Below are 57671 nucleotides of genomic sequence, written 5' to 3' on the forward strand. Positions count from 1 at the left end.
TTTGGCCCGTGACGAATTGCTTGCCAGTATTGATGCGATAGAGGGTATAGAAACCGTCGATCTTGATCAGGCTTGCGGCAGAATCGCCGCTGAAACGATCACCAGCACAATTGATTTACCGCGAACGCATAATGCGGCGGTTGACGGCTATGGCGTCGATTCTGCCAGCCTGATTGACGCGCCTGATCGTGCATTTAAGATTGTTGGCGTCGCCCGCGCTGGTCATCCATTTGATGGTGTCATTGGCGCTGATGAGGCTATTGAAATCTACACTGGCGGCGTGATGCCACAAGGCCCTGATTGCGTTGCGATGCACGAAGATTGCACCCGTAGCGGTGACAATGTTGTGATCGCGGCAAAATTAACAAAAGGCAGCAATATGCGCCCGCCTGGTGAAAATCTTGCAAAGGGCGAGATCGTGATCGCCAAAGGGCAAATGATCAGCGCTGCTCTGGTGGGTCAGCTAGCCGCATCGGGAACAGCGCAAATCACAGTTCGGCGCCGCCTTCGGGTTGCGGTTATGTCCACTGGTGATGAGGTGGTGCCAGCTGGCAGTTCAGCCAGCCATGGACAGATTTTTGATGCAAATCGTCCAATGTTAAAGGCCATTCTCGCAAGCAGCCAAATGACCTTAATTGATTGCGGTATTGTTCCGGACAAGCTAGCGGCGCTTAGCGCGGCGTATGAAAATGCGCTAGAACAGGCTGATGTGGTGATTTCGTCAGGCGGGGCATCGGATGGGATTGAGGATCATACCCAGCAAGCCATGCAGCATATTGGCGCAAATTGCGCGTTTTGGCGGCTTGCGATGAAACCGGGGCGGCCAATGGCAGTTGGGCGACGTGAAAAGCAGCTTATTTTCTGCCTGCCGGGTAATCCGGTTGCCGCCTTTGTTTGCACGCGCCTTCTTATCAAGCCGGTTTTGAACAAGCTGCTGGATGGTGCCGTATCACCGATTTTGAAAATTCGTGTGCCTGCGGGTTTTACCCACAAGAAAAAGCCCGGCCGCGCCGAATTTCTGCGGGTTGTTCTGGTTGATAATGCTGATGGGCAGTATCTTCAATTGCATGGCCGCAAAGGGGCAGGGGTGATTTCATCGCTGACAGGTGCAGACGGGCTGGTTGAGATTCCCCTAGACAATGCTGGTGTCGATAAGGGGCTGATGCTCAATTTCCTGCCGTTTCACGAGCGCGGCCTTTAGGCCTTATGTTGGATGAGGAATAAAATGAGCGTACGCATTACCGAAGATGATTTTGATATTGCGCTTGAGCATGAAAAGCTGAAATCGCGCGACTCTGGGGCGATTGTTACCTTTACCGGAACGGTTCGTGACCTGCCCAATGGGGGCGGGTTGAACGCGATGACGCTTGAGCATTATCCCGGCATGACCGAAGCCGAAATCGAAACGATTATCGAACAGGCCAAGGCACGGTGGCCGCTAAACGAAGTTACGGTAATTCACCGCGTTGGGCGGCTTTTGCCAACTGAAAATATTGTCTTTGTCGGATGTTCATCGGCGCATCGTGGGGCTGCATTTGATGCCGCAAATTTCATCATGGACTTTCTCAAGACGAGGGCACCCTTTTGGAAGCTGGAAGACGGGCCAGACGGTGCAAAATGGGTTGATGCACGCGACTCTGACACGAGGGCGCTGGATCGCTGGGATCTGCCGAAATAATATTGGGGCTGGTAAGGCCGGCGCGCCCTTAACCGGACGCCCTAAACCGGACGCCATTAACCGGACGCTCTTAACCCGACGCCATTATCGCGGGATGTAGTCGTTCTTCCATTTCAGCACGACATTAAACGATACTGAAATCCGCGGCATATCTGACATATTAGGGTGCACCAGATGATGCAGAAATGCTGGCCATAGAAATAGATCGCCATTGTTTGGAAGCAGCCGATGTTCGGCGTCAACCTGGCCATCATTTCGGATCGAGTTCATATTTGCCTGTGGCCGCGGGTCAAAGAAACTGATCGCGCTGGGGTTCAAATCAGACCGAAATGTATCGGCATTGCTTTGGTCAGGCACCGATACATAATAGGTTCCGGACAGCCATGAATGCGGATGATTATGTAAATTGTGGTAATCGCCGCGCATATTCACATTGGCCCAGCCTTGCAAAACCCACTCAAGGTCATAATCAATACCCGCATGACGCGCATAATCCAGAACCGCCCGATCGCAACATTGCCGAAGCCAGATCAACGCCGGATGATCGGTCGCAAAAAGATTTCCCGAAATATAATCAACCGTCATATCATCGCGGGCAACGTTCTGCTCTAGCAAATGGTTGGATAGAACCGGATTAGCGGTGTCGTGTCCAGGCAGGCTCAGTGACATAAACTGCGTCGGCCAGAGTTGTTTGAATTCTGGTTTACCCGGTACATTCTCCGATTGTGACATTCTCTTACTTCTCCGGATCAATTCGGTTGATATGCTGGCGGCCAGATAGGCAGAAAAGGCATTTTCCCTAGCTTTTTTGAAGGCTAGCACCATTGAAACTTTAGGGCGCAATAGTGCCACCAGTCTATTGGCAGAGACAAGCGGTTAATGTGAAAAACGGTTTGCCAAATGACGCCAAAAGTCGGGAACGGGCTTATCCTGCATTAAAATTTGTTTTGGTAGTTGCCAAATTTATCATTTCACTGTCACTATATACCGGCGGTGCTTGCTGCGTCCGCCACCTGTCTGTTTTCACCCCCGTTTTCTTCACAATGTTATGAGTTTTTGCAATGAATGATCAGACTGGGCCTGCCTTTAAGGGGCGCGTTGAAGATATCCGTTTTGTTTCTGGCCATGGCCGATTTACTGCAGACATTGTTCCTGACAATGCGCTTCATGCCGTGTTTTTGCGCAGCAATGTTGCGGCGGGCGTGATTACCAGCCTTGATTGCAGCGCTGCCAAAACAGCGCCCGGCGTTGTGTCGGTATTAACCGCCTTGGACGCGGCGGCTGACGGCGTTGCCAATATGGTCTGGACGGGTGGGCCGGTCCGTGAAGATGGCGGTGTTACCGTCGATAGTCCGCGTCCGTTGCTGAGTGGAAAAGAAATACGCCACCTCGGTGAGCCAGTGGCGATGGTAATCGCTAACACACGGCAAGCGGCGGCTGATGCTGCCGAATTAATCGAGGTGCAGATTGATGCCGCTGATGCGGTCGCGCTGTCGGTTAAGCATATGCTGGGTGGGCCTCTGGTCTGGCCTGGCACTAACGATAATATCGCATCGTTGCACCGTCAGGGAAATCGTGATGAGGTTGATGCGATTCTGGCGAAATCGGCCCATGTAAGCCATTTCGCGTTTGATATCTCGAAAATCACCGCTTGCACGATGGAAATGCGCGCCTCGATCGGTTTCATCGACGAAAACGGGAAATCTTCTTTGACCACAAGTGCGCAAAGCCCCTATCAATTGCATGGCGAGTTGGCGCAATTATTTGGCATCAGCCCTGACGAGGTGCGGGTGACGTCACCTGATGTGGGTGGATCATTTGGCATGAAGGGTGCGCTATATCGCGAGGATGCGCTGGTGGTCTGGGCGGCGCGCCGCCTTGGTCGGCCGGTATTCTGGACAGCCGATCGCGGCGAGGCCTTTTTAAGTGATGAACATGCGCGTGCGGTTAGTGGCACTGCATCGCTTGGTCTTGATGCTGAGGGTAATTTTACCGCGCTTTGGGTGGATGCACGTATTGATGCTGGCGCCTATCTATCGCGCCGTACCAAGGGTTTGCTGAATAATATGGGCGGGGTCGCTGGACAATATAAAACCCCAGCCATCGCTACCCAGATGTCGTTCTTTTTCACCAACACAATGCAGACATCGCCCTATCGCGGGTTTGGCCGTCCCGAAGCCACTTATGTAATTGAACGGCTAATTGATCAGGCGGCGCGTGAGACTGGCCGTGATGCGTTAGCACTGCGCCAGCAAAATCTGGTTACGCCTGAGGCGATGCCGTACCAGACAGCGCTGACGTTTCTTTATGATTGTGGTGATTTCCCAAAAATTGTTGCCGCTGCTTCGAAAAATGCCGATTACGCTGGGTTTGCCGCACGGCGCAAGGCGTCTGAAGCGCGCGGGATGCTGCGCGGTATCGGCATTTCAAACCCGATCGAGGTGGCAGGCGGCCCCTTAAAGCAGGTACGAAAAGACATTGCCCGTATTACCGCCCGCCCCGATGGGCAGATTGTCGTAACGCCCGGGTTGATGTCGGTTGGGCAGGGGCATGAAACGGCACTTGCGCGGATGGCGTCGCAGCGCCTTGGTGTTGATATTGACGATATCATCTACCAGCAGGGCGATACAGATCTATTGCCCTCTGGACGGGGCAGTGGCGGCTCGGCGGCGACAGTTATTGGCGGTGCGGCGGTTCATGTCGCGCTAAACGAGTTTGTTGCGGCAGGTAAGGGCATTGCGGCGGGTGTATTGGGGTGTGATGCTGATCAAATCACCTTTGATGCTGGCCTGTTCAGCAACCCTGCAGAACCTGCGCGGCCGCCCATGAGCTGGGCCGATATTGCCAGCCACAGTAACGAAGCGGGCGGGATGAGCGTGCTTGGCGAGTTTTTACCGCCAGATGTGACCTATCCGAACGGCTGTCATATCTGTGAGGTCGAAATTGATCCGGCAACCGGCAAGGTTAGTTTTGCTGATTATGTTGTTGTCGAAGATGTCGGCACCGTGCTGAATGCGGATCTTGTTGAGGGCCAGATGCATGGCGGAATTGCCCAAGGCGTCGGGCAGGCGCTGGGTGAAATTCTGCATTTCGACGAGTCCGGCCAGCTGATCACCGGTTCATTTATGGATTACCAAATGCCAATCGCGGCAGATTTTCCGAATTTTCGGATTTCAACAATTGCCGTGCCGACCAAGATAAATCCGCTTGGTGCGAAGGGGGTTGGTGAGGCCGGAACCGTTGGGGCTTTAGCGGCCACAATGAATGCTATAGTTGATGCGATGGCTTGCGCCGGTGTTGCCGCATTTGAAATGCCGGCAACGCCGCATCGGGTCTGGCAGGCACTGCAAGACGCCAAAAAATCAGCTAGTTAGCCCTGCGCGGCGCGGTCACGGGCTGATCTGGATCGCGCCACCATGCCGTCAATTTCATGCCGCAGCTTGGCCTTTTCAATTGGGTGCAGAAACGCCCCAATTTCGGTTTCGACGCCGTGACTGGAAAGGATTACGCGCTGGCGGTAGCGCGCCGAAGGTGCGGGTGCTGTCGGCGGGCTTAACTGTACCCGAAGCCAGCCAACGGGAAATTCTGAAACGGCCGCGTTTCCATGTTCGTCCCGATGCTCAACCTTTAGGGTTTCGGTCGTTGTTTCAATGGTTTCGCGTACCTTTGCGGCGCGGTAATTCAGTTTGAATGCACCCCAGACAATCAATAATTCGAGGCCTAAAAATCCAATAACTGGCCATGCACCAGCCAGAAAAAAGCCCAGTCCGATGGTGAACAGCAATCCAGCCAATAGCCCAATCACAATTGCAAAGCCCTTTGGCGATAGCGAGCGGTGCGGCCAGATTGTCAACCGTTCCAGCGGTTGCGGTTTTGAAGAGTTTTCAACCATTGGCTAAGAAGATGGTGATCTAGCAGCATAGCGTCAAGATGGCACCGCTCATTACGGTGCAGATTGCTGTTCGCCTTATGATGGTTTCGAGCCTATAAGGGGGGAACGGAACCGATAGAGCGGAGAGGGATTTCGGGGTAATGAATTATATTTATAAGATTTGTGATAGATCCCTTTGGGCGGCGGCGGAGCAAGCTGGCCGGTTTACCGGCGCGGAAATTGATTTAAAAGACGGATTTATCCATTTTTCTACTGCAGATCAGCTTGCCGAGACATTACGTCTGCATTTCGCCGGCCGAACCGGCCTATGCCTGATCACGGTCGATGCCAGCGTTTTAAAGATTAAGTGGGAACCGGCAAGAAGCGGCGATTTATTCCCGCATCTTTATGATGATTTGCCATTATCGGCGGTGCGGTCAGTTGACGATCTGAACGTTGGTTCGGATGGGATTCATCACTTGCCTAGCCAGCTTTGAACGGTTGAAATCCGCGCCGTTTTAGTGGCGTCGCTAAGCGGTTCTGATGTGCCATGCCCCCATATCGGATTTGGCCATGCAGCGTCGTCAGTATGGCGTGCCACGATATGAAAATGCAGTTGCGGTACCATATTGCCAATAGCCGCACTATTGATTTTGCTGGCATCACAATGTTGCTTTAGCGCCTTGCCGAGCATTCGCGCCAGTTTCCACAAGGATTGAGCGGTTTTTTCATCAAGATCATGCAGCTCGGTTGCGCTGACTTCTGGCACGATCATCAGCCAGAAAAACCGCGAATCATTTACCAGCCGTATTTGCAATGACCCCACCCGCGCCACAAGAAACGTGTCTTTGGCAAGGGTGGGGTGCAGGGTAAATGACATTTTAGCTGGGTTATCCGGCAACAATTTTGGCGATGCCGGTGCCACAAGTAACAGTGTCGGCCTTGCCACCAAGGTCGCCCGTGCGCAGGTCTGGCGTTGAAAGTGCACTATCAATTGCATCAGTGATACACTTAGCAGCCTCGGCATAACCTAGATGTTCAAGCATCATTGCGCCCGCCCAGATTTGCCCAACCGGATTTGCAATGCCTTTGCCAGCAATGTCTGGTGCAGAGCCATGTACAGGTTCAAACAGCGATGGAAACAGCCGTTCAGGGTTGATATTGCCCGATGGTGCAACGCCGATCGTGCCGGTACAGGCAGGGCCAAGATCGGACAGGATATCGCCAAACAGGTTTGACGCCACAACAACGTCAAACCAGTCAGGGTGAAGAACGAAATTGGCTGTCAGGATGTCGATATGGTATTTATCCCAGCTGATATCGGGATAGGATTTTGCCACCGCTTGAACGCGCTCATCCCAATAGGGCATAGTGATCGAGATACCATTTGATTTTGTTGCCGATGTCAGATGCTTGCGCGGGCGGCTTTGCGCCAATTCAAAGGCGAATTTCAGCACCCGATCAACGCCAATCCGCGTCATCACGCTTTGCTGGGTAACAAACTCACGGTCGGTATCCGGGAACATGCGCCCGCCAACTGATGAATATTCGCCTTCGGTGTTTTCACGAACAATCATCATATCAACATCGCCCGGCCCACGATTTGCCAGCGGTGACGGCACGCCCGGCAGCAGTTTTACCGGCCGTAAATTGACATATTGATCGAATTCGCGCCGGAATAGGATCAGCGATCCCCATAGCGAAATATGGTCGGGAATGCCATCAGGCCAACCAACGGCACCAAAATAAATGGCATCATGCTTGCCGATTTGGGTTTTCCAGTCATCCGGCATCATCTGCCCATGCTTGGCATAATAGTCATAGCTCGCAAAGTCGAAATGGTCGAAATGCAGGTTGATATCAAACCGGTCCATTGCGGCCTGTATCACGCGCAGCCCCTCGGGAATAACTTCTTTTCCAATCCCGTCACCGGGAATGACCGCAATATTCAGTCTGTTTTTCGACATTTCTGTCTCCGTTTGTTTCAGTGGGGCCGATAACCGACGAGGGCATAGAATGGTCGTTTGCACACCGCTCTACAAGGTGTTTTTGGTGGGTTTTTACGTCTCTAATGGCTAGAACGGCATCGGAAAACGGCGATAGGTGGCGGCGATATCATCCAAGACTTCAGCCGTCAGCGTCAAATCTACAGCGCCTAAGGCCTCGCCGAGCTGGTCAAGGTCAGTGGCACCAAAAATGGCCGAAGTCATGAAGGGCCGTTGCATCGCCCATGCTAGCGCCATCTGGCTCGGTTTTAGCCGATGTTTTGCGGCAATCCCCATATAGGCATCAAGTGCCGGCCATAATCCATCGCAAATTCGCCCGCCAAGATTGGCAACATGGCTTCGCCTCGACCCCTCAGGCGTTACATCACCGTTATATTTGCCGGTCAATAATCCAGCGGCAAGTGGTGAGAATGCCAGCAATCCGACCTTTTCGTGATGTGCAACCTCTGCCATATCAAGGTCAAAATGGCGGCAAAGCAGGCTATATTCATTCTGCACGCTGACCATACGGGGAAGGCCGTGGGTGGCGGCAATCGCCAGCCAGCGCATTGTTCCCCATGCGCTTTCATTCGACAGGCCGACATGACGGATCTTGCCTGCACTCCGGCATTTTTCGAGATGATGCAGAACTTCGCTCATGTGATCTAATGTCTCATCGCTGGGTTGAGCGCTTGCATCAAAGTTCCAGTTTTGTCGAAACATATAGGATCCGCGATTCGGCCAATGTAGTTGATAAAGGTCGATATAATCAGTCTTTAAGGCACGAAGTGAGGCCTCAAGCGCCAGATCAATTGTTGCAGGCGAAATGGGGGCACCATCGCGAACATTCATATAGCCTTTGCCAGATACTTTTGTTGCCAGAATAATATCCTGGCGGCGGCCCGACTGGCCGATCCAGTCACCTAAAATACGTTCAGTATCGCCTTGGGTTTCCTTGGCAAGCGGATTGACCGGATACATCTCCGCTGTATCAATGAAGTTAACGCCATGATCAAGCGCCATATCAATTTGCGCATGGGCTTCAACGGAGGTGTTTTGGCTGCCCCATGTCATCGAGCCTAGGCAAAGCGCGCTAACCGATATATCAGTGCGGCCAAGTTTATTATACTGCATGAACCCCCCATGGCTCCATCTCGGAAATGACAAAATGGTCAAATTGATGATTTGATTTCAGGTTTCTCTATAACTATCCAAAAAGGCGGTGGAATGCCAAGCAAATCTAACTATACTAGGCCAATTTCGTCGGGGTCGATTTTATGCGTATTGCGGTTATTGGTTCGGGTATTTCCGGCTTGGCGTCAGCCTTTCTTTTGAACAGCATTGGTGATGTTTACCTTTTTGAAAAGGCCGCGCGTCTTGGCGGGCATAGCAACACTGTCGATGCCGTGTTTGACGATGTCGCGGTGCCAGTTGATACTGGCTTTATCGTTTACAACCCTCTGAATTATCCTAACCTGATTCAGCTTTTCGACCTTTTGTCAGTGCCTAATCAAGCGACAGATATGTCGTTTTCAGTGTCGCTTGGTGGCGGGCAGATGGAATATGAAGGGTCGGTCAAGGGTTTGCTTGCACAGCCTGAAAACCTGCTGAAAAAGCGTTATTGGTCGATGCTGTCCGATCTAGTTCGGTTTTATAAAACGGCACAGCGTCAGGCAGATCAGGGGCCGCGTTACGAAACTTTGGGCCAGTTTGTCGCGCGCCTCGGCTATGGATCAGCCTTTGTCGATGACCATCTGGTGCCGATGGGCGCCGCCATTTGGTCGGCGACGTCACATTCGATGATGGAGTTTCCGGTGCGCTCTTTCATGCGCTTTATGGAAAACCATAAATTGCTCAATTTTATCGACCGGCCACAATGGCGCACGGTCAAAGGCGGTTCACGCGAATATGTTCAGCGCATTGCAGACAAGCTGGATAAGCGGGTTCACTGCGAGGTCGATATTATTGGCTTACGCCGCACCAATGCTGGTGTTATGGTGAATATAAGAGGGCAGGGGGAGATATGGTTCGACAAGGTCATTATGGCAGCCCATGCCGATCAGTCGCTGGCGTTAATGGGTGACGCAACACCGCTTGAGCGTGAAATTCTTGGGGCGTTTGCGTTTCAGAATAATCATGCGGTGCTGCATTCTGATGCGTCACTTATGCCGAAACGTCGCGGCGCGTGGGCTGCGTGGAACTATGTCTCGGAGGGGCCGTTAAGTCCGGCAGGTGGGAATGAAGCTAGCCCAAAATCAGCCGCCAGTGATTTGTGTCTAACCTATTGGATGAACCGTTTGCAATCGATCGATCTAGCCTATCCGCTATATGAAACTTTAAATCCGGTGCGTATGCCTGACCCGGCATTGACGCATGGCAGTTTTGACTATCGCCACCCAATTTTTGATGCCGCAGCGATTGCGGCGCAACCACGCCTTGGTGAAATTCAGGGGCAAAACGGACTGTTCTTTGCAGGTGCATGGACTGGATATGGTTTCCATGAGGATGGGTTGAAATCGGCTGTTGCCATCGCGCAAACATTAGGTGCTGATATTCCGTGGAAAACCGGTGTTAAACCCTATTGCAAAAATGGTGACACGGCGCTGGATACTGCCTGATGACGGCTCTCAACGCGGCTTGCGATATTGTGGTCTCGGACATTGTTCATACGCGGCATGGCGGTGATCATCATCCTGCATCGCATGTTTTACGCCGATCTGGCTTGTCGATATTGATTGATCTTGATCATCTGGCTGAAGCCAATCGTCAAAGCCTGTTTTTTTCAGTCGACAGCTTTAATCTTCTTGGGTTTCAACAGCGCGATCATGGGCCAAATTTCAAATCCAAAGCGCCGCTTGTGCCGCTGGGTGATTATGTGCGCCAAATTGCGGCTGAGCTGATTCCTGAAAAAAGCGTCAAAACTGCACATTTACTAACATTTCCGCGAATTCTTGGCGCCGGTTTTAATCCGCTCTCGGTCTATGTTGCGCGCGATGCTGCAGGCTGTGATCTGCTGTATATCTATGAGGTGCGCAATACATTTGGGGATATGCACGCCTATATTGGAACGCCGTCATTGAGGTCTGCGACATTAGAGGCTGAAAAGATTTTCCATGTTTCGCCATTTTTTCCGGTTGAGGGGCGCTATCGGCTGCGAGTAAGGCTTGATAATGGTGTGGTCAGGCTGGCCATGCGTTATTTGATTGCTGATCGGCCAGCATTGACGGCAACTATGCGTGGCACGCGTATCAAGCTGGCGACCCGCAGCCTGTTCCATAGTTTGTTTGCGGCTAGGCAATTTCCCTTTCGGCCGATAATTTCAATCCATTTTGAAGCCTTGAAATTATGGCTAAAAAAGGTACCGTTTTACCCACGACCGGTTCCGCCGCCCCGTTGGTCGCGCGCAAAAGATTTTGATGAGGCAAATTAAGTAATGGTTTCTAGGTTTTTGCGGCAGCATCAAAATAGCCTGCTTTTCAGTATTTTGGATAATTTACAAAGTGGTGAGGTTTTGCTGACCATGCCCGATGGTGTGCAAAAGCGTTTTGCTGGCCCGACGGCGGGGCCTAAGGCGGATCTTACAATTCACAGCCAAGATGCGGTGTACCGTATTCTAAGCGACGGCAAAATGGGCTTTTGCGAGGCGTTTATGGATGGGCTGGTCAGTTCTGAGAGCCTGCCGCAATTGATTGAGTTGGCAGCGCGCCATGATGCTTATTTTGAAGAGCGGCTGAAAACCAACCTGTTACGAAAATGGGGGTTACGCCTGTTTCATCAATTGCGCCGAAATAGCAAGAGCGGGTCGGCCAAGAACATCGCGCACCATTATGACCTCGGCAACAGCTTTTATCAGGCATGGCTGGACCCAACCATGACCTATTCCTCGGCGGTTTTTGATTCGGATGATGATGACCTGACAAAGGCACAATTGAACAAATATAAGCGCCTTGCCGAACTTGCCGATATTCAGCCAGGTGATCGGGTTCTGGAAATTGGCTGTGGCTGGGGCGGTTTTGCCAAATATGTGACCAGCGAAATTGGTGCGAGCGTGACGGGTATCACCATTTCAAAAGAACAGTTTACCTATGCCAATAACGTTATTCACGAAGCTGGACTTGAGGATAAGGTGGATTTACGGTTGATGGATTACCGTGATTTGCAAGGCCACTTTGATAAAATCGTATCAATTGAAATGTTTGAGGCTGTTGGTAAAGATTATTGGCCGACCTATTTTGAGATCATGTCCAAGGTTTTGAGAAAAGGGGGGCGTGCGGTGATCCAGTCGATCACCATTGATCATGCTGCCTATCATTCTTACGAAAACCAGCCTGATTTTATCCAGCGCTATATTTTTCCCGGTGGTATGCTGCCGTCATTACCGATGCTGGAAAAGCCGCTAGCTGAAGCCGGATTGCATCTGGTAAGTGAGCACGGTTATGCCAGTCATTATGCGCGCACGCTTGATCAGTGGCGGCAAAGGTTTAACGCCGCGTGGCCGCAATTTGCTGAACCGCAGTTTGATCATCGTTTCAAGCGGATGTGGGACCTGTATCTAGCCTATTGTGAGGGCGGATTTCGCGCCGGCATGATCGATGTTAAACAAATGCTTTTGATGCATAAATAACCCAAAAAGCATACCGATATGGGCGCACAAGGGTGTGGGCGCATCTATTCATCGCGCCTTTTACGCTGATTTTAGCCGAAACAGCTTTAGAATCGGCCGGATGAGTGCGCCAATGAACGGCAAAAATCGCAGCAACTGGCTGGCGCTATCCCAATGGTCAATATGTTTGCAAATTTTCCCATCAAGATCGACATGAACCTCGGTCATGCCTTCAAATAAAAGGTTGGTATGGGGCCAGCTCTTTAATTTGCCAGTCATCCGCCACCGAAGATAGCTGGCGGTTTTAGAATGTGCGACATCGCTGACCGTAAAGCGCGGGTCAATGCAGGTTTCATACATATGATCAAAAACCCGGCGAAAGCCAGCTTTGCCATGAATTACATTGAACGGATCGGCGAAAAACACATCCTCGGCAACAAGTTCATATAGCGTTTCAACATTGTCCGGGGTGAGCGCAGTAAAGGCTGTTACGTAAGCGTCAACGTGAAGCGTCTTTTTAGCCATGAAAAATCCTCAATATCGTGATGGTGACAATCAAATGATTAAAACGCTCCAGTCTGTTTTCCGACAAGACGGAAAAATAGCCGGTCAGGCAAAAATCGTAAAAGTCCCATTTTGCGAGTGAATGATTTTGGAAAGTTTATGGAAAAATCATTAGTTTTCATGCCATTGATAATTTCAATGGCAGCGGTGTCGCAGCTAATTAGGTCGGGCATCTCGAAATCATTAACTGCGGTGGCCTCACTTTCTACGAACCCCGGGCAAATAATCTGCAATTTAATACCATAGGGAAATAGATCGAAATACAACGACTCTGCCAGTGATATCAGGGCGGCTTTGGTGGGGCCATATGCGGCCGATTTCGGTAAGCCTCGCCAACCGGCGACTGAAGATACAATTGCAATGTGGCCCTGGCCAGCACTGACCATGTCCGGCACCAGTGCCGCCAAAGCATTGACCACGCCAAGGTAATTGATCCGCATATGATGCTCATAGACCGCCGGATCAATCTTCGTGCCATCTTGTGGCTGATAGATGCCGGCATTCAAAATAGCCACGTCAATCGGGCCTGAATTGGACTTGGCGTTGGTGATTGCCGCCATGAGTGCTGCTGGATCACCAACATCAGCTATAAAGCCCTGAAATCTTTCATCCCGCTGCGACAGCTCTTTGAGGCGTTGCTGGCGTCGGGCTATACCACTGACTTGATGACCTTTAGCCGATATTTTTTTTGAGAGCGCAGCTCCGATACCAGATGAAGAGCCTGTGATTAAGTAATGTGCCATTGTTATTTAACTACTACTTCTTAATTTCACGGGAAAATTGGCAAAATCTAACTCTAAACCGACTGGTGCAGAGGGAAATCTGCCAGATGCTTCAATCGCCCGAACTAAATTTTCAACGGATGTGTCGGTCTCAGATGCTCCGATAATCTCAATGCTCAAAATTTCTCCAGTATTGCTTATTTTGAAGCTAATTTTTACGTCATGAGTCAATTTTATTTTCAGAGTTCGTTCCACAATATCATTTCGGACTGCCGTCGCCCAATTTTTGAGTAGCTTTTTTTTGCGAGCTGACTCCGCTTTAGGATTAGAAAAGTTAGATTGAGCAGTACCAAGTTGATTATTTGTGATTAAATTTGACTTCTTTTCATGCGCTCGTGTTTTTGGTGCGTCTTTTAGAAGTTCAGACATGCCAGTTTTTTTGTTACTTATTGAATGTAAATTGTCCGGGGCTTCAGTTCTGAAGATTTTAGATTGAATTTCTTTTCCATCCGGTTCCACGGCGAACTTTTTATCCAGTTTCAAGTCAATCTGGTCTGTTGGTGGTTGCCACTCACTTGCTTTAACCGAATGAAGGAGAGGGGGGGCTGGCGTTTTAAATCGAATTGATGACTTTGAGTTGGGAACAGCTCCATCGTTTATGGTGATTTTATCTCTACGCTCTGTTTTTTTAAAACTTAGATTGCTGGAGCTGTAATTTTTTATAGCTATCTTTTGACTAGAGTGTTCTCCAGGCGACTCCTGTTTTGCGACCACTAAAGGCTTTGGCTTTGGCTTGGGGATCGTTTTTAGCTTATTCACTGAAATAGTTTTTGATAAAGCTCCGGTCTCAGACATAAATCTGGACTGATAACTGATTGTTTCATTGGAAATAATGTCGGTTTTTGGGGCAGTTTTGGGAGTTGTTTTTGGAGCTGTCTCAGCATTGTCTTTGGGTAATTCTTTTTTTGGCAACTCAGGCGTTTCTGGCTGGTAAACAACGAATTCGATCGCTTTGAAGCCATTATTTTCATCCCTGATCTTGGCTTTATAAGCTTCGTTAAAGCCTATTAGTATGGATGCATGAATCAAAATTGATATTAGCCAGCTAGGTGATTTTATAGAAATAAGTTTCTGATTTGTTATGGAAATTTTTTTCAACATAAGAAAATTTCCTTGTAATACTCTCCGCTTAATAATTGCTTTGGCGAGCCATCCGCCACAACTTTGCCAGCTTTGACTCCTACAAAGCGGGAAAAGTAATTTTGCGCAAGGTCAATATCATGTAGTGAGGCAATTATAGTTAGGCCAGTTTCAGATAGTTCCTTCATAAGCGAAAGCACGGACACTTTTTGAATAGGATCAAGGCTGGCTAGCGGTTCATCCAAAAATATTGTCGATGTTTGTTGAATAAGCGCCCGAGCAATAAGCACGGAAGTTAATTCGCCACCTGATAGGGAGCTTATTTTTCTGGTCCCCAATTTCAGCGTATTTGTTGCTAATAGTGCATCCTTGATTGTAAAGCGCATTGCTCTTGGTGAGCCTGAACTTAGGTCATTACGGTCTCTAAAACTTTGTAAAGTAAAACTCAGCAACGTTTCAACGCTAACATCCCAAACAATTTCACGCGTTTGTGGCACCCAAGCGGCCAGCCGCGCTCGGCCTTCAAAGCCTTGTGATGAAATATTGGATATTCCATGGTGTGGGATAAGCCCTATAATTGCTTTCATTAGCGTTGATTTACCAGCCCCATTCAAGCCAACAATCCCTACGGCTTCGCCCACATTCACGACGAGGGAGGTGGGCTTAACGAGCTGTGCCCCATTTATCGTCACGCTAAGATTCGAGGTTTCGATAGCGTAAGTCATCTTAACCCCTCTGTTTGCTTACTAAATAGAGAAAAAACGGCGTTCCTAAAAGCGCAGTCAGCACGCCAAGTTTTATTTCACTGGCAGTCGGCAACAAACGAATGCTTATGTCGGATAAAAGCACCAGCAGGGCGGCGATCGGTGGCGTCCAGATTAGTGTCTTTCCAGGCTCATGCTCAACGAATGGCCGGACAATGTGCGGTGTCACTAGTCCCACAAAGCCAACAATTCCAACCACAGACGTAATAGAGCCCACAGTTAGCGCTGTACCGATCAGGGTGTCACGTCGCAATTTTGGAATGTTGACGCCAGTAGAAGCGGCAGTTTCTTCCCCTAATGTCATTAGATTAAGACTGTTAGCATTACGTAGCAAAAATAATGAGCCTAGTATCACTAATGGCGTCGACATAATAACATGAGAATAAGATACATCGGTAACCGACCCAAGCATCCAGAAAACAATTTCATTAATAGCAAAGGGGTTTTCTGAAAGGCTGAGTATCAGAGTGGTAAAAGCGCCAGATAGAGACGAAATTCCAATGCCTATAAGGATGACGCTATGTTTGTTCGAGGCATTGTTAGTCAGCCTTAGAAGAGCCCACGATGCAATGGCAGCAAAACTGAGAGAAAAGGCCGGTGTGTAATAAAAACCCAAAGCACTAAAGCCGAGTCCAATTGAGAAAACGGCACCAAGTGCGGCGGCAGAACTAATGCCAACAACACTTGGCTCAGCAAGCGGGTTGCGAAGAAAGCCTTGCAGACAAGCGCCGGCAATTCCAAGTCCAAAGCCAACAATCAGACACATCAAGGTCCGTGGCATGCGAAGGTCCCAAAGAATGATGGAATCAGGGCTGCTAATGCCATAAAGCGGTGATGAAATCGCAGAAAAAAAATCAATTTCTACATGCCCAATTTGGAGTGAGGCATATGATCCAATGGCTAAAAGGATTACGACAATGCTTCCCAATTTTGCCTGATCAAGTAGCATTGTTTTTACCCACAAGCTTAATGTATTCGCGGTTCAATCTAATTATCAGATCAACCACCTTGGTTGTGCCACACGACCAGTCCTTAGTTTCAATGAAAAGCGCTTTGGACTTGCCTTTACCTTTCATTAAAGCCGGATGATAAAGGGGGAAGCCACTTTTGTCGTTGAAGCTTTTATCACCATCCAAAATCAACACGTTAGGGGCTGATTTCACCAACGCTTCTGCGGATATGTAGCGCCCTTCTTCATGACCAAGAAATTTAGAATAGCTACTAAATCCAGATCGATTAATTATATCTGAAATCAGTGAATTATTTCCATGAACATATCTATTAGTTGAGTATTGTAGTGCAACTATCTGTTTTCGATAATTAAGATCGATTTTAGGGGATTTTAAAAGCTTTACCAGTTCTTGCGCTCTGCCGTCTGCATTTAATAACCTTCCTAATATTTGAATATTCTTTTCGATATCATTAATCGACCTTGCAAAGTCGATGAGTCGTACCTCAACTCCAAGTTTTTCAAGAGCAAATTTTGTTTTTACTGATGAAAAATTTGAAGCTAAGACCAATGATGGTCTCAGTGCGTAAATTGCCTCTGCATTGAAGGTAACTTTATGTAAATCACTAACTTGATGACTGATGTGCGAGTAACGAGTGTCATCCGCAAGAGCGGATACAGCAATTAAGTTTTTTGTGCCGATAAGCGCCACAACTAGCGAGTCTATGCAGATGTTGGTTGTTATGACGCGAGCTGGTTGGTTTCCGTTTTTATCTGAGGCTGACACGACCAATGGAAAGCTGATCAAGCAAATGAAAAACAATATGTAGGTTATGTTCGATAATGATCTTATCATGTTGTTCCTACCATCTTGAAGCAGCTGTTAGGTGGAAGGATCGCCCTGGATTGCGGTAACCCCATGTGTCTGAACTATTGCCGTCAAACAGGTTTGATATTCCTGCACCAAACCTAATACCATTAAAATTCCAGGATGATTTCAGGCCGAAAATAGTGTAGTCGGGCATTTTTTGGGACGCGTAGTCTGTTGGATAAATGTCACGATTTCCAGCAATATTTTTTAAGTTCAGTTCTATTATGCCGTCGTTAGCACCCCAAAAATACTGGCCTCTTATGAACAATTCGTGCCGTGGACGGCGAACCTCTATTTCCTTATTAGCGTCTCGCGAAATAACATAGGTATAGTTTGAATGGACTGATGTTTTTTCAGATGGATATGCTTGAAACTCTAACTCCACGCCATGCCTGTTACTTTTTCCCGATAAGTTTGTTGGGAAATAGGCTGGCCAAGGCCCCGCTTTTATTTCATCGGTAAGGGTTTCTTTGAATGCTGTGATTTTGAGTGTGCTTTTGGCTAATGAGAATCCTTGCTTCACGCCAAGGGAATAACTGAGATTCTTCTCTGGCTTTAAATTAGGGTTGCCGGTCGTGTCATAACAAGCGGGCCCTCCGTAAATTTCACAATAACTTGGGTTTACTACGCCAGTGCCTGAGTCGAACGTTATCGTGGTGTTGTCAGATAGCGGCTTCAATGCAGCCAGTTTCCATGTTTTTGCAGTTGCGAACTGCTCACTACTTTCTGACCGATATCCCGCTTGTAGCGAGGTTGCGTCTGGAAATCGGTGTCTAAATTCAAGACCAAAAGCAATTGGCTCTCGCTTGAGGGCGGGAGCCAAATTATTTTTGTCTGTAGATTTTTCAACAATAAATGAACCACTTGTGGTTGCTTCATTCAGGCTGCCTCCCTGGAAGGATCTGTGAAGATGGTATTTCATGGTCCAGCTGGTGATATTGGCGGTCGCAGTGCGTACACCATTTTCATCTATTGAACTCTTGTATTGAGTGCTTCTGAGGCTTAGTTCATGCGACGAGCGACCACCATTAAACAACCTTTTTATGTTAAGCCCGCCGAGCATTTCGTCTCGTTTGCCGGTGTATGGTTTGTCAATTACGTAATCGAGGTGTGATTGAGGAGTATAGTCAACCCCGTCATAATCATAGGTTTCGTTGGCGATACGGAGATTGAATTTTATATCCGTGCCGTTATCCGTTGTGCTGTTTGAACGCCATCGGAGTGTGTCTCTTTTTATGCCATCTTTGTCGCCATTTAAATACGAAGCATCGTGGCCCTGATCTTCTTCAATGCTTGCAGAAATTAGGGCTTGAGTTTTTCCAATTAAAAAGTTTTGGCTGAAATCAATAAAGTTCTGTTTGCCCGCGCTCATTTCTAAAGCTGTAAACTGTTCCCTTGATGGAGCTTTCGTTATGATGTTTATCACTCCTGATGAGGCCGATGGACCAAAGAACACGGTCTGAGGTCCCCTCATGATTTCTATCCTCTCAACCTGTGAGGCAGAAATGCCAGAGAAGTAATATTCGTCATCCGCACCGCCGCCAGCTTCTATCCCGTCAATCAGAACTAAAATGTGGTTTCCTTCTCCTCCTCTTATTCTAACTTGGTTGGTGGCGCTGCCAGTACTGCTAACATTTAGGCCAGGTATGGCTCTCAGGAGTTGCGCAATGTTTTTATCTGTTGCTTCTACGATATCTTGTTGTGATATAATGCTGTGTGGCGTTGCGATATGCGCGGAGGAAACCGGATTATTTCCCCCAGATATTATAATATCATCAAGTTCAAATGTTTCCTGGGCGCCAGCACTGGTTGCCAACAGTGATAATACGGCTGCTGTTAGGCGTACTTTTCTTCTGTTCATCTATATTCTCCCGCACTAATTGAGCTTTTTGAGCTCAATTGGGTCCACGTTTCAGTTAGCACCAAAGCTAACCAATCAAAGTTGACACCATTACGGGTATGCCGCAGTCAGCTCAGCCCTTTGCAAAGCAACACGGTTGTCACGCTTGGCAGGTCTCCTGGCTAGCAGCTCATCACCTGGTCTTTCCTTCCCACCCCGATGGGGCAGTGGACTCACAAGACAGGCTAACTGCTTACAGTTGCAAAGGGCAGCTCGTGTTTAAAGTCCACGATTCCCTTTTAAGTGCTTTATGCACACCAAACGTAGAAACATTATTTGATTCTTGCGAATAGTCTACTTAATTTTTTTTTTAACATTTACCGATGAATACATGGAATTTTTTGAGCCGATTAATAAGGCCAGCCATTGGAACGTCAGGTTTCAATGTTTTTGTTTTAGGTTGGAAAAGCTTTTTGCTGGGCATCATGCGTTTCGCAGCGCGACTCCTTAAACCAAGTTGAAACTGTGCTGCGTCACAACAAGACGATACCATCAGCGAACTTTGTTCAAAAGAATTTGGAGTGTATTGGTTTTGTGATAGCGATCGAAGTGTCTTGTGCGCTGGGAGTGATGGTACGATGACCCTCTTTTTCCTGTTAATGAACCTCGCAAAAATACTGTTTTACCAGTAGCTGGGGTTGTTCACTGCTGATAGCATCACATCGACAGTGATGCTCACCGGCGCGATACCGATTGGTAGTTGTTTTAGGTGAAAGCTTAATCAAATCTCGCCTGATCATCTGTTTATCACGTTTCCTACGCCCATTTATTGCTGATGGGAGACAAATTGTTCGTTGCTGCCTTTGGCTGAGAACTGCATAATTAAATGAAGGGTGCCTGCACTTATTCGCTTTGCAGGGGGCCATTGCACAGGAGAGACAGATATGACACGTTGGCGGCATTTGACCGTTGCAATTGGGCTTGTGCCGGCATTGACTATCTATGTCGGTTTGGTGATGCAGATTGCAGATATGGTAACCGATATTCATATGTTTTTTGATTTTCTGTTTTATCTCATCGCGGGACTGGCATGGATACCGGCAGCCAGTAGGGTTGTCGGCTGGTTGGCGAGACATGAAAGTCATTAAAGCAGCAAAGTTACAGCAAGCCTGTTCAGCGACCAACATTGCGGCAGCTGGTTTCGACCCGGCTGGTTTCACCCCAGTTTTGGTGCTTTCTGGCAGTGTTGGCTTTGATCATGTTTAGGCGGCGTATTACGGATTTTTTTGAGCGCGCCGCACATGCCAATAATCCTGCCGCGCCAACAGCCGAAACCAAAGCCGCGCTGGAACCTGATCAGGCGGTGTATCGCCCGCTAGGAGACGCAATTGAGACTGCCACAGAATTGATGCAACAATATGGGCTGACCGGTTGGCGGGTTAAGTTGGATCATGCGCGTCGTCGCGCTGGACAATGCGATTACAATACCAAGGTTATTTCCCTGTCGCGGCTTTACGTCCGCAATGCTGATAAAGCGCATATCCGCGATACAATCCTGCATGAAATCGCACATGCACTTGTTGGGCCGCACCATGGGCATGATGCGGTCTGGCGTCAAAAAGCGCGTGAAATAGGCTGCACTGCCACGCGCTGTCATACGCTAAGCTTCTCTCGCGCGCGGTGGATTATGCAATGTCCAAATGGTTGTTTTTCTATAGAGCGCCACCGGCGTAAATCAGGTCTTGTTTGTGCCAAATGCAAAACTGCAGTTAGTTTTATTCCGCGAGAAGCGGCGCTGAATGGTAAGGCTGCAACATGCAGTGATGCCGAGTAGCGCCGCTGATGTTGGCCGCAACACCAATGTTTACGCTTGATCCGGAGAGGCTTGTTATTTTGCGGCAAGCATTGGTCCGTTTAGCAAGGCCGAACCGGAGGTGGGTCAGTTTTGCCTACCTTCGTGATAATGAGCTGGCCTGTCTGCGTAACCTAGCCCAAGATCAGGAGTTTCGAACTGCACGCCCTCAAGTAAATTATCGAGGCCGTCAGACCGTGCAGGATTTTGACATCTGTTTTCCGGCACCGCGCGTGGGGGCATTTGACGAGTTTGCGCATTTTTTGGAAACCGGGCTTTATCAGGCAGGAAAAATGATGCCGCAGTCACCATTCTGCGAGGTGTTCAGATTTAATGACTTTGCCATTCAGCGCTATGCCCCCAAATCAAGAGGCATCGGCATTCACCGTGACGGATTGCGATATCGCCATATCGTGGTGATTGTTACGCTGGCTGGTCAGTCAAGATTATTTGCGACCGAAACCCGCAGCGGCGAGGTGCGTCATGTAATTGATGATCGGCCGGGACGCATCGTTTTACTATCGGCATCGCAATTTGCCGGTCGTGATGATGAGGCTGCACGGCCGTTGCATGGTGTAGATCGGGTTCGTCATGGTCGCTTATCAATCGGGTTGCGGGTAGAGGTTCTAGAAAAATAATTTGGTTCGTCGCTTGTCAGTTTGCTTAAAGCTTGGCAAGCTTGGTTTCTGGAGCGTTGTTTTCTTGCTCCGCTCATCAGCTTGTGACCACGGTATACAAGCGTTTTTGAGAATGGTGCCTGATCCACGCGAGTTCCAGCTAGAGTTGATGCCTGGCCCTTTTTGGCCAAAGATCGGGGGTTTTTATCCATGCAAATTAGTATCTCTGGAAAAAATATGGATACAGGGCTTGCTTTTAAGGAGCATGCACATGTTTCCCTAAACAATGTTGTCGAAAAATACTTTCACAATGCCGTAAGCGGCAACGTAACTTTGGAAAAGGCTGATTCGGGTTTCACGGTTAAAACCCGTGTGATGCTATCACGCCGAATGGAGCTCGAGGCAACCGGTCGAGCGGCTGACGCGCATGCGGCACTTGACGCAGCGATCGAACATGCTGAAAAGAGGTTGCGGCGGCATAAAAGACGACTGAAAAATCACCGTGGTGCACTTACTCATGCCGAAGAGGATGATATTGATATTGCGCGGATGGCGGTTTACGCCGGTGCGGCTCAATTGCCCGAAATGGGAGTGGAAGAGGATGACCTTTTGCCGGTGGTTGCTGAAATGTCATATGACATTGAGGTGCTGACCGTTGAGCAGGCGGTTATGCGGCTTGAACTTGGTGGAACGAATATGCTGATGTTCCGTAATGCTGGCCATTTTGGCCTGAATGTTGTGCATATTCGCGATGATGGCTCAATCGGCTGGATTGACCCGCGTGGTGCGCGGCGGCTGGCTACGCCTTCCTAGAACAGGTTAACCTGTTCCATTTGTGTAAGTGCTTGGAGAAAAGGCTCGCCACAGTGAGCCGGGGCCGGTGACCTGTTTTTGCTCTTTGCGAGGCCTGATGGAATTCACGCTATCAGTTGGATTTGCATTGTCCCACCGCGTTTTTTTCGCCATGTGCTTCTGGCAATAGACTGGCATGAAGGCCACCAAAATGGGAAATCTCGACCAGTTGCGCATTATAAGCTGAAAGGTCGACGATATAAACGATCGTAGCTATTACCAAAACCGCATTGGCACCGATAAATTGCGCTGAGTAAAAGAGTCTGGCTTTAACTTATCGTCAAAACACTTGCTCCGCGATAGCCGAATTCAGGGAGGCGTGTTTTGACTATGCCAGGTCTGTTTTTGGATGATGTTGTTGCTGACGACTGCTAGCGTTTTCAGTAACCCATGAGGTGCCGATGCTTGAACCTGATCAGCCAGTGTCCATACGCTTGTCGAAACGTAGACGTAATGCTGCAAATGCATCTGCGCGGTCTTTTTTGGCTGATCAGCTCGATTGGGCACCGCCGCATTATAGCGACCCACCAATTGAGCCGATTGATGCGGACGGCATCGCGGCGATCCATGATGCCAGTATGCGGGTTCTCGAAGATATCGGCATTTTGTTTTTGAACGATACGGCGCTTGATATCTTGGCCAAGGAAGGCTGCAGTGTCGATTACGGCACCAAGCAGGTGCGCATGGATCGTGACTGGGTTATGCAACAGGTGGCAAAGGCGCCATCGCACATCACGATCACACCGCGAAACCCGGATCGCACCATTACGTTTGGCGGGCGGCATTTTAATTTTGGACAGGTGGCATCGCCGCCAAATGTCATGGATATAGATCATGGGCGGCGTCCGGGAACACGCGCCGATTTTCAAAACTTTATCAAGTTAGCGCAAAGCTATAACTGCATTCACTTTAGTTGCGGTTATCCGGTTGAACCATTGGATATGCACCCGTCGGTTCGGCATCTCGATTGCCTTTATGACAAGCTGGTACTGACTGATAAGGTAGTTCATGCCTATTCGCTTGGTGCCGAACGGATTGAGGATGCGATGGAGATGGTACGCATTGCAGCCGGATTGACCCATGAGGAATTTGACGCCAGCCCGCGTATGTTTACCAATATCAACTCGACCTCGCCGCTAAAGCATGATTGGCCGATGCTCGACGGGGCAATGCGCATGGCAGTGCGGGGCCAGATGGTGGTAATCTCGCCCTTTACGCTGGCTGGTGCGATGGCACCTGTTACAATTGTTGGTGCAATTGTCCAGCAAAATGCCGAGGCGCTTGGCGCAATAGCCTTGTTGCAGTCAGTGCGCACTGGTGCGCCAGTGATGTATGGTGCTTTCACAAGTAATGTTGACATGAAAACCGGTGCGCCGGCTTTTGGTACGCCGGAATATATTCGTGCGATGCAGATTTCTGGGCAAATGGCACGCTATTATAATTTACCATTTCGTGCGTCAAACGCGAATGCCGCTAACGCCCCTGATGCGCAGGCGATCTGGGAATCGGCTTTCTCGTTACAGGGCAGCTGTTCGGGTGGGGCAAACCTGATTTATCATGCCGCTGGATGGATGGAAGGGGGGCTGTCAGCCAGTTTCGAGAAGTTCATCATTGATTGCGAAATGTTGCAGCAGATCATTTATGCGCAAAAACCGATCATTGTTGATGTTGCCACTCTTGCGGTTAGCGCAATTGACGAGGTTGGACCACATGGCCATTTCTTTGGTTGCAAGCATACCCAAGAACGGTATCGCGAGGCATTTTACACGCCACTATTATCCGATTGGCGCAATTATGAGACATGGCAAGAGGCTGGCAGCCTATGGGCGCATCAGCGTGCTAACACTCAGTTCAAACAGGTTTTGAATGAATATATCCCGCCACCAATGGACCCTGCTATCCATGATGAATTGCGTGACTTTGTTGACCGGCGCAAGGCTGAAGGTGGTGCCCCAACTGATTTCTAGCGGTTTTCAATATCACGGCAGATAAAGTCTAGAAAAACGGTTTTGCGTCCAATGCGCGTTTAAACATATCGGCGTCGATATTACCGCCTGAAGCAACCGCAACAATTGTTTGTGCGTCTTTGGGAATTTGTGCAGTTAATGCCGCTGCAACCGCAACTGCGCCGCCCGGCTCAACAATAATTTTAAGGTGCTTGAACAATGTTGCAACGGTTTTAAGCACATGTTCATCACTAACAACGGCGCCGCCTGATAGATGTGTGCGGTTGATCGGAAAGGTTAACACGCCGGGTTCTGGCGTAACAATAGCGTCACAAATAGACGTTTTTTCGGTCTGAGCGCGTTGCCGCTCGCCGCTTTCCAGTGAGCGTTTCGTATCATCGTAAAATTCGGGCTCAGCGCACCAAATCTTTGTGTCGGGAAAATGCGCGTGAAGCGCGATACTAGTGCCGGCAATCAGGCCGCCACCGCCGCAACAGCATAACAACGCATCAGGCACAATTCCCATCGCAGCAGCTTGGCGGGCGATTTCCAGACCAACAGTGCCCTGACCGGCGATTACCCGCACATCATCATAGGGTTTAATAAGGTCAGCATTCAATTTCTGGCTGAGTGCAGCACCAATATCTTCGCGAGATTCTGAATAGCGATCATAGGTTACAACTTCGGCGCCATAGGCCTTGGTTCCCTCAATTTTTGTGGTTGGGGTATCGGCTGGCATGATAATGGTGGCATTGATACCGCGGGTTGTTACCGCGCGCGCGACGCCTTGAGCATGATTTCCGCTGGAAAAGGCAACAACGTGGCGAACCTCATCGCCAAGGCTCCAGACCGCATTTGTTGCGCCGCGTAGCTTAAATGATCCGGTATGCTGCAACGCCTCAGCCTTGATTAAAAGCCGAAAACCAAGGAAATCATTGAGCCGTGGTGACTCCAGCAATGGGGTTTTGAAAATATGGGGACGGATACGGTTTGCCGCAGCTTCGATGGTGGCAATATCAATCTGTAATGCGCCCTCAGGCGTTTGTGGCAGCAGGGGTGTTTGTGACATTGACGGACTTTCGAAATAAAAAAGTTTAGCCGAGTCAGACCCGACAACAGCAAAAGTTAGAGGCTTTCGTAAACCGCGTCAATTGAGGCAGATGACACGGCAATTTGCGCCGCCCGATAAAATTGTCATTGGGGTGCGTGCGCGGGAAGCTGATTAACATTTTGAACGGCATAATGATTATCGGCCCAGATGATTGATGACTTGTGTTTACCTGGCGGCATGCCTATTTTACCGGAACATGGAATTCGGCGTCACGCCGCAGGGAGAAGAACAATGTCACCAGCACCAACAAAAGCATTTTTTTCTGGATCTTGCACAGCCCTTGTCACGCCTTTTAAAGGCGGGCAGCTGGACAAGGACGCATTTTGCAAGCTGGTTGACTGGCAGATAGAAAATGGTACTGCAGGCCTGATCCCTGTTGGCACAACAGGCGAGTCGCCAACATTGTCGCATGAAGAGCATGATGTTGTTGTCGAACTATGTATCAAACAGGCGGCAGGCCGTGTGCCGGTAATCGCTGGGGCGGGATCGAACAGTACCGCCGAGGCTGTCAGGCTTGCACGGCATGGCGCGGCCGCTGGTGCTGACGCGGTGTTGATTGTCAGCCCCTATTATAACAAGCCAACGCAAGACGGGCTTTATCAGCATTTTTCTGCGGTCGCCAAGGCGGTAAGCGTGCCGGTGATTGTTTATGATATTCCCGGCCGGTCGATCGTTAAGGTTAATGACGAGACATTAGCGCGTCTGGCGGCAGATCATGCCAATATTAACGGAATTAAGGACGCAACTGCCGATGTTGGGCGTCCGACTCGCATCCGTAATCTGCTTGGCGCAGATTTTGCCCAATTATCGGGTGAAGACGCCACCGCATTGCCATATCTCGCAGCTGGCGGCCATGGCTGTATTTCGGTCACGGCAAATGTTGCGCCAAAGCTGCTTAGTAAAATGCACGCTGCGTGGGCAGCTGGCGATATTGCAACCGCCCAGAGCATCAATGAGCGTCTGATGCCGTTGCATGACGCGATGTTCTGTGAGGCAAGCCCGGGCCCTGTCAAATATGCGGCAGAATTGCTGGGGATTTGTTCAAGCGAAACCCGCTTGCCGCTTTGCGAAATTGCCCAAGACAGTAAAGCCCGTGTCGAGGCTGCTCTGCGCAGCGCTGGCCTGCTCAATTAACGGCATTGCTGTCAACTTGTCAGCGTGATTGGATCTATCATGGCCAAAGGCACAATCTCTACCGGACGAATTGCGGAAAACCGTAAGGCGCGGCATGAGTATCAGATTGAGGAAAAGGTCGAAGCTGGACTGATTTTACTCGGTAGCGAGGTCAAATCTTTACGCAATGGCCGTGCCAGCATCGCCGAATCTTATGCTGGCGAAGATCGGGGGCGGCTGGTGCTGTTCAACGCGAACATCCCGATTTATGAGCCTGCGCGTGTAAACCATGAGCCAAAACGCCCGCGCGAATTGCTGGTTAAGGTGCGTGAGCGCAACCGTATGCTGGGGCTAATCCGGCGCGAGGGCATGACGCTTGTCCCACTCGCAATGTATTTCAATGATCGCGGCGTTGCCAAAATTCAAATTGGTTTGGCAAAAGGGCGCAAAAAGCAGGATAAACGACAGGCCGACAAGGACCGGACATGGAATCGCGACAAGGCGCGCCTGTTGCGAACCCGAAATAACTAGCAAACTAATATTTGGCTAGGCCGATACCGCCTCATTTGCACGTGGTGGGCGCGCAATCTGGTCTCGAATATTATCCATTTCGATAAAAACATCGGCCATCCGCCGCAGGGAGTCAGCTGCCATTGGCGGCGATGTCTTGGTCGTCGAGACAACCGTAACCCGAACACCGATGCCTTGCACATCCTCAAGAAGCCGGCAGAAATCACCATCACCCGAAAACAGAATCGCATGGTCGATGTGCGGTGCCAGCTTTAGCATATCAAGCGCCAGTTCCATATCCATATTGCCCTTGGTACGCTTTTTACCGGTTTCAGGGTCAGTGAATTCACGGGTTAATTTGCTAACGACGGCAAACCCATTGTAATCAAGCCAGTCAATCAACGGTCTTAATGGCGAGAATTCCTGATCTTCGGGCAGGGCGGTGTAATAATAGGCCCTGATCAGATTGGCATCTTGGCTAAAATACTGGTGCAGTCTAGCGTAATCGATGTCCATGTTCAGTAATCGTGTTGCGGCATAAAAGTTTGAGCCATCAATAAAAAGTGCGGTTTTTTCAAAGTTCATTTGTGCATTCCATAGGTCAATAAATTACAAATTCATACTAAACTATAAGCCTTGTATCGAACCGCACCGCTTGGGATTTTTCAAGTAAAAAGCTCGTAAAATAGGGGTTTTTGCACTTTTTATGCTTAGGTTTTCACCAAATTCTGTTTTTGTGATATCCGGCATTTGGTGGCTGATCAGCGTGGTGATTTGTGCTAATCACGAGGGACCAAACACCCCGGTTACCGGCGCGTTTAAAAAGATTGTGTAAGGATAAGGGATGATATCGCGGCTATTTATCGGTTTGGGGGCAAATCTGACGCCAGAGGGATATGACAGTCCGCGCGATGGTTGTGTTGCAGCCGTTGCCGCGCTTGCAGGTGAAGGGGTGCGGATTGCGGCGATATCAAATTGGTACGAGTCAGCGCCCGTACCAATGTCTGATCAGCCTTGGTATCTGAATGCTGTTGCTGCTGCGGAAACCGAACTTGACGCAGCGCATACGCTGGCGGCGCTTCATCGGATCGAGCGCCGGTTTGGTCGGGTGCGCGGTGTGCTGCGCAACGCGGCGCGGGTGCTAGACCTCGATTTACTCGATTTTGCCGGGTTTGTGCATGAAAGTGAGGTGTTATCACTGCCGCATCCAAGACTTCATGAGCGTGCTTTTGTGTTACTGCCGTTAAATGAGTTATGTCCCGACTGGGTGCATCCTGTTACCGGCATCACCATCGCGGCATTAATCAAAAATATTCCTGCCGAGCAACAAATCAGGCTTGCTGATTAATCGTCCACCGGTTGAGTGTTGTAAATGCCGCTTTTTGCTTGTTCAGATTGCAAATTTGCGCTAAACCCCGACTATATTTTACCGAATTTAGGGGATGAGTGGCGTATCCGGCATGACATGTCAGGCTGGGCTCCGGCCAAACTGGTGTGTTGCAATTAGGTTCCACCATTTTTCCCCCACCATTGAGGAGACAACCATGGCACGCGTCACCGTTGAAGACTGTATCGAGAAAATCCCCAATCGGTTTGACCTTGTATTGACTGCTGGGCAGCGTGCACGTGGCATCTTGAAAGGCGATTTGCCGACCATTGATCGTGATAACGATAAGAACCCGGTGATTGCGCTTCGTGAAATCGCCGCGGAAACGGTTGACCTTGGGGTGCTTGGGGAAGGCTTGATCAAAAAGCTGCAGCGCGTCGCCATTCGTCAAGAACAGGAAACCCGCGATGACGCGGCGATCGCGGCCGAAGTTGATTTGTCGGAAATGATTGGTGATTACAGCGACGATGATGGCGAAAACAGCGGCATGCAGATTGCCAGTGCTGAAGAATTAGAGCCATCCGGCTTTGAAGATGTTGACCTGTCTGAAATGCAGGGTGAAGATTAAGCCGAGGGCCAGCGCGACACGATATCCTTTTTGAGGGGTCTGCCGGCTGGAAAAGGCTAATCGGCTTGGCAGCAACATGATTGAAGCAGCGGACGATCTTTATAAAAAGATAAAAGCTTATGATCCGTCGGTTGACGGAGAAAAGCTGCATCGCGCCTTTGTCTTTGGTATGGAGGCGCATGAAGGCCAAACACGCGCGTCTGGTGAGCCTTATTACACCCATCCTATTGCGGTTGCGAATATTTTGGTGGATATGCACCTTGACCTTGATACGGTCATTACCGCGTTGTTGCATGATACTGTTGAAGATTGTGATGTGACGCTCGACACGCTTGGCGATGCGTTTGGTCCAAGTGTTGCCCAGCTGGTTGATGGGGTAACAAAACTAAGCCGGATTGGCCTGCAAACCGGACAAAATAATATGCAGGCCGAGAATTTTCGAAAACTATTGCTGGCAATGAGTGAAGATGTTCGGGTGCTGCTGGTCAAACTGGCTGACCGCACGCATAATATGGCGACCATCTGGCATATCTCAAAATCGGAAAAACGCGCGCGTATCGCCCGTGAGACATTGGAAATTTATGCGCCGCTGGCAGAACGGATTGGCGTCACGAACCTCCAGCAATCGCTGGAAAACGCTGCGTTCGGTGTATTACATGAAGAAATGGCGGAAACCATCACGGCGCGACTTGATTATATGGTGCAGGAATCGGAAATCGTAATTCCGATGATTAGCGTTGAATTACAAGATGTTGTGGAACGCGGTGGCGTTGAATGCAGCGTCGGTGGTCGGTTAAAATCGGCCTATTCGATCTGGCGCAAAATGCAGCGCAAAAAAGTCACGATGGATCAGCTTTCGGACATTATGGCCTTTCGGGTTTTGGTGCCGAGTACGGAAGATTGCTATCGTGCGCTTGGCAGTATTCACGCGGCCTATCCCAATGTCATGGGGCGGTTTAAGGATTATATTTCTACGCCAAAGCGCAATGGCTATCAATCGCTTCATACAGGCGTTATTGGGCCAGAGAATCACAAAATCGAAATTCAGGTGCGTACCCCTGAAATGCATAAGATCGCCGAGTATGGTGTGGCGGCGCATTGGAATTATAAAGATCCCGCATCTGATAAAAATGTCCGTAAATTTGGATGGATACAAGAATTAGTTGGTATTCTAGATGAAGAAGCGGGTGCCGAAGAATTCCTTGAACATACGAAAATGGATTTGTATCACGATCAGGTTTTTTGCTTTACCCCGCGTGGTGACCTTATTGCGTTGCCCAAAGGCGCGACGGCGGTCGATTTCGCTTATGCGGTTCATTCCAAAGTCGGACAGAAATGCTGCGGTGTCCGCATTAACGGGAAAAACCGCCAACTGGCGACTGAACTGGAAAATGGTGATCAGGTCGACATCATTACGAAAGCCACGGCACACCCGCTTGCGGAATGGGAAAATTTTGTCAAAACCGGCCGGGCTAAGTCGGGAATCCGGCGTGCGGTGCGGGCTGAACGCGCGGTTGAGTTCAGCCGGGTTGGAAAATCAATTTTACAAAAAGCATTCGTCGAGGTGAATAAACCGCTAAAAAAACGGGCCTTGGACAAGATTCCAGAGATTTTTGGCGTGCAGAAGCCTGAAGATTTATTTGCGCTGGTTGGCGAGGGGCGTATGCAGCCCGAACTGGTGATTGAAAAAATGTTTCCCGATCTTGCAAAAAGCAAAAAGCGGGTTCGGCCAACCGGCGAAACCAATCGTGACCAGGCTAAATCAGGCACACCAATGTTAAAGATACAAGGTGGTAATTCGGGAATTGCCATAACCATGGCGCGTTGTTGTCACCCGCTGCCGGGTGAGGATATTGTAGGGATTTTTACCACTGGAAAAGGGGTGACGGTGCATCGCGCCGATTGCGGCACCCTCGTTGATTTCAGCGATATGCCTGAATTATGGATGGATGTCGGTTGGGAACACGAAGGGCCAAAGCGTGTCATGGGGCGGTTGAATACGGTGCTGTCAAACGAGCCGGGCGCACTGGCTGCCGTGGCCACGATTATTGGTCAGCAAGGCGGCAATATCTCGAATATTCACCTGACTGATCGAAGTGCAGATTTTTTTAGTTTTCAGCTTGACCTTGAGGTGAAGGATGTTGAACACATGCGCAGCGTCATTGCCGCACTTCAGGCGAACAATTTCGTGGAACGTGTTGAGCGTACAAGCAATGTCTAGGCTTGGGCTTGTTGTTATAATGGATAGTTAGAATGTTTCGCCGCCGTAAACCCTTGAGTATGCTTAGCCAGTTGCGCGCATTTATTTGGCCGGAACGCGGTTTTCGCCGCCTGTTTTCATACCTTTTTCAACGAATTATTCGGCTGCCCGGGTCGCCGGCGTCTATCGCAAGTGGCTTTGCCGCAGGCGTTGCAGCGTCATTTACGCCGTTCCTTGGACTTCATTTTATCGTTGCAGCGGCGTTGGCGATGCTGTTTCGGGGCAATGTTCTGGCCTCTGCGATTGGTACTTTTTTTGGCAATCCATGGACATTTATTTTCATTTGGCTGGCCGATTACAAGGTCGGTCTTGCTATCATCCACAGCCTTGGTTATGGCGCTGGTCTTCATGTTTTATCAATTGACGAGGTGATTGGTATTATGAACAGTGCGTGGCAGTTCGTGTCATTTTCTGGAACAATGAGCTGGGCTGAAATGTCGCTTGACCTAGAACAGGTTTTCATGCCGCTACTAATTGGTGGTACGGTGCTTGGCGCAGTCGCCGGGGTTGTTTCCTTTTTGATAACCCTATGGGCGGTAAAGGGCTGGCGGCTGCATCGTGCAAGACGGCTGGAAAAAGCCGCAGCACGAGCCGCGTTGACGAGAAAAGACAATGCTGCCCGTTAGCGGGAATGAGGCATTTAACGGTGAATGACGAGGGTGTTTTGCAACATCAATTTAAACCATTACGCCTTGGCGTGAATATCGACCATGTCGCAACCTTGCGGAATGCGCGTGGCGGTGTGCATCCAGATCCAGTTGCCGCAGCGTTACTTGCAATCAAGGCCGGGGCCGACGGCATCACAGCGCATCTTCGCGAAGATCGGCGGCATATTAGTGATGATGATATTGCCGCGATCCGGCAGGCCATTGACGCGCCGCTGAATTTTGAAATGGCGGCAACTGCCGAGATGGTTGCAATCGCCCTCAAAACCAAGCCGAATGCTGCCTGCATAGTTCCAGAAAGACGCGAAGAGGTAACAACAGAGGGCGGGCTTGCCGTTGTTGGGCATGAAGATAGGCTAGCTGACATGCTTGGCCCGCTAAAGCAAGCTGGTATTCGTTTGTCGTTATTTATTGAGGCCAATCCAGCTGTTATTGATGCGGCCAAGGCAATTGGTGCTGATATTGTCGAGCTTCATACCGGGCGTTATTGTCATGATGCCCAAGGTCGCACCGGCGAGTTAATGCGGATCAAGCAGGCGGCACGGCATAGCGCAAGCCTCGGCATTGAAACGCATGCCGGACATGGGCTTGGATTTGATACGGTTGGCGCAATAGCGGCGATTGCGGAAATGGAAGAACTTAATATTGGTCATTTTCTAATCGGTGAGAGCGTTTTTTGCGGTCTTGAGGCCGCGATTGCCAAAATGCGTCACCTGATGGATGCCGCGCGTGCAGACGCGCAAAAGCGGATGATTACATGATCCTTGGCATTGGCACTGATCTTGTCGATAGTCGCCGAATTCAAGCGGCAATGAACCAGTATCCCGATAAATTTGTAAAACGGGTATTTACCGATGCCGAGATAAACGCCGCTGAAAAGACCGGTAATCCGGCCGGTTATCTGGCCAAACGCTTTGCCGTGAAAGAAGCGGTTTATAAGGCGTTGAGCGCGTCTGGAGTGGCGGGATGTGGCTGGCGTGAGGCGGAAACTCTATCCGCATCGTCAGGTGCGCCGATCGTGAATTTGACCGGACGCTGTAAAACGGCGCTTGAGACAATGACGCCGGATGGGTATAACGCCAATCTGGCCGTGTCACTTAGCGACGAGCCACCCTATGCCTTGGCATTTATCGTGATTAGCGCCGTACCGGCTGAATGGATCAAATCAAATGAGTAAAAAACGTCAGGAAAGCAAATTTGAGCTTATCAAAACCGTATTTTTTGCTGGTCTCATAGCGCTAGGGTTCCGGTCGTTTCTTTTTGAGCCATTTAATATTCCGTCAGGGTCGATGGTGCCAACATTGCTTGTGGGCGATTACCTGTTTGTCTCAAAATTTTCATATGGATATTCGCGCTACTCGTTTCCGTTTGGTATCGCACCGTTTGACGGGCGTGTTTTCGAGGATACGCCAGAGCGCGGTGACGTTGCTGTGTTCCGCCAGCCAACCGATCCCGATGTTGTTTTTATCAAGCGGATTGTTGGCTTGCCCGGCGACCGGGTTCAGGTTCGTGACGGGGTGCTGCATATCAATGATGTTGCCGTTAAGCGGACATATTTGGGGCAGGCGACAGCTGGTAACGGCTTTGCGGTGATGAATTTCAAGGTTTATGAGGAAACCCTGCCGAACGGATCGCGCCACTTGATCCAAGAGCGTTCGGACGAGGACTATTATGACAATACGCCGGTTTTTGAGGTTCCTAAGCGACATTATTTCATGATGGGTGATAATCGGGATAATTCACGTGATAGCCGCACAACCGCAGTTGGTATGGTGCCAGAAACAAATCTGGTGGGCCGGGCAGACCGTCTGTTTTTCAGCCATAATGGCAATGCGCGGATCTGGGAATTCTGGAAATGGCCATTCGCAATCCGCTATGGCCGCATTGGAGATGGCATTATTTAATGAGTGCGGACCCGCTGGAAAAGCTTGAACAGGCCATCGGCCATCAGTTTACTGACCGAAAAATTCTGCACGAAGCGTTGAGCCATTCAAGCTGTACCGAATCTTCACAAAGCTATGAGCGGTTGGAATTTCTGGGTGACCGCGTTTTGGGGCTGTTGTTAGCGGATCATTTCTTTGCCGAGTTTCCTGACGATGATGAGGGTGCATTGTCATTGCGGCTGCATGGTGAGGCGCGCATGTCGACCTTGGCAGAAATAGCCAAAACCTTGCATCTTGCCGATTATATCAAATCTCAAAACGGGTTTGATATTGCGCAGAATGACGGAGTGCTGGCAGATGTTGTCGAAAGTTTAATGGCGGCAATCTATCTTGATGCGGGGTTGTTGCCGGCACGCGCCTTTTTGAACAGGCATTGGCCGCTAAACACTGCCGCTGATGCGCGCAATGAAAAAGACGCCAAATCCAGTTTACAGGAATGGAGCCTGCAACGCGGCCATGGCTTGCCCGTCTATCGGCAAGTGGCGAAATCTGGCCCTGATCATGCGCCAAAAATGACCTATGAGGTTAAAATAAAGGGGTATGACGCAGTCATTGCCACCGCCGGCAGCCGCAAAATCGCCGAACAAACCGCAGCAGCAGCCTTGCTGAAAAAGCTGCAAGAAAGGACTTCAGCTTTATGAGTGATCACAACGACGATACCGAAACCCCGGTAACAACAGGTTTGTCACCTATCGATACAAAGGCCGGTTTTGTTGCTTTGATTGGCGCACCGAACGCTGGAAAATCAACATTAATGAACGCCATGGTTGGCCATAAAGTGTCAATCGTAACACCCAAAGTGCAGACCACGCGAAGCCGCATTCGGGGCATTGCGATGCATAAAAATGTGCAAATGGTTTTTGTGGATACCCCCGGTATTTTCACCCCTAAGCGCCGGTTGGATCGGGCGATGGTGCAGGCGGCTTGGCAAGGTGCTGAGGATGGCGATGTTCTATTGCTTTTGCATGATTGTGCGCGACGTTTGATTGACGATGATACAAGCAATGTTCTGAACAAACTGGCCGCATCGGGGCGGCGGGCTTCGCTGGTTTTGAACAAGATTGATCTGGCACCGCAGGAGCGTTTATTGGAACGCGCTGACGAGATGTCAAAAATCTATGAGTTTGAGCGAATTTTCATGGTTTCGGCCGAAACCGGAAATGGCGTTAATGATTTGAAATCATGGCTGGCCAGCAAAATGCCAAGAAGTCCATTCCTATTTGATCCTGACGATTTATCGGATATGCCGCTGCGATTGCTGGCGGCTGAAACGCTGCGCGAAAAGCTGTTTTTGAATCTTCATCAAGAACTGCCCTATCAATTGACAGTGGAAACTGAAAGCTGGGAAGATCGCGACGATGGTAGTGTCGAGGTCCACCTGTCGATTTATGTCGCCCGTGAGGGGCATCGCGGCATCATCCTTGGCAAGGGCGGGCAGACCATGCGCCGCATTGGTACCGCCGCGCGCAAAGAGCTGGAACTGGCATTAGAACGACGGGTGCATCTGTTTTCACACGTTAAGTACCGAAAAGACTGGATGGATGACTCGGCTCGCTATAATTTGTGGGATCTAGATTATAATGCCTGATTGGCAGGCTGAGGCGATCATTCTTTCGGTTCGCCCCCATGGCGAAGGCAGCGCAATTTTATCAGTTTTGACGGCTGATTATGGCCGTCATGCCGGTCTGGTCCGCGGCGGCGCGTCAGCAAAGATGCGCGGCGTTATGCAGCCAGGAAACCGGGTGCGGATCAGCTGGCGGGCGCGGCTCAGCGAACAGCTTGGCCAGATGCAGGTTGAATTGATCCAATCAATACCAGCGTTATTACTGGATTCGCCCCTACGCCTATCTGGTGTTGCCTCAATGTGCGCATTGCTTGATGGCGCCTTGCCCGAGCGTGAGGCACAGCCGGGCCTCTATGAGGGAAGTGCGGCGCTGCTTGAGCTGATTGTTCTGGATGATGAAAACGCTGGCTGGATTGAAGGCTATGTGCGCTGGGAATTGGGGCTGCTAGCGGCGGTTGGTTACAGGCTTGATCTGGCCCGATGTGTCGCTAGCGGCCAAACGAATGATTTAGCCTATGTAAGCCCAAAATCAGGCGGTGCGGTGGCACGCTATCAGGCTGGCAGCTTTGCTAGCCGGATGCTGATGCTGCCAGCATTTCTTGGCGGCGTTGACTGCGGCAAGCATGACTGGATTGCCGGACTGGATCTGACTGGCCATTTTTTATCCAAGCGGGTTTTTGCTGCGCATAATTTAGACTTGCCAGCGCAACGTAAACGTCTAGCCGATATGGTTGATAGTCGTTATAACGGCAGGTAATGAAGTGATGAGGCCAATTTATGCGTGATGATGTTGAAATTCCCATTGGTGGGCGTATTGAACCAACCGCTTTTTCTGATGCCTTGTCAGAACGCTATCTTGCCTATGCGTTATCAACCATCACGTCGCGCTCGCTTCCCGATGTGCGTGACGGGTTAAAGCCGGTTCACCGCCGGCTGTTGTTTGCGATGCGCCAGCTAAAGCTGGATCCGGGTCAGGGATTTAAGAAATCGGCGCGTGTTGTCGGCGACGTGATGGGTAAATTCCACCCGCATGGTGATGCGGCGATTTATGACGCAATGGTGCGCTTGGCACAGGAATTTGCAATGCGCTATTGCCTTGTCGAAGGGCAGGGGAATTTTGGCAATATTGACGGCGATAACGCGGCGGCGATGCGGTATACCGAGGCGCGGATGACCGAAGTGGCGCGTCTGTTGCTTGATGGCATTGACGAAGATGCGGTCGATTTCCGGCCCACTTATGATGGTGAAGCTGAAGAGCCATGTTTGTTGCCGGCTGGCATTCCAAATTTGCTGGCGAATGGTGCGCAAGGCATTGCCGTTGGCATGGCAACATCAATTCCGCCACATAATATCATCGAACTTGCCGATGCCTCTTTGCATCTGATCAAACACCCCAATGCCTCGATTGAAACCTTGATGAATTATGTCAAAGGGCCTGATTTTCCGACCGGCGGGCTGTTGATCGAGCCCGAGGCATCAATCAAAGAAGCCTATTCAACGGGGCGAGGCGGTTTTCGGGTTCGGGCTAAATGGGAGGTTGAGACTGAAAAGGGGGGGGCATGGCAAATTGTCGTGACCGAAATCCCGTATCAGGTGCAGAAATCACGATTGATTGAGCGGCTTGCCGAAATGCTGCAAGCAAAACGCCTGCCCGTGCTGGCCGATATTCGTGATGAGTCGGCCGAGGATATTCGTATCGTGCTTGAGCCAAAATCGCGACGGCTTGAGGCTGAAGTGGTTATGGAAAGTCTGTTTAAACTTTCCGATCTGGAAGTACGGGTGCCGCTGAATTTGAACGTTCTCGATGCCAATGGCCGTCCAATTGTGATGGATTTGCGGATGGCATTAAACGCTTGGCTGGCGCACCGCCGGGTTGTGCTGCAACGCCGCTCGCACCACCGGCTTGCCAAAATCGCCAGCCGTCTTGAAGTGCTTGATGGTTATCTCATTGTCTTTTTGAATATTGACGAGGTGATTGCCATCATCCGTGAGGCAGATCATCCGCGTGACGAATTGATGCGCCGCTTTGGGCTGACCGAAAATCAGGCGAATGCAGTGTTGGATATGCGTCTGCGCTCGCTTCGCCGGCTTGAGGAAATGGCGCTACGATCTGAGCGTGATAAGCTGGCAGCTGAGCAGGCAGAGTTGAAAGAACTGCTTGGCGATGAGGAGAGGCAATGGTCATTTATTTCCATAGAAATCAAGGATATGAAAGCCACGTTTATTAAACAAGATAAGCGTAAAACTATCCTTGCAGACGCACCGAAAATTGATTTTGACCCAACTGAAATTCTGGTTGAACGCGAACCGATTACAGTGATTTGTTCGGCCAATGGCTGGATCAGGGCGATGCGCGGCCATCAGGATCTGGATAGTGATTTCAAATATAAGGAAGGCGATTCAGCAGGTCATGTGCTGCATGCCGAAACGACTGACAAAATCCTGCTATTTGCTGATAATGGCCGTTTCTACACGCTGTCAGGCGATAAATTACCGCGTGGACGCGGCTTTGGCGAGCCGGTTAGCCTAATGGTTGATCTGCCTGCCGATTGCGATATCGTTAAATTATTGCTTGCCGGTGACGGGAAAATGCTGGTTGCGGCCAGCACCGGTCATGGGCTTGTGGTCGATATGCAGGGCGCCTTGGCGCAAACGCGCAATGGCAAACAGGTTCTCAATCTTTCGGGAACTGCAAGGGCTGTCGCATGCGCGATTGTCGCGGGCGATACGGTTGCATCGGTTGGCGTTAACCGGAAATTGATTATTTTCGGCCTTGATGAGGTTCCTGAAATGGGACGCGGAAAAGGCGTTATTTTACAGAGATTTAAGGATGGTGGCCTTGCCGATATCACGGTTTTTGATCGGGCAAAGGGGCTGTCTTGGTTGGCAGGCGGCGGGCGTGTGCGCACCGAAACCGACCTATCGACTTGGCTGGCGCGCCGTGGTGGTGCTGGAAAATTGCCGCCAAACGGCTTTCCGCGTCCGGCAAAATTCACCTAGCATCCTTTTAGCGTGTTCGGGTGACGTGTTCGGGTGACGTGCTTGGGTGACGTGATTTGGGTGACGTGATTTGGGTGACGTGATTTGGGTGACGTGATTTGGCTGGATCAATTTTATTCGGGCAAAATTCACCAAGAAACGGGCCGGAAATATCCTGTTCCGCGGTAAAGCCCTTGTCTTACCGCGCCCCATTAACGATGGGGATTTCAGCATCTTCATCGATGTCGGTAATCAACATCTGACCCGGTTTGTGGGTGATTGATATTGGTGGTTTAGCGTTAAGAATGGCTACTTGCGGGGTCACACCGCACGCCCAGAAAACCGCAATCTCACCATCCCCAACCGGCGCAGCATGGCCCCAATCAGGGGCATTAAGATCGTCAATGCCAATCGCTGCTGGGCCACCCCAATGAACCGGCGCACCATGCGCCATCGGAAACGTTGCAGATATCGCGCGCACCATATCCAGCTTGTCTTGTGGGATTGCGCGCATGCTCACGACCATTGGACCTGAAAAGGGGCCAGCTTCAATCGTTTTGATGTTAGTTTTGAACATTGGCACGGTGCGATCATTGTCGATATGCCAAACCTTGATACCAGCGCGGATCAGCGCATGCTCAAAGGTAAATGAGCAGCCAAGCGCAAATCCGACCATGTGATCGTCCCAAAGCGCGGTAATATCACTGACTGTGTCATCAAGCACGCCGTGCCGATAAATATGGTAGGATGGCACGTCCGAGCGGATATCAATATCGGCACCAAGCGTTCGCATAAACGGTGATCCGGTATCCGTAACGCCAACAAGCGGGCACGGTTTTGGGTTGCGTTGGCAAAACCGCATGAAATCCAGCGCATAGGATTGATCAAGAATCACAAGATTGGCCTGCAAAAAGCCATTTGCGAGGCCGGATGTGTGATCGCAATAGGAACCTGATCTGATTTTAGCGCGAATTGTGGGTTGATCGACCTCGCGTAATTGTTCAAAAGACGTATCCACAATAATCTCCTAATGACCCAAGCCGCGGGTTAGGCCGACGAGGCGAGGGCGCCATCGGCGGCTTGCCAAAAACCCTCTTTGAAAATTTCGGCAGGGCCAAAACGCGCCTTATAGGCCATCTTGCGACTTTCGGCGACATAATAGCCAAGATAAAGCCATGCCAGCGACAAATCCTTGGCGATGTCCATCATGTCGGTCACCATAAAAGTGCCAAGCGAACGATCACTCTGCTCTGCATCAAAAAAACTGTAAACAGCGCTTAATCCATCAGATTGAAGATCGGCAAGCACCGCGCCAACCAGCATATCCGCGCTGTCATAATAACTGATCAACACTGTTTCGATCGGGCTGTTATTGATCATGCTCACAAAATCATGCTGATCCATGCGCGCCATTTGCCCATCATCATGCCGTTTTGTGACATAGGATTTAAACAGGCGGTAATGCGCGGTTGTCGGGTCTGGGCTTGATATGCGCCGTGTCAGATCACTGTTTTTCTTAATGATCCTAGCCATATTTCGGCTAGGGATAAATCTATTGACGTCAACGCGCCACGGCAAGCAGGCAGTGCATTGCGGGCAGGCCGGCCGGTAAACCCAGTTTTCCACACGCCGAAAGCCGGCGCGGGCCAGCCCATCATGACAATTAGGGTTTTCTGTAATATCAACCGCGATGCGCTGTTCAGTCTGACCCTCAATATAGGGGCAGTCACTGCGCATGCTCAGCCGCATGGAAAGCGGTATCTTGCGGTGTAACCGTTTATCCTGATCCATCATGCTAGAGTGCCCAAAAGGCCTATCGCAAATCAAGGTCAAACATCGAGATAAACAGTTAATTTTTGTTAGCTGGCGCTATCATCGAGCTGGCGAACCTGAAAATTGGCGGCGCGGAGTGCAGCAATTATTTCGTCAACATGGTCAGGCCCGCGGGTTTCGACAACGGCGTCAATCTTTGCCAGCTTTGCCGGTACATCAAAAAATAGCCTTTGATGATAGATCTCGACGATATTGCCGCCGCATTTGCCAATACTGGTTGAAATTGCCGCAAGCATTCCGGGCTCATCGGAAATATCAATCCGTAATCGCGCAATCCGGCCATCAACCGCCATATTTCGATTGAGAATTGATGCGAGCAGGCGGGGGTCAATATTGCCGCCGCAAATCACTGTGCCAATTTTTTTGCCAGCGAATAGGCCGGGATTGGCGTAAATTGCGGCGATACCAGCGGCACCAGCGCCTTCGGCGACAATGCGCTGTTGTTCAATAAGCGCGCCAACAGCCCATTCAAGGGCGCGTTCATTCACCAGCAGGATATCATCAACCAATGCGTCAACAACCGGCAGCGTGACCCCGCCGGGTTTCTTGACCGCGATGCCTTCGGCGAGGGTTTCCCCGCCGCAAGTGATGTCTTCGCCTGCAATGGCCAGTTTCATGCTGGGGTAAAGTTCGGTCTGGACGCCATAAATCTTTATATTCGGGCGCATATCGCGGGCAATGGTGGCAATGCCGCCAATCAAACCGCCGCCGCCTATCGGCACAACAAGAATATCCAAATCCGGCTGGTCGGTAAGCATTTCAAGACCGGCAGTGCCTTGCCCCATCATCACCAATTCATTGTCATAAGGGTGGATCAGCGTCAGACCATTGGCCTTTATCAATTCATTTACCGTACCTTCGCATTCATTCAGATTACGCCCCTCAAGCACAACCTTCGCCCCAAAGGCACGAGTGCGGGCAACCTTGGCAAAAGGCGTTTGCGCTGGCATGACAATGGTTGCGGGGATGCCCATATGTTCGGCGTGATAGGCAACCGCCTGTGCATGGTTGCCCGCCGACATGGCAATCACCCCGCGTCGGCGCTGTTCATCGGTTAGGCCAAGCATCGCATTTAACGCACCACGCGCTTTGAATGATGATGTGTGTTGCAGGCATTCCAGCTTTAAATAGAGATCACAGCCGAGATTGCGCGACAACATCGGGGCCTCGAGCATTGGTGTGCGAATAACCCGCCCGTTAAGTAGATCAGCCGTTCGCCGGATTTGATCAGCACTTACTGCCATTATCTGTTCCCCCTTATGGCAATCAGGCGCAAGAGACGATGATGATGGATTGTCTTTTTGTGCCCGTTAAGGATTTAATCCTATCAGCAACTATGGCTGATTGTCGTTACCTATCTCTGTCAAGCTGGCGGTGATTGCCTGATAACGACGGATAATAAACCGCGCTTGCCATCAATTGCGACCCTATCCCCATCTGGGCACGAAACCTTGAAAAAAAGCCAAAACCGGCGATTAACGCCGAATCATACTGGCAATTTCAGGCGCAAAATAGGTCAAGATGGCATCGGCACCAGCGCGTTTGAAACAAATCATTGCCTCGAAAATGGTGCGCTCACGATCGAGCCACCCTTTTTCAAAAGACGCGCAGAGCATCGAATATTCGCCCGATACCTGATAGGCAATACAAGGCACACCAAATTCAGCCTTGGCCCGCGCCAAAATATCGAGATAGGGCATTCCCGGTTTGACAATAACCATGTCAGCCCCCTCGGCCAGATCAAGCGCGATTTCATGCATCGCCTCATCACCATTTGCCGGATCCATCTGATAGGTCGATTTTCCCGCCTTGCCAAGCGATGCACCAGCCCGAACCGCGTCACGGAACGGCCCGTAAAATCCAGACGCATATTTCGCTGCATAGGCCATAATCTGCACATTCTGTTGGCCAGCTGCATCCAGCGCGGCGCGGATCTCGCCAACCCGCCCATCCATCATATCCGATGGGGCGATAATGTCACAGCCGGCATTGGCCTGATGGACTGCCTGCTCACATAGAACTGCGATGGTTTCATCATTCAGAATTTCGCCTTGATCCAGCAATCCGTCATGTCCGTGGGAGGTAAAGGGATCAAGCGCAACATCACATATGACACCAAGGTCAGGATAGGCAGACTTCACCGCCGCAACCGCACGGCAAACAAGGTTATGCCCATCACGCGCAAGGCTGCCGGCGTCATCCTTCAAGGCCGCATCAATAGATGGGAAAATAGCAATTGCCGGAATGGTTAGCTCAACCGCCTTGGCTGCCTGCTGTAAAAGCCGGTCAATCGAATATCTGAAAACACCGGGCATTGCCGCAACCGGTTCGGCCATATCGTGACCTTCGATGACAAAAAGTGGCCAGATCAGATCGGCTGTGTCTAGACGGTTTTCGGCAACAAGCCGGCGCGAAAATGCACGGTTACGATTGCGCCGCATCCTTGTGGATGGGTATTGACCTCTGATCATGGGCTGGTTATCCGTATCTGATCTAAAAACCAACTATTCATAACGATCTGGGAACGTTTCTGCAATGGCACAGACGCATATTCACAATGACGTTACCGGCGTTGCTGGCCTGATCACTCTTGATCGTCCAAAAGCACTAAACGCATTGACGGCAGAGATGGTAGCAGAGATCCGTGCAATTTTAATGGACTGGCGCAATGATCCGGCGATCGGCCATGTCGTGATTGCCAGCAGTGCAGCGCGTGCCTTTTGCGCGGGCGGCGATATCCGGCAAGCGCGTGATACCATTCTGGCCGGAAGTTTTGGTGAGGCAGACGCGTTTTTCCGGGGTGAGTATCTGGTTGATCTTGCAATCGCTGAATTTGGGAAACCCATTATTGCGCTTTGTGATGGGGTGGTGATGGGTGGTGGGGCAGGGCTTGCCCAGCATTGCACGCATATCATTATGACCGAGACCACACGCTTTGCGATGCCGGAAACCAGCATTGGTCTGTTCCCTGATGTCGGGGCCAGCCTGTTTCTTGGGCGTTGTCCCTTGCCGGTTGCACGGTTGCTTGGCATGACCGGATATATTATCCAAGGCGCCGATTGCATGATGCTGGGGCTGGCCACATCAATGCTGCCATCCGATCAGGTTGAAACCGTAAAAGCCGCTTTACTGGCCTGTGCAACGGCCGATATTGATGATGTGATTAGGCGTTTTGAGACCGATCCGGGCGTGCCAGCATTAAACCATCATATGCCGGTAATTAATCATATTTTTGCGGGTGATGTGACGCCGGAAGACATGCAGGAACGCGCCCTAGACCTTGCCCAATTGCGCCCAAATGACAAGCTAGTTCGCCATGTCAATGAGGCCTTTTACAGTCGATGTCCAGTGTCGATCAAGCTGTTTTGGCGTTTGTTGTATGAGGCTGATCGCATTACCAATGTGACCGAAGCGCTGTCGCTGGATTTTCACCTAGCGATGCGAATGATTCGGCGCCCTGACTATGTCGAGGGGGTGCGTGCTGTTCTCGTTGACCGCGATAACGCCCCAAAATGGTCGCCAGACAGCCTTCAACTAGTAGATAAGACGTTATTGGACGATCTTTTTAACGAAGACGGGTTGCCGCCCTTGTGTTAAAGGCAATCTCATCCTAATTTGGCGCTCTTAAAGCTGGGTTAGGGATTGCGGTTTAATTCAGCCAATAAATGATGAATGCGCCATCTTCTATAGAAGGAAAACAGATGCGTTTAAGCCAGTATTTTCTACCTGTTTTAAAAGAAACCCCGAAAGAGGCTCAGATCGCCTCGCATCGCCTGATGCTTCGCGCGGGGATGATCCAGCAATCTAGTGCTGGTATCTATTCATGGCTGCCGCTTGGCAAGCGGGTTCTGGATAAGATCGCCACTATTGTTCGTGAAGAGCAGGATCGCGCTGGGGCGCTTGAAATTTTGATGCCCACGCTGCAACCGGCAGAAATCTGGCAGGAGTCCGGTCGCTATGACGATTATGGTGCAGAGATGCTGCGCATCAAAGACCGGCACGACCGTGATATGCTTTATGGGCCAACCAATGAAGAACAGGTTACCGATATTTTTCGCTCGCACGTCCGCAGCTATAAGGCGTTGCCGCTGAACCTCTATCATATTCAGTGGAAGTTTCGTGATGAGGTGCGGCCACGTTTCGGCATTATGCGGGGACGTGAATTTCTGATGAAAGATGCCTATTCGTTTGATCTGGATGGTGAGGCCGCACGCATCGCCTATAATAAAATGTTTGTCTCATACCTGAAAACCTTTGCGCGGATGGGGCTGACGGCAATCCCGATGGAGGCAGATACTGGTCCGATCGGCGGTGATATGAGCCATGAATTTATCATTTTGGCCGAGACCGGCGAGAGCGGTGTTTATTTTCACAAAGACTGGCTGAAAACCGACCTTCTGGCCGATATTGACTATGATGCTGATTTACAGCCGTTTGTTGATAGGTTTACATCAATCTATGCGCGTGCAGATGAAAAGCATGACCCCGCCAATTGTCCGGTTGCCGATGATGATCTTATGACCATGCGCGGTATTGAAATTGGTCATATATTCTATTTTGGTACAAAATATTCAGCGGCCATGAGGGCTACGGTCAGCGGTCCTGATGGCAAGAATGTGCCGGTGCATATGGGGTCGTACGGCATTGGCGTCTCTCGCCTCGTTGGCGGTATTATCGAGGCTAGCCACGATGATAAGGGTATTATCTGGCCGGATTCGGTGGCGCCATTCGGTGTTGCGGTGGTCAATCTAAAGCCGGGGGATGCCATTTGTGATGCAACGTGCCAGTCATTATATGATGCGCTGGCGGCAGCGGGGCATGATCCGCTTCTTGACGATCGTGACGAAAGACCGGGCGCAAAGCTCGCGGCGATGGATTTGATTGGTATACCGTGGCAGATTGTTGTTGGGCCGCGCGGAATGGAAAATGGCGTGGTCGAGGTAAAGCGGCGTAAATCGGGTGAAACTAGCGAAGTTTCGCCAGAGTCGGCACTAACGATGGTAGGCACGAAAACATAAGGTTTCTGGCAGTTCAGGCAGCGGCGAAAAGGGCTATTTGATGAGATATTTTTTCTCTCCGGTTGAACGGATGTTAGCGTTTCGCTATATGCGATCGCGCCGCGCCGAGGGGTTTATATCGGTAATTGCCTGGTTTTCGCTTGCGGGGATCACGCTTGGCGTTGCAACGCTGATTGTTGTGATGTCGGTGATGAACGGGTTTCGGGCTGAGCTGGTTGGCCGGATACTTGGGCTGAACGGCCATGTTGCTGTTTATTCCAGCAAGCCGGGCGGGATCGCAGATTTTGATCAGCTGGCCCTTAAAATAACCGATATGCGTGATGTAATCGCTGTTACGCCGCAAATCGAAGGTCAAGTGATGGCAACGCAGAACCGTGTCAGCGTCGGTGCGGTCGTGCGCGGGGTGCGCTGGTCTGATCTTGCGGTGCGCAAACCGCTATGGAATTCGCTTGGCGAGGCTGAAATCTATGGTTTCCGGGACGGGGGCGGGGTGTTGATTGGCCGTGAAATGGCGTTCAAACTTGGGGTGACATCTGGCGATAGTGTGACTTTGACCACCGCCAAGGGCAAGGCAACCGCATTTGGCACTGTGCCAACCCGCCGTAAATTCAAAATTGTGGGTATCTTTAATGTTGGTATGTACGAATATGATTCCAGCTTTGTCTTTATGCCTCTTGATCTGTCAGCTGGATTTTTAGGTTATGAAAACACCGTATCCGGTCTTGAAATTTATGTATCAGCGCCCGAAAAGATTGCTGTGCTTCGTCAGTCCGTAAGGCAGGTTGTTGGCGATGATCTGCGCGTTTTTGACTGGGTTGAGCGCAACCGCAGCTTTTTGAACGCCTTAAGGGTTGAGCGCAACGTCATGTTCCTGATTTTGACGCTGATCATCCTCGTTGCGGCCTTTAACATCATTTCGTCAATGATCATGCTAGTCCGGTCAAAAAATGCTGATATCGCCGTATTGCGAACCATGGGAGCGAGTGGCGGCAGCATAATGCGCATATTTTTGATGACGGGGGCAAGCATCGGCATTGTTGGCACTATTACGGGTACGCTGGCGGGGATGCTGTTCTGTTGGAATATTGATGCGATCAAAGGGGCGATCGAAAGTCTGTCGGGGGCTGAGTTATTTGCAGCGGAGATTTATTTCCTGTCTAATCTGCCTGCAAAAATTGATCCGCAGGAAGTTCTGATGGTCGTGCTGATGGCATTGGGGTTGTCGTTTGTGGCCAGCCTCTATCCGGCATGGCGTGCATCTAGAATCGCGCCGGCTGAGGCATTGCGCTATGAGTGATATCGAAACTGCAAAATCATCCGGACCTTTGCTGGAATTACGCAATATCCAGCGCAGCTATTTCCAAGGTACGGTTAAACTTGACGTTCTGACCGATGCCAGCCTCGCCGTTAATGCTGGCGAAATGAAGGCACTGGTTGGCCCATCAGGATCAGGTAAATCGACATTGCTGAATATTGCCGGTCTTTTGGAGCGGCCAGATGCTGGCGCAGTGTTTGTTGATGGTGTGGAAGCTGGCGAGCTGGGCCGTTCACGACGTGGACGATTACGGCGAACCCATATCGGCTTTGTTTTTCAGTTTCACCGCCTTTTACCCGAATTTTCTGCGCATGAAAATGTGATGATACCGCAGATGCTAAACGGGCTTGATCGTGATGAGGCGGCCACCCGCGCCGAGCAATTGCTTGCAATGGTTGGATTGCAAGCGCGTGCAGATTTTCGCCCCGGTTTGTTGTCGGGCGGCGAGCAGCAGCGTGTGGCGATTGCACGTGCGGTGGCGAATGCGCCGCGTGTGCTACTTGCTGATGAGCCGACCGGCAATCTTGACCCTGATACAGCAAAAGATGTGTTTCACCACCTCTCGACCATTACACGGGCAACTGGTACCGCGGCATTGGTGGTTACGCATAATCAACAAATTGCTCTAAAGATGGACTCGGTGCTGACGATTGCCGATGGTAAAATCATCTCAATTGGCTAGATTTACGGCGCGGCTTTGGGGTAGTGTCAGGGGGCTTCCTTGTTGATTGCTGAAAGCCTGTAATGCCCGCCAATTTTGTCCATCTCAGACTGCATAGTGCCTATTCGCTGGCCGAATCAACACTGCGCATAAAATCTCTGGCGTCATTGATTGCCGATGACCGGCAGCCGGCCGCGGCGATTACCGATACAAATAATATGTTCGGTGCGCTTGAATTTGCGCAAACGATGGCAAGCGCTGGCGTTCAGCCGATCATGGGCACCCAGATCAATCTCAAAGACTCACAAGGTCAGGGCGAGATTGTACTTTTGGCGAAAAACGACCTTGGCTATACGAACCTCTCAAAATTGCTGTCAAAGACTTTGCTTGAGGCTGATGCGGTGCATGATCCGGCCTGTTCGCTGGATGATTTGGCGGCCCATGCTGATGGGCTTATCCTGTTAAGTGGCGGCGCCTTGGCTGGCTTTATTGGGGCACCGGCTGGTGACGGTAGGCCGGCCTTGGCGGGTGCGCGCGCCGATCAGCTTGCGGCCTTGTTCGGTGATAGGTTCTATATCGAATTGCAACGTCATGGCCTTGGCGTGGAACGGGCGGCAGAACCGCATCTACTAACGATTGCTGACCGGCTGAATGCGGCGTTGGTTGCGACCAATGACTGCCGTTTTGAAAATGCTGAGATGAGCCAGCCGCATGATACGCTGGTCTGTATCGGCACCGGCAGAAAGTTTTCCGAGGCTGATCGCCCACGTTTTTCGCCGGAGCATTACTTTAAAAGCTCTGTCCAAATGACAGAATTATTTGCAGATATACCTGAGGCAATTGCCAATACATTGGTCATCGCCAAACGGTGTAGCACGATGGCAAAACAGCATGATCCGATCTTGCCACCATTTGAGTCTGCTGATGGTCGGAACGAGGAGGAGGAACTCACTACGCAGGCAGAGGCCGGGTTGCAGGGGCGCTTGGAAGGTCACGTTTTCACTGACGAGATGGATCAGGCTGCGCGTGACGAGGCGGCAAAGCCATATTTTGACCGTCTGAGTTTTGAGCTGAATGTCATCAAACAAATGGGCTTTCCGGGGTATTTCCTGATTGTTGCTGATTTCATTCAATGGGCCAAAGCGCAAAATATTCCAGTTGGGCCCGGTCGTGGTTCGGGTGCTGGATCGGTTGTTGCTTGGGCGTTATTGATTACCGATCTTGATCCGCTGAAATGGGGGCTGCTGTTTGAACGGTTTTTGAACCCTGAACGCGTATCCATGCCCGATTTTGATATTGATTTCTGTCAGGATCGCCGGGATGAGGTGATCAGCTATGTTCAGGATAAATACGGTCACGATAAAGTTGCGCAAATCATCACATTCGGGTCATTGCAGGCGCGGGCTGCCTTGCGTGATGTGGGGCGTGTGCTGGAAATGCCTTACGGGCAGGTTGACCGAATTGCCAAATTGATCCCGAATAACCCGGCCAAGCCGACAACGATTGCGCAGGCGCTTGTGTCTGAAGAGGAATTGCGCCAGCAGCGCCGCGATGATGAACAGGTTGCCGATCTGATTGATGTGTCGATGAAACTTGAAGGGCTTTACCGGCACGCCTCTACCCATGCAGCGGGGCTGGTTATCGGTGATCGGCCGCTTGCTGAGTTGGTACCGCTTTACCGCGATCCGCGATCCGATATGCCGGTGACGCAATTCAACATGAAATGGGTGGAAAAGGCCGGCCTTGTTAAATTCGACTTTCTCGGGCTTAAAACCCTGACCGTTTTGCAGCGGGCGGTCGAGTTTATTGGCGAAAGAGGGATCGAGCTTGATCTGGGGTCAATCCCGCTTGATGACCAGCCGACCTTTGAAATGCTGTCCAATGGTGACACGGTTGGCGTGTTTCAGCTGGAATCCAGCGGGATGCGTGATGTGCTGCGCGGGCTAAAGCCTGACCGTTTTGAAGATATTATTGCCGTAGTGGCGCTCTATCGGCCGGGGCCAATGGAAAACATCAAGGATTATGTTGCCCGAAAACATGATCCTTCGCAGATCACCTATATGCACCCTGATCTAGAGCCTGTTTTGGCCGAGACCTATGGCATTATGATTTATCAGGAGCAGGTGCAACAAGCGGCGCGTGTGCTTGCTGATTACACGCTTGGTGCTGCGGATATTCTGCGCCGTGCGATGGGTAAAAAGATTAAAGAGGAGATGGACGAACAGCGGCAGATTTTTATCGCCGGGGCAACAAAGCGCGGGCTGTCGGAACAGTTGGCATCTGATGTTTTTGACCAGATCGCGGCCTTTGCTGGCTATGGATTTAACAAATCACACGCGGCCGCCTATGCGCTGGTGTCTTATCAGACTGCCTATCTAAAGGCGAATTATCCTGTTGAATTTTTGGCGGCGTCGATGGCGCTTGACGCAGGGAATACCGAGAAGCTGGCAGTGTTCCGACAGGAATGTCAGCAAAAGAACATTGCCGTTTTACCGCCTGATATCAATCAATCATCGTCTGGCTTCGCCGTTGAAAAAATAAACATAAATGGCGGCGATGGTGAATTGGCCATTCGCTATGCACTGTCAGCCGTGAAAAATGTTGGTGCCGAGGCGATGAGCCGCCTCACTGAAATTAGAGATGTTGAAGGGCACTTTTCGTCCTTAAAGCATTTTCTTCAGCGATTGCCGCGCGAAGTGATTAATCGGCGTCAGATGGAAGGGCTTGTGCGGGCAGGTGCGCTTGATAATATTCACAAAAACCGTCGTGAACTGATTGAAAATATGGATTTAATCCTTTCCCATGCAGACACAATGCGCCGCGAGGCCGAGTCTAATCAGGTCAGTCTGTTTGGTGGTGATGCTGCGGTGATTGACGATAGTATCAGATTGCGCGAGATGGCTGATTGGGCTGGTATGGATCGGCTGAAAGAGGAGTTTGATGCGCTTGGTCTGTACCTGTCGGCGCATCCGCTGGATAGCTATGCAAATCAGCTTGGACGTCTGCGGGTAACATCGCACGCTGAGCTGACCGATCAGGTGAAAACTGGCCGCGCGCCGCAGCGTGTTAATCTGGCCGGATCAGTCACGGCGAAACAGGTGCGTGTATCACAGCGGGGCAACCGTTTTGCCTTTGTTCAACTTACCGATCAAACGGGTGTGTTTGAAGTAACGTTCTTTTCCGACGTTTTAGCTGAAGCCAATGATTTGCTGGACCGGGAAAAGCCGTTGCTGATCGTAGCCAACCTCAAAGTTGAGGATAACGGGCCGCGTTTGCTGGCAGCTCGTGTTGAATTGCTTGATGATGCTATTGCTGCATGGCACGGCGGGGTTGCACTCTGGGTTCAGGATGAAAAGCCGCTGATAAGGCTAAAAGAGGCCCTAAAAGCCGATGGACCCGGCAAGGCTGAGGTGAAGATTCAGCTTAATATCAAGGGGCAGGATGTTTGTATCGGGCTTCCCGGCAGGTTCAAGTTAAGCGGTGATTTGCGGCAGGAGTTACGGCGGATGCCCGGCATCCTTAACGTTCAGGAATTATAGCGGTGGGCTGCTGGCGGCTGAGTATCTGGGTAATATTGCCATTTTCACCGGTAAGGCTTGCTTTTCCAACCGGTTGATAGTAAGTAACCGGCTAATTCACACATGGGGGCGGCCCCCGCGCAGCAAACTCTGCGTGATGGGCCATCCGGTGAGGGCAGGTGCCTTTCATTTCCCTCATGGAGGTTCAACCGGAGAACAGGAGTAATTTTTATGGCTCTCCCTACATTTACTATGCGCCAAATGCTTGAAGCGGGCGTCCATTTCGGTCACAGCACACGTCGTTGGAATCCAAAGATGGAACCGTTCATCTTTGGCGAGCGCAACAAAACGCATATCCTTGACCTTCAGCAAACACAGCCAATGCTTCACGCAGCATTGAAAGCGTTGAGTGATGTAACCTCACGCGGTGGCCGTGTATTGTTTGTCGGTACCAAGCGTGCTGCTGCTGAAAAAATCGCTGAAACAGCGCAAAACTGTGGCCAATATTTTGTCAATCATCGCTGGCTTGGCGGTATGTTGACCAACTGGACAACCGTATCTCAGTCAATCCGCCGTCTGCGCGAGCTTGAAAGCCGCTTTGAAAGTGGTGAGGTCAACCAGCTGACCAAAAAAGAAGCGTTGCAGATCACCCGCGAGCAAGAAAAGCTTGAGCGTACGCTTGGCGGTATCAAAGAGATGGGCGGCATTCCTGATATGCTGTTTATCCTCGACACAAATAAAGAAGCGATTGCCGTGCAGGAAGCCAACCGGCTTGGTATCCCCGTTGTTGCGGTTGTCGATAGCAATGCCAACCCTGACGGCGTCGACTATCTTATTCCGGGCAATGATGACGCGATGCGCGCCATCACATTCTATTGTGAGCTGGCTCAGGCTGCGGTTCTGGACGGTCTGCAAACCGAACTGATGAAATCAGGTGGTGACGCCGGTGAAGCTATTGAAGCACCGGTAGAACCTGCGCTTGAAGCCGCACCGGCTGAACCTGCGCTTGAAGCCGCGCCGGCTGAAGCTGAAGCCCCAGTTGAAGCAGCTGCAACTGACGATACGGCTGCGAGCGCCTAAATCACATTGCTGCCAGCGGGCTTTGGACCTGGTTCGTTGTCTGGCTCGTTGTCTGGCTTGGCGCCTTGCTGGCAGCATTTGAAATTTACGAAATGGCGGCACGCTGCCATTAATTTTGTCTTTATGAAATAAGGAACGATGAGATGAGTGTTACTGCTGCTCTGGTAAAAGAACTGCGCGAGAAATCTGGCGCGGGCATGATGGATTGTAAAAAAGCCCTCGGTGAAACCGATGGTGATATGGACGCCGCTATCGACTGGCTGCGCACCAAAGGTCTGGCGGCTGCCGCTAAAAAATCGGGTCGTGTCGCGGCTGAAGGTTTGGTTGGTATCGCGGTTGCCGGCAGCAAAGGTGCTGTCGTTGAATTGAACGCTGAAACAGATTTTGTGGCACGCAACAGCGAATTTCAGGCATTTGCCTCGGCGCTTGCCAATTTGGCACTGAACGTAACCGACATCGAAGCGCTGAAAGGTCTCGATTTTCCGGGAACCGGCCGAAATGTTGCCGATGAACTGACTCAGAAGATTGCTACCATTGGCGAAAATATGTCACTTCGCCGTATGCAGACACTCGAAGTCAGCAATGGCGCCGTTGTGCCTTACATGCATAATGCAACCGCTGATGGCCTTGGCCGGATTGGTGTGCTTGTTGCTCTGGAATCAGCCGCTGATGAGGCTGCTCTGGTTGCGCTTGGCAAGCAGATTGCGATGCATATTGCAGCAACGTCACCTGCCAGCCTATCGATCGAAGATCTGGATGCTGACGCTGTTGCCCGTGAGCGCGATGTTTTGATCGAACAGGCAAAAGCATCTGGCAAGCCACAGGAAATTGCCGAAAAGATGGTCGAAGGCCGGATGAAGAAATACTATCAGGAAGTTGTATTGCTCGAGCAGACATCTGTCATTGATGGTGAGACCCGCGTTGCCGACGTAATCGCGAAAGCTGAAAAAGATGCAGGCGCTGATATTGCCTTAAAGGCATTTGTCCGCTTTAATCTTGGCGAAGGTGTTGAGCGCGAAGAGTCTGATTTTGCCGCCGAAGTTGCAGCGCAACTGGCATAATTGGGGTTCAAACACGATCTATCTAAAGGAGTAGCCTGCCAGTGACAAAATCGTCCCAACCCGCATCGCCGCATGTCTATAACCGAGTGATGCTGAAAATTTCTGGTGAATCCTTAATGGGAAAACTTCCCTATGGCATTGATCCTGAAATGGTTGGAACCGTTGCCCAGCAGGTCAAAGACGTTGTCGCCACAGGTGTCGAGGTTTGCCTCGTCATTGGTGGCGGCAATATTTTCCGCGGCATGTCAGGTGCCGCTGCCGGTATGGAACGCGCCACCGGCGATTATATGGGCATGCTGGCAACCGTGATGAATGCATTGGCGATGCAGAATGCGCTTGAACAAATTGATGTTCCGGTGCGTGTACAATCGGCCCTTAACATCAGTGCTGTCTGCGAGCCTTACATCAGGCGTCGGGCGACGCGCCACCTCGAAAAAGGCCGCGTTGTCATCTTTGCCGCAGGGACAGGGAACCCGTTCTTTACGACCGACACGGCCGCGGCATTGCGGGCGTCTGAGATGAATTGTCAGGCATTGCTGAAGGGCACGCGGGTCGATGGTGTTTATTCCGACGATCCTGAAAAGAACAAAGATGCAAAGCGATATGATAAGCTTAGCTATATGCAAGTCTTAACCGATGATTTGCGTGTTATGGATGCATCGGCAATTTCACTGTCACGAGAAAACAATATTCCAATCTTGGTGTTTTCGATTGAAACGCCAGGGGAGTTTGAACGCGTTGTAAAGCATGAGGGGCGATTTACCATCGTTTCCTGATTTAAAAGATAATGAAAAATGGTGGGGCAGCCCTACCGACCGTAATAGGGGATAATCATGGCAGAACTTGACATTGATGATATTCAGCGCCGCATGGACGCAAGTTTGGCAAGCCTCAAAACCGAATTCATGGGGTTGCGTGCGGGGCGTGCCTCCACTGGTATGCTTGAGCCAATCATGGTCGATGCCTATGGATCAAAGATGCCGATGAATCAGGTGGGAAACATCTCGGCACCTGAGCCACGGCTGTTGACCGTATCTGTTTGGGACGCATCAATGGCGCCAGCGGTTGAAAAGGCGATTCGCGAGTCTGACCTTGGGCTGAACCCATCGGCCGAGGGCAGCCTTATTCGCGTGCCGATCCCCGATCTGTCTGAAGAACGCCGCAAGGATATGGTGAAGGTTGCTGGACGCTATGCTGAAGCGTGCCGTGTTGCGATCCGTAATGTTCGGCGCGACGGTATTGAAATTGCGCGTAAAGCCGAAAAAGATGGATTGATTTCTGAAGATGACCGTCATGCGCAAGAAAATCAGGTTCAAAAACTTACCGACGAATTTGTAAAAAAGGTCGATGATGCTCTTTCGCATAAGGAAAAAGAGATAACGCAAGTATGAGTTGCGCTCTATTTCAATTTCGAAAAGGGTCGAAATGCAGCAATCTTTGAATCATTTAGCAATTATTATGGATGGTAATCGCCGCTGGGCGAACGCGCATGGTTTCGAGATTTTAAAGGGTCATCATCAGGGGGCAGACACATTGAAAGTGGTCAGCCGCGCCGCAATTGAATATAAGATCCGATGGTTGACCGTGTTCGCTTTTTCGGCTGAAAACTGGCAGCGCCCATCCAGTGAGGTTGCCGGCCTTTTGGCGCTGATGAAGCGTTTTATTCTTACCCAGTCACAAGAATTGATTGACCAAAATATCCGGCTGCGCATTGTTGGTCGGCGAGACCGCTTTTCGGATGAGCTGCAAAGTGCAATTCGCGATGTTGAAAAGCGCTCATCTGGCAATTCCGGCTTGAATCTGACAGTTGCGCTTGACTATGGTGGCCGTCAGGATATCGCGGCGGCGGCTGGACAAATAGCGCATGAAGTTGAAACAGGGTTGTTAAAGGCCAGTCAGGTCAATGATGATTTGTTGAAATCGCGGCTCTCGACCAGCGTGCTACCGCCGGTTGATCTGCTCATCCGAACTGGTGGTGAAAAGCGAATTTCGAACTTTTTGCTGTGGGATTTGCATTACGCCGAACTTTACTTCACGGATGTTTATTGGCCTGAATTCACCACAAAACATCTCTCGCAAGCCATGGATAGTTTCACGATGCGTGATCGCCGGTTTGGTGGGGCATCGGGTGATGTTGTCAAATTTCATATGGTGAAAAGTGATCTAGATTGACCATTCTGGCAAAATCTTCAGGCACAATGCGCCGTCTGCTTGGCGCGATGCTGTTAATCCCAGTTGTGGGTTTAGTCTGGTATGACCAGAAAATCGCCGGGCTGGTGGTTTTATGCCTCGGCATTTTAATGGGTTTTGAGACAAAACGCATTCTTGCGCTCCCGGTGCCAATTGGTCTGATAGTTCTGGCGGTGATCAGCGTTCTAACAACGCCGCCATGGCTTTTGAGCCCGTCCCCTTTGTTGATGTTATCATTGGCGGGGCTTGGGGCGATCGTCGTTGGCGTTTACGTCAGCCAGTTGGCAGCAATGTTTGTCGGATGGTTGTGCCTGTGCCTTGCCAGCGCCAATTTGCTGCTATCACAGCCATTAGGTCACGTCATTCTGCTGGCGTTGGCGGGGGTCATTGCGGCTTGTGATAGTGCTGCCTATTTTGTCGGGCGCCGTGTCGGTGGGCCAAAATTATGGCCGAGGGTCAGCCCTAATAAAACGATTTCAGGCAGTCTTGGCGGATTGTTTGCTGCCATGCTGGGGACGATGCTGTTTTCAACGGTGCTTGGCTTTGCTGGCGCCGGTGAGGCCATATTTTTCGGATTGGTCATTGGTGTTTTGTCACAGGCAGGAGATTTGCTTGAATCCGCCGTGAAACGCAGCCTTAATGTCAAGGATAGCGGGTCAATTCTGCCGGGCCATGGCGGCCTACTTGATCGGTTTGACGGCTATGTCTTTGTTTTTCCAGCGGCATATGTATATCTTTTTGTTATCTAATTGGTTTCGGTTATGGCTGAGATAAGACATATTACGGTTCTGGGTGCAACTGGCTCGATCGGGCAGAGCAGCCTTGAGTTAGTGCGCCAGCATCCAGAGCGTTTTGCTGTCCGCGCATTGGTCGCGGGAAAAGACTTTCAGGCGCTTGCGGCACTGGCGCATGAGTTCAAGCCAGAGATAATTGGTATTCACGAAACTACAAATCTCGCCCAATTAAAGGATTTGACTGGGACGCTTAACTGCCAAGTTGTAGCCGGTGAGGCGGCTTGCAGCGACATCGCAACTATTCCGGTTGATCTGGTGATTGCGGGCATTAGCGGTCTGGCTGGTCTGCCATCTGTTTTCGCGGCAGTCAACGCTGGGCAAACAGTGGCAATTGCCAATAAGGAAACACTGGTGTCGGCAGGCGCGGTCGTTACGCGGCGCGCTATCGAAGCAGGCGCGCATATCTTACCGATCGACAGCGAGCATAACGCTGTTTTCCAGTGCTGGAATGGGTGGAAGGGGCATCAATCTTCCGACACAGCAAATGCCCGTACTGCCGAATTAAGTCATATTTGCCTAACCGCATCGGGTGGGCCTTTTTTGACTCTCCCATTGGGTGAGTTTAGCGCGATTACGCCAGCGGCTGCGGTCAAGCATCCAAATTGGGAAATGGGTAAAAAGATTTCGATTGATAGCGCCACGATGATGAATAAGGGGTTAGAAGTCATTGAGGCACGTTGGCTTTTTGACCTTGGGCACGATAAGATTGATGTTCTGGTTCACCCTCAGCAAGCAATCCACGGGCTGGTGCATTTTCGTGATGGGTCTGTGATCGCGCAGATGGGCGGGGCGGATATGCGGATACCAATTTCTTACGCTATGGCATGGCCAGAGCGTCTTGATTGGCAGCCAGAGCCATTTGACCTTGCTGCGATGGGCAATCTAACTTTCCAAAATGTCGATCAAGATCGCTTTCCTTGCTATTACCTTGCGCGCCATGCGCTTGCTGCCGGCGGTAATGCGCCAGCTGTTTTAAACGCCGCTAATGAGGTTGCAGTTGAGTCGTTTTTAGCTGGTAATATCAGTTTTCCTGATATCGCGAGGGTTGTCGATGCGTGCCTGTCTTTGGGGCTGGATGGTGACTTAACCACCATTGAGGCGGTATTTGCCATTGATCAGCGTGCCCGCGGCGAGGCGCGACAGATTGTGGCAGCGCGATAAGTTTTCAAAAATGGCTAAATTGGTCTAGATTACACCACTATTTGATTTAATTTTTACTCGCTTCTTACAGGATGTCTCATGCCCGATCTCGGCTTTACCGATCTAATCCTTGGCTTTTTGCTTTTAATCACGCCAGTGGTGTATTTCCATGAGTTGGGCCATTATTGGGTGGCGCGAAAAGCCGGCGTCGTTGTTGAGGTTTTTTCAATTGGGTTTGGCCCTGAAATTTACGGATGGACAGCCAAAACGGGAACCCGGTGGCGCCTGTCGGCAATTCCGCTTGGTGGTTATGTTAAGATGCGCGGTGATGATGATGCGGCCAGCACACCCTCTGCCGCGGGCACAGGCGTCACGGGCAGCTTTAGTAATGCGGGGCTTTATTGGCGAATGGCGATTGTCGCGGCAGGGCCGATTGCCAATTTTATTCTCGGGATTTTTCTATTTGCGGTCGTCTATATGTCGGTTGGCAAACAGATCATTCCGGCGGTTATCGGTGATGTAATCCCGAATATGCCAGCGGCCAGTGCCGGCCTAAAGCCGGGCGATAAGGTGGTTGAGATCGACGGCATCGGGATTCGCGATTTCAACGATATGCGCGGGCTTGTTGTTGAAAGCCCCAATAAAACCCTTGGGTTCGTCATCCAGCGCGATGGACGCGATCTTAGTTTAGATATTACGCCGGCTCC

57 protein-coding genes and 1 riboswitch (2 of these 58 cut by a window edge) are annotated in these 57671 nt (G+C 50.6%); of the genes, 39 read left to right on the forward strand and 18 right to left on the reverse strand.

Annotated elements, in window-relative coordinates; translation table 11 throughout:
* On the forward strand, window positions 1–1201 hold the 3' portion of the coding sequence (glp, locus tag AB8881_00275; GenBank protein ID XDZ63364.1) for a gephyrin-like molybdotransferase Glp. 35 nt of this gene lie to the left of the window's left edge; the window shows 1201 of its 1236 coding nt (coding positions 36–1236); the start codon falls outside the window, past its left edge; it ends in the stop codon at window positions 1199–1201.
* Between the two features lie 24 nt (window positions 1202–1225).
* Window positions 1226–1678 (forward strand): molybdopterin synthase catalytic subunit MoaE, encoded by a 453-nt coding sequence (moaE, locus tag AB8881_00280; protein XDZ63365.1) that lies wholly within the window; start codon window positions 1226–1228, stop codon window positions 1676–1678.
* Between the two features lie 84 nt (window positions 1679–1762).
* On the opposite strand, the gene AB8881_00285 is transcribed toward moaE, so the two are convergent.
* Window positions 1763–2410 carry a TIGR02466 family protein gene (locus AB8881_00285; GenBank protein XDZ63366.1) on the reverse strand — a complete coding sequence of 216 codons (648 nt, stop codon included), beginning with the start codon at window positions 2408–2410 and terminating at the stop codon, window positions 1763–1765.
* 329 nt (window positions 2411–2739) lie between these two features.
* Between AB8881_00285 and AB8881_00290 the strand changes: the two genes are divergently transcribed.
* Window positions 2740–5052 carry a xanthine dehydrogenase family protein molybdopterin-binding subunit gene (locus AB8881_00290; protein XDZ63367.1) on the forward strand — a complete coding sequence of 771 codons (2313 nt, stop codon included), beginning with the start codon at window positions 2740–2742 and terminating at the stop codon, window positions 5050–5052.
* On the opposite strand, the gene AB8881_00295 is transcribed toward AB8881_00290, so the two are convergent.
* Window positions 5049–5570 (reverse strand): DUF2244 domain-containing protein, encoded by a 522-nt coding sequence (locus AB8881_00295; GenBank protein ID XDZ63368.1) that lies wholly within the window; start codon window positions 5568–5570, stop codon window positions 5049–5051. The two genes, AB8881_00290 and AB8881_00295, sit on opposite strands and share 4 nt — an antisense overlap.
* Window positions 5571–5710: 140 nt before the next feature.
* Between AB8881_00295 and AB8881_00300 the strand changes: the two genes are divergently transcribed.
* Complete coding sequence (locus tag AB8881_00300; GenBank protein XDZ63369.1) at window positions 5711–6046, forward strand: DUF952 domain-containing protein; 336 nt, start codon at window positions 5711–5713, stop codon at window positions 6044–6046.
* On the opposite strand, the gene AB8881_00305 is transcribed toward AB8881_00300, so the two are convergent.
* The 3 genes from AB8881_00305 to AB8881_00315 all read right to left on the reverse strand — a co-directional run bounded on the left by AB8881_00305 (window position 6025) and on the right by AB8881_00315 (window position 8668).
* Window positions 6025–6498 carry an HIT family protein gene (locus tag AB8881_00305; GenBank protein XDZ63370.1) on the reverse strand — a complete coding sequence of 158 codons (474 nt, stop codon included), beginning with the start codon at window positions 6496–6498 and terminating at the stop codon, window positions 6025–6027. The genes AB8881_00300 and AB8881_00305 overlap by 22 nt on opposite strands.
* Window positions 6440–7516, reverse strand: coding sequence for a tartrate dehydrogenase (locus AB8881_00310; protein ID XDZ63371.1), 1077 nt, complete (start codon window positions 7514–7516; stop codon window positions 6440–6442). The genes AB8881_00305 and AB8881_00310 overlap by 59 nt, the downstream gene beginning before the upstream one ends.
* Window positions 7517–7624: 108 nt before the next feature.
* A complete protein-coding gene (locus AB8881_00315) occupies window positions 7625–8668 on the reverse strand; it encodes an aldo/keto reductase (protein ID XDZ63372.1) in 1044 nt (347 codons plus the stop codon).
* A gap of 143 nt (window positions 8669–8811) precedes the next feature.
* Between AB8881_00315 and AB8881_00320 the strand changes: the two genes are divergently transcribed.
* From AB8881_00320 to AB8881_00330, 3 genes are read left to right on the forward strand one after another with little or no spacing between them, the layout of a single operon-like run.
* Complete coding sequence (locus AB8881_00320) at window positions 8812–10152, forward strand: NAD(P)/FAD-dependent oxidoreductase (protein ID XDZ63373.1); 1341 nt, start codon at window positions 8812–8814, stop codon at window positions 10150–10152.
* Window positions 10152–10964, forward strand: a complete 813-nt coding sequence (locus AB8881_00325) for a DUF1365 domain-containing protein (protein ID XDZ63374.1) — start codon at window positions 10152–10154, stop codon at window positions 10962–10964. Before AB8881_00320 ends, AB8881_00325 begins: the two co-directional genes overlap by 1 nt.
* Before the next feature lie 3 nt (window positions 10965–10967).
* On the forward strand, window positions 10968–12158 hold the full coding sequence (locus AB8881_00330; protein XDZ63375.1) for a class I SAM-dependent methyltransferase: 1191 nt from the start codon (window positions 10968–10970) through the stop codon (window positions 12156–12158).
* Between the two features lie 60 nt (window positions 12159–12218).
* Here the strand turns inward: AB8881_00330 and AB8881_00335 are convergent, their stop codons facing one another.
* The 7 genes from AB8881_00335 to AB8881_00365 all read right to left on the reverse strand — a co-directional run bounded on the left by AB8881_00335 (window position 12219) and on the right by AB8881_00365 (window position 19008).
* Window positions 12219–12662, reverse strand: a complete 444-nt coding sequence (locus tag AB8881_00335; protein ID XDZ63376.1) for a nuclear transport factor 2 family protein — start codon at window positions 12660–12662, stop codon at window positions 12219–12221.
* A 38-nt stretch (window positions 12663–12700) separates the two neighbouring features.
* On the reverse strand, window positions 12701–13444 hold the full coding sequence (locus tag AB8881_00340) for an SDR family NAD(P)-dependent oxidoreductase (GenBank protein XDZ63377.1): 744 nt from the start codon (window positions 13442–13444) through the stop codon (window positions 12701–12703).
* Between the two features lie 6 nt (window positions 13445–13450).
* Complete coding sequence (locus AB8881_00345; GenBank protein ID XDZ63378.1) at window positions 13451–14584, reverse strand: hypothetical protein; 1134 nt, start codon at window positions 14582–14584, stop codon at window positions 13451–13453.
* Window positions 14578–15288, reverse strand: a complete 711-nt coding sequence (locus AB8881_00350) for an ABC transporter ATP-binding protein (protein ID XDZ63379.1) — start codon at window positions 15286–15288, stop codon at window positions 14578–14580. Before AB8881_00350 ends, AB8881_00345 begins: the two co-directional genes overlap by 7 nt.
* Window position 15289: 1 nt before the next feature.
* Window positions 15290–16276, reverse strand: coding sequence for a FecCD family ABC transporter permease (locus AB8881_00355; GenBank protein XDZ63380.1), 987 nt, complete (start codon window positions 16274–16276; stop codon window positions 15290–15292).
* Window positions 16266–17063: an ABC transporter substrate-binding protein gene (locus tag AB8881_00360; protein XDZ63381.1), complete on the reverse strand. Its 798-nt coding sequence runs from the start codon at window positions 17061–17063 to the stop codon at window positions 16266–16268. Before AB8881_00360 ends, AB8881_00355 begins: the two co-directional genes overlap by 11 nt.
* 76 nt (window positions 17064–17139) lie before the next feature.
* Window positions 17140–19008 carry a TonB-dependent receptor plug domain-containing protein gene (locus tag AB8881_00365; GenBank protein XDZ63382.1) on the reverse strand — a complete coding sequence of 623 codons (1869 nt, stop codon included), beginning with the start codon at window positions 19006–19008 and terminating at the stop codon, window positions 17140–17142.
* A gap of 129 nt (window positions 19009–19137) precedes the next feature.
* Window positions 19138–19324, reverse strand: a riboswitch (cobalamin riboswitch).
* Window positions 19325–19931: 607 nt separating this feature from the next.
* Here AB8881_00365 and AB8881_00370 point away from each other — a divergent pair.
* The 6 genes from AB8881_00370 (at window position 19932) to AB8881_00395 (ending at window position 24275) form a co-directional block, all read left to right on the forward strand.
* Window positions 19932–20135, forward strand: coding sequence for a DUF2842 domain-containing protein (locus AB8881_00370; protein ID XDZ63383.1), 204 nt, complete (start codon window positions 19932–19934; stop codon window positions 20133–20135).
* Window positions 20122–20253 (forward strand): hypothetical protein, encoded by a 132-nt coding sequence (locus AB8881_00375; GenBank protein ID XDZ63384.1) that lies wholly within the window; start codon window positions 20122–20124, stop codon window positions 20251–20253. The genes AB8881_00370 and AB8881_00375 overlap by 14 nt, the downstream gene beginning before the upstream one ends.
* A complete protein-coding gene (locus AB8881_00380; GenBank protein XDZ63385.1) occupies window positions 20246–20821 on the forward strand; it encodes a SprT-like domain-containing protein in 576 nt (191 codons plus the stop codon). The genes AB8881_00375 and AB8881_00380 overlap by 8 nt, the downstream gene beginning before the upstream one ends.
* 8 nt (window positions 20822–20829) lie before the next feature.
* Window positions 20830–21477, forward strand: coding sequence for a hypothetical protein (locus AB8881_00385; protein ID XDZ63386.1), 648 nt, complete (start codon window positions 20830–20832; stop codon window positions 21475–21477).
* A gap of 189 nt (window positions 21478–21666) precedes the next feature.
* Window positions 21667–22269, forward strand: coding sequence for a ribosome-associated translation inhibitor RaiA (gene raiA, locus AB8881_00390; protein ID XDZ63387.1), 603 nt, complete (start codon window positions 21667–21669; stop codon window positions 22267–22269).
* 440 nt (window positions 22270–22709) lie between these two features.
* Complete coding sequence (locus tag AB8881_00395) at window positions 22710–24275, forward strand: trimethylamine methyltransferase family protein (GenBank protein XDZ63388.1); 1566 nt, start codon at window positions 22710–22712, stop codon at window positions 24273–24275.
* Between the two features lie 28 nt (window positions 24276–24303).
* On the opposite strand, the gene AB8881_00400 is transcribed toward AB8881_00395, so the two are convergent.
* Window positions 24304–25323 carry a threonine/serine dehydratase gene (locus AB8881_00400; protein ID XDZ63389.1) on the reverse strand — a complete coding sequence of 340 codons (1020 nt, stop codon included), beginning with the start codon at window positions 25321–25323 and terminating at the stop codon, window positions 24304–24306.
* A 273-nt stretch (window positions 25324–25596) separates the two neighbouring features.
* Here AB8881_00400 and dapA point away from each other — a divergent pair, with 273 nt between their 5' ends.
* Complete coding sequence (gene dapA, locus AB8881_00405) at window positions 25597–26499, forward strand: 4-hydroxy-tetrahydrodipicolinate synthase (GenBank protein ID XDZ63390.1); 903 nt, start codon at window positions 25597–25599, stop codon at window positions 26497–26499.
* 39 nt (window positions 26500–26538) lie between these two features.
* Complete coding sequence (smpB, locus tag AB8881_00410) at window positions 26539–27009, forward strand: SsrA-binding protein SmpB (protein XDZ63391.1); 471 nt, start codon at window positions 26539–26541, stop codon at window positions 27007–27009.
* A gap of 15 nt (window positions 27010–27024) precedes the next feature.
* Here the strand turns inward: smpB and AB8881_00415 are convergent, their stop codons facing one another.
* The gene (locus tag AB8881_00415; protein ID XDZ63392.1) at window positions 27025–27573 is read right to left on the reverse strand and encodes an NYN domain-containing protein; all 549 of its coding nucleotides are present in this window, start codon (window positions 27571–27573) and stop codon (window positions 27025–27027) included.
* 259 nt (window positions 27574–27832) lie between these two features.
* Here AB8881_00415 and folK point away from each other — a divergent pair, with 259 nt between their 5' ends.
* From folK to parC, 11 genes are all read left to right on the forward strand, one after another.
* The gene (folK, locus tag AB8881_00420; protein XDZ63393.1) at window positions 27833–28336 is read left to right on the forward strand and encodes a 2-amino-4-hydroxy-6-hydroxymethyldihydropteridine diphosphokinase; all 504 of its coding nucleotides are present in this window, start codon (window positions 27833–27835) and stop codon (window positions 28334–28336) included.
* Window positions 28337–28532: 196 nt separating this feature from the next.
* Complete coding sequence (gene rpoZ, locus AB8881_00425; protein ID XDZ63394.1) at window positions 28533–28943, forward strand: DNA-directed RNA polymerase subunit omega; 411 nt, start codon at window positions 28533–28535, stop codon at window positions 28941–28943.
* A gap of 76 nt (window positions 28944–29019) precedes the next feature.
* Window positions 29020–31164: a bifunctional (p)ppGpp synthetase/guanosine-3',5'-bis(diphosphate) 3'-pyrophosphohydrolase gene (locus tag AB8881_00430; protein XDZ63395.1), complete on the forward strand. Its 2145-nt coding sequence runs from the start codon at window positions 29020–29022 to the stop codon at window positions 31162–31164.
* Between the two features lie 32 nt (window positions 31165–31196).
* Window positions 31197–31829 (forward strand): DUF2062 domain-containing protein, encoded by a 633-nt coding sequence (locus AB8881_00435; GenBank protein XDZ63396.1) that lies wholly within the window; start codon window positions 31197–31199, stop codon window positions 31827–31829.
* Between the two features lie 38 nt (window positions 31830–31867).
* Complete coding sequence (locus AB8881_00440; protein XDZ63397.1) at window positions 31868–32629, forward strand: pyridoxine 5'-phosphate synthase; 762 nt, start codon at window positions 31868–31870, stop codon at window positions 32627–32629.
* The gene (gene acpS / locus AB8881_00445; GenBank protein XDZ63398.1) at window positions 32626–33045 is read left to right on the forward strand and encodes a holo-ACP synthase; all 420 of its coding nucleotides are present in this window, start codon (window positions 32626–32628) and stop codon (window positions 33043–33045) included. The genes AB8881_00440 and acpS overlap by 4 nt, the downstream gene beginning before the upstream one ends.
* Window positions 33038–33772 carry a signal peptidase I gene (gene lepB, locus AB8881_00450; protein XDZ63399.1) on the forward strand — a complete coding sequence of 245 codons (735 nt, stop codon included), beginning with the start codon at window positions 33038–33040 and terminating at the stop codon, window positions 33770–33772. The genes acpS and lepB overlap by 8 nt, the downstream gene beginning before the upstream one ends.
* Entirely contained in the window at window positions 33772–34452 is a 681-nt protein-coding gene (rnc, locus tag AB8881_00455; GenBank protein XDZ63400.1) for a ribonuclease III, read from the forward strand. Before lepB ends, rnc begins: the two co-directional genes overlap by 1 nt.
* On the forward strand, window positions 34449–35399 hold the full coding sequence (gene era / locus AB8881_00460; GenBank protein ID XDZ63401.1) for a GTPase Era: 951 nt from the start codon (window positions 34449–34451) through the stop codon (window positions 35397–35399). The genes rnc and era overlap by 4 nt, the downstream gene beginning before the upstream one ends.
* Entirely contained in the window at window positions 35392–36132 is a 741-nt protein-coding gene (gene recO, locus AB8881_00465; GenBank protein ID XDZ63402.1) for a DNA repair protein RecO, read from the forward strand. The genes era and recO overlap by 8 nt, the downstream gene beginning before the upstream one ends.
* A 20-nt stretch (window positions 36133–36152) precedes the next feature.
* Window positions 36153–38375 (forward strand): DNA topoisomerase IV subunit A, encoded by a 2223-nt coding sequence (gene parC / locus AB8881_00470; protein ID XDZ63403.1) that lies wholly within the window; start codon window positions 36153–36155, stop codon window positions 38373–38375.
* Window positions 38376–38553: 178 nt separating this feature from the next.
* On the opposite strand, the gene AB8881_00475 is transcribed toward parC, so the two are convergent.
* The 4 genes from AB8881_00475 to hemB form a co-directional block, all read right to left on the reverse strand.
* Window positions 38554–39372: a putative hydro-lyase gene (locus AB8881_00475; protein XDZ63404.1), complete on the reverse strand. Its 819-nt coding sequence runs from the start codon at window positions 39370–39372 to the stop codon at window positions 38554–38556.
* A 29-nt stretch (window positions 39373–39401) separates the two neighbouring features.
* Window positions 39402–40148: an arginyltransferase gene (locus AB8881_00480; GenBank protein ID XDZ63405.1), complete on the reverse strand. Its 747-nt coding sequence runs from the start codon at window positions 40146–40148 to the stop codon at window positions 39402–39404.
* 65 nt (window positions 40149–40213) lie between these two features.
* Complete coding sequence (locus AB8881_00485; GenBank protein XDZ63406.1) at window positions 40214–41431, reverse strand: threonine ammonia-lyase; 1218 nt, start codon at window positions 41429–41431, stop codon at window positions 40214–40216.
* Window positions 41432–41662: 231 nt separating this feature from the next.
* Entirely contained in the window at window positions 41663–42658 is a 996-nt protein-coding gene (gene hemB / locus AB8881_00490) for a porphobilinogen synthase (protein XDZ63407.1), read from the reverse strand.
* Window positions 42659–42722: 64 nt separating this feature from the next.
* Between hemB and AB8881_00495 the strand changes: the two genes are divergently transcribed.
* The 13 genes from AB8881_00495 to rseP form a co-directional block, all read left to right on the forward strand.
* Window positions 42723–43784, forward strand: a complete 1062-nt coding sequence (locus AB8881_00495; GenBank protein ID XDZ63408.1) for an enoyl-CoA hydratase/isomerase family protein — start codon at window positions 42723–42725, stop codon at window positions 43782–43784.
* A 104-nt stretch (window positions 43785–43888) separates the two neighbouring features.
* On the forward strand, window positions 43889–45205 hold the full coding sequence (proS, locus tag AB8881_00500; GenBank protein ID XDZ63409.1) for a proline--tRNA ligase: 1317 nt from the start codon (window positions 43889–43891) through the stop codon (window positions 45203–45205).
* Window positions 45206–45245: 40 nt separating this feature from the next.
* A complete protein-coding gene (locus tag AB8881_00505) occupies window positions 45246–46502 on the forward strand; it encodes a lipoprotein-releasing ABC transporter permease subunit (protein ID XDZ63410.1) in 1257 nt (418 codons plus the stop codon).
* Entirely contained in the window at window positions 46495–47202 is a 708-nt protein-coding gene (locus AB8881_00510; GenBank protein XDZ63411.1) for an ABC transporter ATP-binding protein, read from the forward strand. Before AB8881_00505 ends, AB8881_00510 begins: the two co-directional genes overlap by 8 nt.
* Window positions 47203–47264: 62 nt before the next feature.
* Window positions 47265–50720 carry a DNA polymerase III subunit alpha gene (gene dnaE / locus AB8881_00515; protein ID XDZ63412.1) on the forward strand — a complete coding sequence of 1152 codons (3456 nt, stop codon included), beginning with the start codon at window positions 47265–47267 and terminating at the stop codon, window positions 50718–50720.
* Window positions 50721–50930: 210 nt separating this feature from the next.
* The gene (gene rpsB, locus AB8881_00520; protein ID XDZ63413.1) at window positions 50931–51779 is read left to right on the forward strand and encodes a 30S ribosomal protein S2; all 849 of its coding nucleotides are present in this window, start codon (window positions 50931–50933) and stop codon (window positions 51777–51779) included.
* A gap of 143 nt (window positions 51780–51922) precedes the next feature.
* Window positions 51923–52840 carry a translation elongation factor Ts gene (gene tsf / locus AB8881_00525; protein ID XDZ63414.1) on the forward strand — a complete coding sequence of 306 codons (918 nt, stop codon included), beginning with the start codon at window positions 51923–51925 and terminating at the stop codon, window positions 52838–52840.
* Window positions 52841–52929: 89 nt separating this feature from the next.
* Window positions 52930–53616 (forward strand): UMP kinase, encoded by a 687-nt coding sequence (gene pyrH, locus AB8881_00530; GenBank protein XDZ64474.1) that lies wholly within the window; start codon window positions 52930–52932, stop codon window positions 53614–53616.
* A 57-nt stretch (window positions 53617–53673) separates the two neighbouring features.
* Entirely contained in the window at window positions 53674–54231 is a 558-nt protein-coding gene (gene frr, locus AB8881_00535) for a ribosome recycling factor (GenBank protein XDZ63415.1), read from the forward strand.
* Between the two features lie 34 nt (window positions 54232–54265).
* A complete protein-coding gene (gene uppS, locus AB8881_00540) occupies window positions 54266–55012 on the forward strand; it encodes a polyprenyl diphosphate synthase (GenBank protein ID XDZ63416.1) in 747 nt (248 codons plus the stop codon).
* On the forward strand, window positions 55009–55779 hold the full coding sequence (locus tag AB8881_00545; GenBank protein XDZ63417.1) for a phosphatidate cytidylyltransferase: 771 nt from the start codon (window positions 55009–55011) through the stop codon (window positions 55777–55779). Before uppS ends, AB8881_00545 begins: the two co-directional genes overlap by 4 nt.
* Window positions 55780–55791: 12 nt before the next feature.
* Window positions 55792–56985, forward strand: coding sequence for a 1-deoxy-D-xylulose-5-phosphate reductoisomerase (gene dxr, locus AB8881_00550; GenBank protein ID XDZ63418.1), 1194 nt, complete (start codon window positions 55792–55794; stop codon window positions 56983–56985).
* A gap of 78 nt (window positions 56986–57063) precedes the next feature.
* Window positions 57064–57671, forward strand: the 5' portion of a protein-coding gene (rseP, locus tag AB8881_00555) for an RIP metalloprotease RseP (protein ID XDZ63419.1). It continues 475 nt past the right edge of the window; 608 of the gene's 1083 nt are visible here — the first part of the coding sequence; it begins with the start codon at window positions 57064–57066; its stop codon lies off the right edge, out of view.

The organism is Alphaproteobacteria bacterium LSUCC0396, from assembly GCA_041228345.1.
Classification (GTDB): domain Bacteria; phylum Pseudomonadota; class Alphaproteobacteria; order Puniceispirillales; family Puniceispirillaceae; genus UBA3439.

What these genes read in the sequence shown, in the direction of transcription:
- AB8881_00330 (XDZ63375.1), top strand. Translation starts at nt 10,968, where the DNA reads ATGGTTTCTAGGTTTTTGCGGCAGCATCAAAATAGCCTGCTTTTCAGT.
- pyrH (XDZ64474.1), top strand. Translation starts at nt 52,930, where the DNA reads ATGCTGAAAATTTCTGGTGAATCCTTAATGGGAAAACTTCCCTATGGC.
- moaE (XDZ63365.1), top strand. Translation starts at nt 1,226, where the DNA reads ATGAGCGTACGCATTACCGAAGATGATTTTGATATTGCGCTTGAGCAT.
- AB8881_00345 (XDZ63378.1), bottom strand. Translation starts at nt 14,584, where the DNA reads ATGTTGAAAAAAATTTCCATAACAAATCAGAAACTTATTTCTATAAAA.
- era (XDZ63401.1), top strand. Translation starts at nt 34,449, where the DNA reads ATGAGTGATCACAACGACGATACCGAAACCCCGGTAACAACAGGTTTG.
- AB8881_00295 (XDZ63368.1), bottom strand. Translation starts at nt 5,570, where the DNA reads ATGGTTGAAAACTCTTCAAAACCGCAACCGCTGGAACGGTTGACAATC.
- AB8881_00480 (XDZ63405.1), bottom strand. Translation starts at nt 40,148, where the DNA reads ATGATGGATCAGGATAAACGGTTACACCGCAAGATACCGCTTTCCATG.
- smpB (XDZ63391.1), top strand. Translation starts at nt 26,539, where the DNA reads ATGGCCAAAGGCACAATCTCTACCGGACGAATTGCGGAAAACCGTAAG.
- AB8881_00340 (XDZ63377.1), bottom strand. Translation starts at nt 13,444, where the DNA reads ATGGCACATTACTTAATCACAGGCTCTTCATCTGGTATCGGAGCTGCG.
- acpS (XDZ63398.1), top strand. Translation starts at nt 32,626, where the DNA reads ATGATCCTTGGCATTGGCACTGATCTTGTCGATAGTCGCCGAATTCAA.
- AB8881_00300 (XDZ63369.1), top strand. Translation starts at nt 5,711, where the DNA reads ATGAATTATATTTATAAGATTTGTGATAGATCCCTTTGGGCGGCGGCG.
- tsf (XDZ63414.1), top strand. Translation starts at nt 51,923, where the DNA reads ATGAGTGTTACTGCTGCTCTGGTAAAAGAACTGCGCGAGAAATCTGGC.
- recO (XDZ63402.1), top strand. Translation starts at nt 35,392, where the DNA reads ATGCCTGATTGGCAGGCTGAGGCGATCATTCTTTCGGTTCGCCCCCAT.
- AB8881_00320 (XDZ63373.1), top strand. Translation starts at nt 8,812, where the DNA reads ATGCGTATTGCGGTTATTGGTTCGGGTATTTCCGGCTTGGCGTCAGCC.
- frr (XDZ63415.1), top strand. Translation starts at nt 53,674, where the DNA reads ATGGCAGAACTTGACATTGATGATATTCAGCGCCGCATGGACGCAAGT.
- AB8881_00370 (XDZ63383.1), top strand. Translation starts at nt 19,932, where the DNA reads ATGACACGTTGGCGGCATTTGACCGTTGCAATTGGGCTTGTGCCGGCA.
- AB8881_00395 (XDZ63388.1), top strand. Translation starts at nt 22,710, where the DNA reads ATGCTTGAACCTGATCAGCCAGTGTCCATACGCTTGTCGAAACGTAGA.
- AB8881_00400 (XDZ63389.1), bottom strand. Translation starts at nt 25,323, where the DNA reads ATGTCACAAACACCCCTGCTGCCACAAACGCCTGAGGGCGCATTACAG.
- uppS (XDZ63416.1), top strand. Translation starts at nt 54,266, where the DNA reads ATGCAGCAATCTTTGAATCATTTAGCAATTATTATGGATGGTAATCGC.
- AB8881_00315 (XDZ63372.1), bottom strand. Translation starts at nt 8,668, where the DNA reads ATGCAGTATAATAAACTTGGCCGCACTGATATATCGGTTAGCGCGCTT.
- AB8881_00335 (XDZ63376.1), bottom strand. Translation starts at nt 12,662, where the DNA reads ATGGCTAAAAAGACGCTTCACGTTGACGCTTACGTAACAGCCTTTACT.
- AB8881_00510 (XDZ63411.1), top strand. Translation starts at nt 46,495, where the DNA reads ATGAGTGATATCGAAACTGCAAAATCATCCGGACCTTTGCTGGAATTA.
- dnaE (XDZ63412.1), top strand. Translation starts at nt 47,265, where the DNA reads ATGCCCGCCAATTTTGTCCATCTCAGACTGCATAGTGCCTATTCGCTG.
- AB8881_00350 (XDZ63379.1), bottom strand. Translation starts at nt 15,288, where the DNA reads ATGACTTACGCTATCGAAACCTCGAATCTTAGCGTGACGATAAATGGG.
- AB8881_00385 (XDZ63386.1), top strand. Translation starts at nt 20,830, where the DNA reads ATGTTGGCCGCAACACCAATGTTTACGCTTGATCCGGAGAGGCTTGTT.
- AB8881_00290 (XDZ63367.1), top strand. Translation starts at nt 2,740, where the DNA reads ATGAATGATCAGACTGGGCCTGCCTTTAAGGGGCGCGTTGAAGATATC.
- rpoZ (XDZ63394.1), top strand. Translation starts at nt 28,533, where the DNA reads ATGGCACGCGTCACCGTTGAAGACTGTATCGAGAAAATCCCCAATCGG.
- AB8881_00325 (XDZ63374.1), top strand. Translation starts at nt 10,152, where the DNA reads ATGACGGCTCTCAACGCGGCTTGCGATATTGTGGTCTCGGACATTGTT.
- dxr (XDZ63418.1), top strand. Translation starts at nt 55,792, where the DNA reads ATGGCTGAGATAAGACATATTACGGTTCTGGGTGCAACTGGCTCGATC.
- rnc (XDZ63400.1), top strand. Translation starts at nt 33,772, where the DNA reads ATGAGTGCGGACCCGCTGGAAAAGCTTGAACAGGCCATCGGCCATCAG.
- AB8881_00430 (XDZ63395.1), top strand. Translation starts at nt 29,020, where the DNA reads ATGATTGAAGCAGCGGACGATCTTTATAAAAAGATAAAAGCTTATGAT.
- AB8881_00495 (XDZ63408.1), top strand. Translation starts at nt 42,723, where the DNA reads ATGGCACAGACGCATATTCACAATGACGTTACCGGCGTTGCTGGCCTG.
- AB8881_00485 (XDZ63406.1), bottom strand. Translation starts at nt 41,431, where the DNA reads ATGGCAGTAAGTGCTGATCAAATCCGGCGAACGGCTGATCTACTTAAC.
- AB8881_00285 (XDZ63366.1), bottom strand. Translation starts at nt 2,410, where the DNA reads ATGTCACAATCGGAGAATGTACCGGGTAAACCAGAATTCAAACAACTC.
- raiA (XDZ63387.1), top strand. Translation starts at nt 21,667, where the DNA reads ATGCAAATTAGTATCTCTGGAAAAAATATGGATACAGGGCTTGCTTTT.
- AB8881_00415 (XDZ63392.1), bottom strand. Translation starts at nt 27,573, where the DNA reads ATGAACTTTGAAAAAACCGCACTTTTTATTGATGGCTCAAACTTTTAT.
- hemB (XDZ63407.1), bottom strand. Translation starts at nt 42,658, where the DNA reads ATGATCAGAGGTCAATACCCATCCACAAGGATGCGGCGCAATCGTAAC.
- dapA (XDZ63390.1), top strand. Translation starts at nt 25,597, where the DNA reads ATGTCACCAGCACCAACAAAAGCATTTTTTTCTGGATCTTGCACAGCC.
- AB8881_00435 (XDZ63396.1), top strand. Translation starts at nt 31,197, where the DNA reads ATGTTTCGCCGCCGTAAACCCTTGAGTATGCTTAGCCAGTTGCGCGCA.
- AB8881_00355 (XDZ63380.1), bottom strand. Translation starts at nt 16,276, where the DNA reads ATGCTACTTGATCAGGCAAAATTGGGAAGCATTGTCGTAATCCTTTTA.
- AB8881_00505 (XDZ63410.1), top strand. Translation starts at nt 45,246, where the DNA reads ATGAGATATTTTTTCTCTCCGGTTGAACGGATGTTAGCGTTTCGCTAT.
- AB8881_00365 (XDZ63382.1), bottom strand. Translation starts at nt 19,008, where the DNA reads ATGAACAGAAGAAAAGTACGCCTAACAGCAGCCGTATTATCACTGTTG.
- proS (XDZ63409.1), top strand. Translation starts at nt 43,889, where the DNA reads ATGCGTTTAAGCCAGTATTTTCTACCTGTTTTAAAAGAAACCCCGAAA.
- AB8881_00380 (XDZ63385.1), top strand. Translation starts at nt 20,246, where the DNA reads ATGTTTAGGCGGCGTATTACGGATTTTTTTGAGCGCGCCGCACATGCC.
- folK (XDZ63393.1), top strand. Translation starts at nt 27,833, where the DNA reads ATGATATCGCGGCTATTTATCGGTTTGGGGGCAAATCTGACGCCAGAG.
- parC (XDZ63403.1), top strand. Translation starts at nt 36,153, where the DNA reads ATGCGTGATGATGTTGAAATTCCCATTGGTGGGCGTATTGAACCAACC.
- AB8881_00375 (XDZ63384.1), top strand. Translation starts at nt 20,122, where the DNA reads ATGAAAGTCATTAAAGCAGCAAAGTTACAGCAAGCCTGTTCAGCGACC.
- AB8881_00310 (XDZ63371.1), bottom strand. Translation starts at nt 7,516, where the DNA reads ATGTCGAAAAACAGACTGAATATTGCGGTCATTCCCGGTGACGGGATT.
- lepB (XDZ63399.1), top strand. Translation starts at nt 33,038, where the DNA reads ATGAGTAAAAAACGTCAGGAAAGCAAATTTGAGCTTATCAAAACCGTA.
- rpsB (XDZ63413.1), top strand. Translation starts at nt 50,931, where the DNA reads ATGGCTCTCCCTACATTTACTATGCGCCAAATGCTTGAAGCGGGCGTC.